Raw genomic sequence first — 57,137 nt, forward strand, 5'->3', positions numbered from 1 at the left:
GCTGGGGCCGTTTCTGGTCGCAGGTCGACGCAGGAGGCTTCGCGCCGCGCGATTATGTGCTGGACCACCTGACGCTCGAGAAGGGCGCGCTTCACTATTACGAAATCGCGGAAGCCGCGATGCAGCGGCACGCGTGACCGGGCTCGACCGACGCGAATTCCTGCTCGGCAGTGTCGCAACGCTCGCGGCGGGCGCATCGGCGTCCGCGGTGCCGGCCTCGAAACGCGTCCAACGCCGCCCGGGCTACGGCGCAGCCGCCACGCTCTGGGACCTGCAAGCCGATCCGCGGCTCGGCGAGGCCATCGGCACCTATTGCACGCAGGTGGTGCCGGTGCTCGAGCTGAAATGGCCGATGCTGCGGCCGGACGCCCATACGTTCACCTTCGAGCGCGCCGACGCGATCCTGGATTTCGCGCGCGACAACGATCTGACCATGCGCGGCCACGCACTCGCCTGGTATCACGACATTCCGGACTGGACCAAGCAGATCAAGGGCAGCAAGGGCGTCGAACGCGCCTATCTCGACCACATCGGCACCGTCGTTTCCTACTACAAGGACAAGCTGACGTCGTGGGACGTCGTCAACGAGCCGATCCCGGACAATCCGCGCAGCCCGAAGGACCGGCGCGACACCTTCTGGACGCAACATCTCGGCGATCGCTGGATTCCGCTGGCGTTCCGCACGGCGGCCGCGGCCGACCCCTTCGTCAAGCTCGCGATCAACGAATATGACATCGAGTCGGCGAAGGACTCGTTCATCGCCAAGCGGGCGGCCTATCGCACCCTCATCATGGACCTGCTCGATCAGGGCGTTCCGCTCCACGCCGTTGGACTGCAGGCGCATCTGCACGCCGAGCTCGAGATCGACACGCACGGGCTCGCCGAATTCGCCACCGAGCTGCGTTCCTGGGGGCTCGAGGTTCTCATCACCGAGCTCGACGTCGACGACCAGAAGCTGGCGGGAAGTCCTGCGGAGCGCGACGCCGTCGTCGCCAAGCGCGTCGACGACTTGCTGACGGCCGTTGCCGCGAGCGGCCCGGTGCGGTCGATCCTGACCTGGGGCATCTCGGACCGCTACAGCTGGATCAACGGCACCTTCGCCCGCAAGGACAAGCAGCCGAACCGTCCGCTGCCGCTCGACGGCGAGTTCAAGCCGAAGCCGTTCATGGACGTCATCAGCAAGTTCACGAAGGACGGCTAAAGCGCGATGCGATTAGGATGAATCGTCATCGCGCTTTAGATTATTGTTCGAGCATGATCTTTTCGGAAAACCGCTATGCACTTTTCCGGATCATGCTTTAGAAATCAGCGTGTCTTCGGCGTTTCGAACGCGGCCACATCGCCGATATGATCGGGGGCCAGGCTCGGCGCGCGCCGCTCGCGCGAGGAGAGGCGGAACACGTCGCGGATGTCGGCGATCGACGTCGACGAATAGGACTGAATGCAAAGCGCGACCTGCTCGGGCGAGGCCGTCCGCATCATCGCTTCGATGGCCGGGCGGTCGAGCGGCGTGTCGTCCCAGTGCGAGACCGCGATGCTGTCTTCGGTGAGCCGATGTCGCGCCAGGTGTTCCGGCGCATTGGCGACGAAGTTTCCGTAAAGCAGATACTCCGAAAACTTCTTCTTCCGGCACAGCGCCAGCGACCAGCTCAGGCCGGTCGCCGACTTGATCGCGTCCGTCATCGCACGCGCCGTGTCCCTGTCCCAGACCAGCGCGTTGCCGACATAATCGTCCGCCGGGAACGCGCGCTGCTTGATGCCGAGAAGCTGGTCGACGGTGCGCAGCCACAGGCCGTGCAACGGGTGGTCGGCGGCGATCGCTTTGCGCGTGACGAACAGCGGCGTCGTCTCAGCGCCGGCATATCGGCTGACGTCGAACTCGCGGAAGAACAGATTGTCCGAATCTAGGATGCAGGCGCGCTGCTCGGGCGCGTTGAGGACGCCGGCGATCTTCAGGATCTGCTGGATGTGCCAGCCGTGCACCGGCGAGGACAGCAGCGACAGCCAGACGCGCCGGCTGCCGAACTGGAGCGCCGGCGGCAGCGCGAACAGCCACTTCGGCAGATAGCGCGAGGCCGGAACGATGACCCGCTTGTCGGACGCGAAGCGCGCGAACAGCGGCACGTCCTCATCGTTAACGAGCACATAATGGCGCGTGTATCCCGACAGCCAGGTGTCGATGCTCTCGCTAAGCAGCGAAAAGCGTTCGATATCCTTGGCGTAGCTGGCAGTCAGCAGGGCAACGGAATGCATGGAGCACGCTCAAATGGCCATTAGACCCGCACTGATAGCGGCAATGCGAGATGCCGGAAACTCACGATCGAAATCAAGGTAAAGCGAAACGAAGTGTTAGCCATCCGACGGCAGCCCCTGCTCCAGCCCGCGAAAGCGGAGCGGCGCCAGGGCTGAGGCGCGCTGCCACCAGTCGGCGACGCGGTCGTCGAGGGCGGTCACGCCGCGGCCCCGGCCGGGAAAGATCCGGATCTGCTGGATCGCCTCTGCCTCGAAACCCCTGGCCCTCCGCGTGATCTTGAGGGCGGCGCCTTCGCGGTCGCGCTGGGTCAGCGGCACCAGAAGACGGCCGCGCGGACGGAGCGACCGCAGCCAGAGCGGGTGCGGGTGCGGGAAGCCGGCATGGACGATGATCACATCGGCGGGCTCGCTCACGTCCTTGCATCCATCGCCGTGGACGACCGTGACATTGCCATAGCCGCGCAAATAGCTCGCCGCCCGGGTCGCGAGCCGATCGTCGCATTCGATCGCATGGACGCGGCCCTTCTCGCCGACCATGATCGACAGCACCGCGGAGAAATAGCCGAGGCCGCAGCCGATCTGCACCACACGGTCCGCCCGCTTGACGTCGAGAGTGTCGATCAAATGCGCCCACAGGCTTGGCAGGCCGGTGTCGAGCTTGCGGCGCGCATCGATCGCGACGAGCACGTTGTCGTAGAGATGAACGGGATCGGCGTCGGGCGTCAGCCGGTAACTGCGCGCTGCCTCGCCCTTGATGCGCCACGGTCCCCTTGGCAGAAATTCCTCGCGCGGAACGGCGGCGAGCGCGGCGAGCAGACGCTTCGAGGCAATCCGCTCGCGCCTGGCGATCAACTCCACGTAGCGCGCCCGCGCGGCGGCAAGATCGCTCATGTCACAGACCGGCCTGCTCGCGCACCGGCGCGTCCATGCCGAGCTCGTCGACGAGCTGCAACGCCTGCTTCAGGTCCGGCGTGTAAAAGCCCTCGCTGAATTTGCCGACGATCGGCATGAGCAAGAGTCTTGCGTCGTCGCGCTTGCCGGCCTGTTGCGACAGGCGCGCGAGGCCGAGGGCGGTGCGAAGCTCCCAGGACAGCGCACCCTGCTTGCGTGCGGTCTCCAGCGAAAGGCCGAACAGGTCCTCCGCCTCCTGTACCGACGCCGGGTCGCCACCCGCCAGCGTGATCTCGCCTTGCATGCGATAGACCTCGGCGAGATAGAAGTGATCGCCGGTCCGCCTTGCGGTCGCAAGCGCACCATCCAGCGCGCGCAAGGCGGCGTCGCGCATCCCGACCTTGGCGTACGTTTCCGCGAGCAGACAGCGGAACCAGCAGCCGGCGAGCCAGGAATCCATCGCCTCGTACTCGTCGAGGCCGAAGCGCATCTGGCCGAGGCCTTCGTCGGCTTCGCCGAGCTGAGCCAGCGCCCAGCCGCGCAGGATCGCCGCCTGCTGCTTCCAGTGCAGGAAATTGTGCTCGGTGGCAATGATCATGGCGCGATTGGCGTAGTCGCGCGTGCCTTCGACGTCGCGCAAATGCTGGCGGAGATAGGCGCCGAACACCAGCGCGAAGGCGAGCGTGAAAGGGTGGCGGATCTTCTCGGCGTTCGCGATCGCCTGCTCGCTGTGCTGGCGCGCCGCGTCGGGCCGACCGAGGAACCACAGGAGGTAACCGAGATAGGACAGCGAAACGACACCGGGATCGATGCCGTGCCGTTCCATCAGGTCGGAGTGCAGATCGGGGCTGAACAGGTTGATGCAGCGGTGCAAATGGTGCTGCGAGGCTGCGAAGCGGCCGCGATAGAGCATGGTCATCGCGATCGCGCGGTGCGCCTCGATCAGATAGCCGGTCTGCTGCGCCGGCTGCGTCCGCTCGTTCAGCCGCTCGCGCTTGGCAAACTTCAACAGCTCGACGCTGAGATCGTGCGCGCGGGTGAGATCGGCGCGGATGAAATGGCACACCCAGAGCCCGCGCGTCGCAGCGAAGACCTTTTCGTCGTCATCGAGCTGACGGCCGAGCTCCAGCGCGCGGATGTAGTTCTCCTCGACCTCCTGCACCGCGTAGCCCTTGGCGGCGATCAGCGCGTTGCCGAGCGCGATGCGCAGCTTGAGCTCCATCTCGTCCGCGCCCTGCATGCGCGCATTGGCCTGCACGACGTTAAGCCCGCGGCGCAGGTGGCCGATCGCCTCCAGATTGGCCCCGGTCCTGGCCGCCTGCTTGCCGGCCTTGAGCCAGAAGCTGGCAGCGCCCTCGCTCTGGCCGGATTCGGTCAAATGATGGGCGAGCAGCTCCGGTTCGCGCTCGGTCCTCTCCGGATACATATCGGCGAGCACCTGGGCGATCCGCGCATGCAGCTTGCGCCGCTCGCTGTGCAACAGGCTCGCATGCGCGGCGTTCTGGATCATCACGTGCTTGAAGGAGTACAGCGCATCCGGCGGATGGCCGCGGCGCATGATCAGCCCGGCCTCCTGCAGATGACTGAGCGCCGCCTCGATCTGCTCGGCCGGCGTATTGGCGACGGCATGCAGCGTCTCGTAGGAGAACTCGCGGCCGATCGTGGCGCCGATCTGCGCGATGCGCTTGAAGGGTCCCATCCGATCGAGCCGCGCCATCAGCGAGTCGGTCAGGGTGGCCGGGATTGCGAGCTGCCGCCACGGTCCCGACAGCACGTAGCGCCCGTGCCGCTCGGTCAGCAGATTGGATTCCAGAACCGTCTTGGTCAGCTCTTCCAGGAACAGCGGCACGCCGTCGGTCTTGACGATGATCTCCTCGACAACCTCCTTGGGCAGCTCGCGTCCCGCGACGCGCTCCACCAGCGTCGTGCGCAACTGCCGGCTCAAGCGGTTCAGGACCAGGGTGGTGATGTGCGAATGCGCGTTCCAGCTCGCCTGGAATTCCGAGCGCGCGGTGATGATCGCCAGGATCGGCTGGTTCTGCACCCGATCGACCAGGAGGTCGACCACCTCGCGCGAGGTCGGGTCGATCCAATGCAAATCCTCGAACGCGATCACCAGCGGCATCTCGCGCGCAAGGCCGAGGAAATGGTTGACCAGCGCCACGACCGTCGCATCCTTCTGCTGCTGCGGCGACAGCTCGAGCGGCGGATAGCGGTCCCCGGTCGGTATCGACAGCAGCGCGGCAAACAGCGGGGTGACCTGCTCGATGTCGCCATCAGCGGCGGCGATCGCGTTCTCCAGGCTCGCCAGCGACAGCGCGGACGAATCCTCGCGATCGAGACCGAGGGAGAATTTGAGCTGCTCGACGAACGGATGGAACGCGGTGGAGGTGTAATAGGGCGAGCACTGCAGCGAGACCTGTCCATGGCGGTCGTCCGATATCCGCTCGAAGATCTCCTGGATGATGCGCGACTTGCCGATGCCGGGCTCGCCGAATTTGACCACGACCTGGCCGTCGCCGTCCTTGGCCTGCTGCCAGCGCCCCATCAACAGCGCGATCTCCTCCTCGCGGTTGACGAGCGGCGTCAGCCGCGTCCCCATCGCCGCAGCGAAGCGGGTCTCCAAGCGCGAGGCGCGCACCACGTGCCAGGCTTGGGCCTTCTCGGAGATCCCCTTCAAGTCGTGGACTCCGAGATTGCGGTAGTCGAACTTCCCCTTCAGCAGCGCCTGCGTCGAGGCCGAGATCACCACGCCGTTGGGCGGCGCCAGGCCTTGCAGGCGCGCCGCGAGATTGACGGTTTCCCCGACCGCGGAGTCGCGTTCTTCGGTGCCCTGCCCGACGAGGTCGCCGACCACAACGAGGCCGGTCGCGATCCCGATGCGGACGGCGGGTGAATGGCTGAGCGCACCACGCGGCTCGACCGCGCGTGCCGTCGACAGCACCCGCACGATCTCGAGCCCGGCGCGCACCGCGCGCTCGGCATCGTCCTCATGTGCGGTCGGATAGCCGAAATAGACCAGGATACCGTCGCCGACGAAACGGGCGGCAAAGCCCTCGTATTGCTTGACCACCCGGACGCAGGTCTCGCGAAAATCCGCGATCATGTCGCGGACGTCCTCCGGATCGAACTGCGCGGACAGCGAGGTGGAATCCACCATATCGCAGAACATGGTGGTGAGCTGGCGCCGTTCGGCTCCGACCTCCGCCCGGATTTGCGGACGCGGCGCCTCCGCCGGCGCCTCCGTGGTTTCCGCTTGAAACAGCGCCGCCATCGCCCGCTGCAGCCGCTTGCGATCGCCGAGCGGCAATCCGAGCTCGACCAGATCGGCTTCGGTGAGATCCGCGATGACGTCGAGATCGAGGCGGTGCTGCGCGAAAAGATCGGTGTAGTGCGCGAGGCCGATGCTTTCGAGCCAGTGATTCAGCCCACCTTCCAAACTCGTGCTCGGCTCGTTCTCCAGCATCGTGATTCTGCCCGACCCTTACTCCGTCGAAGGGCTCGAGGGCCCCTCAACCACAGATTTTGGGGTCCAAACTTCACCTCGGACTGGACGCATTCCCCAACTTCTTGGAAGAATAACTTAATCGGTCCAAAAGGGAATGGCGTTGTCGGACATTGCATCCGGAGCGGACGAAGCATCAGCCGGCACCACGGCCGAAACGAAGGTGTTCGCGCATATCAGCGGCCTTCTCGAATTCTACGCCCGCAGGACGCCGGCGGCGCCCGCACTCCTCGCTCCCGGCCGGCCGGCGCTCAGCTATGGCGCGCTGGCCGAGTCGATCCGGCAACTGGTGCGTGCCTTGCGTGAACTCGGCATCCGTCCCGCAGACCGCATCGCGGTGGCGCTGCCGCGCGGCGCCGATACTGCCCTGGCGCTGCTAGCAGTCGCATCAGGCTGCGCCTGCGTCCCCGTCAACCCCGATCTGACGGCGGACGAGCTGCAACGCTATTTCAGCGAACTGAAGCTGACCGCGCTCGTGACCCGGGCCGACATGAACTCGGCGAGCCGTGACGCCGCCAGGATGCTCGACATCGCATTGATCGATTTCGTGGCGGGGCCCACCCACGATCTCGGCGGCTGCGCGTTCATTGCTCCGGCGATCGGGCCGGCCAATGCCGGCGGCGCTTCGCGCGGCGACGACGATGCGTTCATCCTGCTGACGTCAGGCACGGCGGCGCGACCGAAAATGGTGCCGCTGACCCATCGCAATGTCTGCCTGTCCGCTTACAATGCCGGCCATGTGCTGTCGCTCACGATGCATGATCGCCTGCTCAACGTCCTGCCGCTGTTTCATGCCCATGGCTTGATCTCCGGCCTGCTCACGGCGCTGGCCGCGGGCTCCAGCGTGATCTGCACCGACGGTTTCGACGCAGCGTCGTTCTTCGGCTGGATGCGGGAGCTGCAACCGACCTGGTACACGGCGGTGCCGACCATTCAGCGCGCATTGCTGACGGCGGCGGAAGTAAACCCCGACCGCGCCCGACCATCGTCGCTGCGCGTGATCCGGTCGGCTTCGGCCTCGCTCGCGCCGAGGATTCTCGCCGGGCTGGAGACAACGTTCGGCGTTCCCGTGCTCGAAACTTACGGCATGACCGAGGCGGCCTCGCAGATTGCGGCCAATCGGTTCGAGCTGCGCAAGGTCGCGTCGGTCGGTCGCGCCGCCGGCCCGGAGATCGCGATCATGGACGAGACCGGCCGCACGCTCGCAAGCGGGGCGCACGGCGAGATCGTGCTGCGCGGGCCGAACATGAGCCGCGGCTATTATAATGACGAGCCGGCGACGCGGGCCGCATTCCGCAACGGCTGGTTCAGGACCGGCGACCTCGGCTATCTCGATGACGACGGCTATCTCTTCATCGTCGGCCGCATCAAGGACGTCATCAACCGCGGCGGGCAGAAGATATCGCCGCTGGAGGTGGAAGACGTCCTGCTCAGCCATCCGGCGGTGCTGGAAGCCGGCGTGTTCGCGGTCCCGCACCAGAAGCTCGGCGAGAACGTCGCGGCAGTCGTGGTGCTGCGGCCGAATGCCGAGGCGACCCCGGACCAGTTGCGCCAATTCGCACGAAAACGGCTTGCGGCCTACAAGATACCGAGCGTGATCCGCAGCGTGGCGGCGCTGCCGAAGGGCGCCAGCGGCAAGGTCAAGCGCAACGCCCTCGCCGGGCTGATTGCAACGGTCGACGCGGACGACGAGACCCGGCTGCCGCGCAATGCGGTCGAGAGCCAGCTCGCCGAGATCTGGGCCGGCCTGTTGGAGCTGCCGCAGGTCGGCGCCGACCAGGACGTCTTCGCGCTCGGCGCGGATTCGCTCGCGGTGACACAGATGCGCTCGCGCCTGCGCGACCGCTTCAATGTCGACTTCTCGTTCGAGGATATCTTCGATTGCCCGACGGTCGCAGCGCTTGCGGCCCGGATCGAGACCGCCGCAAGCCGGCGCGAGACGGCGCTGCCGGGCTGGCGCCGGCTTGCAGGCACGGACGCACCGCTGTCGTTCCAGCAGCAGCGGATGTACGTGCTCTCGCGACTGGACCCGACGCGGTACAATTATAACGTCGTCGAGATCGCCGTCCTCAAGGGCCCGGTCGACGCCGCCGCGCTGTCTGCGAGCCTCGCTGCGATCTCAACGCGCCATGAGGCGCTGCGCTCGGTGTTCGTCGAGCGCCAGGGCGAGCCGATGCAACTCGTGCTGTCATCGACGCCGCGGCTGGAGCGCATCAAGCTCAAGCCATGCCCTGCGGGCAGGCGGCCTGCGGCAATCCGGCGCGAGGCGCTCAGGCTTGCGCAACGTCAGTTCGACCTGGCCCACGCGCCGCCCCTGAAGACGACACTGCTGTCGTTCGACAGGAACAACCATGCGCTGGTGGTCAACGTCCATCACCTCGCCACCGATGGCTGGTCGCAGCGGCTGTTCTGGCAGGAGCTCGCCGTCCATTATGCCACGACACGCAAGAAGCATTCGGCCGCACTGCCGCCGCCCGCTTTCCAATATCGCGACTTCGCACTCTGGCAGCAAAGCTGGGCGCAGACGCCCGCGGCCAGGGAGCAGCTCGATTATTGGCGGACCCAGCTCGACGGCGTCACCATGCTGCCGCTGAGAACCGACAGGCCGAGACCTGAGATCTGGAGCGGACACGGCGCGCGTCACTACCTTGAATTCTCAAAGTCCCTCTCGTCCGAGCTGCGCGCGTTGAGCCAGAACCAGGGCGTCACGCCGTTCATGACGCTGCTCGCCGCTTTCCAGTGCCTGTTGTTCCGCCACACCTCGCATGAGGACCTCGCCACGGGATCGCTGATCGCCAACCGCAACCAGATCGAGAGCGAACGCCTGATCGGGCTGTTCGCCAATACCCTGGTCCTGCGCAACGATTTCAGCGGCGATCCGAGCTTCGGCGAGATGTTGCGGCGGGTGCGGCAGGTCACGCTGGACGCCTACCGCAACCAGGACCTTCCGATCGAGGAGGTGTTGCGCGCATTGCGGGTGGCGCGCCGCAGCGACGGCAATCCGCTGTTCCGGATCATGTTCATCCTCCAGAACGCCTCGATCGAGGCGGCGCGCTTTCCTGGCCTGTCGACCCGGCGGCTGGAAGTCGATCCCAGGGTGGCGCGGTTCGACATCACGCTCGAACTGGTCGAGGCCGATGGCCGCTTCACCGGCTTCTTCGAATACGCCACCGATCTGTTCGAGGCCGCGACGATCGAAGCCATGGCGGCCCAGTTCAAGGCGCTGCTCAAGGCCGTCATCGCCAATCCGGAACAGCGCATCTCGCGCCTGCCGCTCCTGACCGAGGCCGAACGTCGGCAAGCGCTGGCAAAAGGCCGGGGCATGCCGGCCAATTTCACCACACGCGGCAACTTGAGCGAACGCTTCGAGCGCCAGGCGAGGAAGACGCCGAACGCAGTCGCGGTCTCGGACGGTCGCACGTCCCTAACCTATCGCGAGCTGGCGCGTCGCACTGGGGCGGCCGCGCGCTGGCTTGCCCGTGAGGGCGTCGGCGCCGAGAGCGTGGTTGCCCTGCTCGCGGAGCGCGGGCCCGACCTGCTCGCCGCGATGATCGCGGTGCAGCGCGTCGGCGCGGCCTTCCTCAATCTCGATCCCGACCAGCCGACGGCAAGGCTCTCGACCATCCTCGGATCGAGCTGTGCCCGCGTGCTGCTGACCGGGCGGGCTCAGTCTGCCATGGTCGAGGCCCTGCTCGAACCGCTGGTCGAGCGCATCCCGGTGGCCGAGCTCGACGACGCTCTTGCATCCGGGTCGACAAAAACGGCCCGCGCCGCACGCCGCGCCGCCTCGAGCCTTGCCTATCTCGTCTATACGTCCGGCTCCTCCGGCGCGCCGAAGGGCGTCATGATCGAGCAGCGCGGCCTGTCGAACCATCTGGCCTCGCTCATCTCCGAACTCGGCCTCTCGCCTAAGGACGTGATCGCGCAGATCGCGCCGCAGAGCTTCGTCATTTCGGTCTGGCAATTCCTCGCCGGTCCCATGGTCGGCGCGCGCGTCCATGTCTGCGGCAGCGCGATCGTGCAGGACCCGATGCTGCTGGCGCGCGAGATCGAGCGCGAGGGCATCACGGTGCTCGAGATCGTGCCCTCGCTGCTGCGCCTCATTCTCGAGCGTATGGACGAGGCGCCGATCCCGCGCGCCTTCGCGAAGCTGCGGCTGCTGATCTCGACCGGCGAGCCGTTGCCCGTCGAGCTCTGCCGCGCCTGGTTTGCCCGCTGCCCGAGGGTGCCGCTGATCAATGCCTATGGCGCGTCGGAATGCTCCGACGACGTCTCCCTGCATCGCCTTACCAAGGCGCCGGCGATCGCGACGGCCAACGTTCCGGTCGGGGCGCCGCTGCCGAACACGCAGCTCTACGTGCTCGACGCGCAGCTCCAGCCGCAACCGATCGGCGTGACCGGCGAGCTCTGCATCGGCGGCGCCGGAATCGGCCGCGGCTATATCAACGATCCCGCGCAGAGCCGGCAGCGCTTTCTGCCCGATCTGTTCTCGCGCCAGGCCGGCAGCCGGCTCTACCGGACCGGCGATCTGGCCCGGCGCCGCGCCGACGGGACGATCGAATGCCTCGGCCGCGCCGACCATCAGGTCAAGATCCGTGGCTATCGTATCGAGCTCAAGGAGATCGAGAACGCGCTGGCCGAGCATCCAAGCGTGCGCGCCGCCATCGTCGAACCGCGCCGCGAGGCGAGCGGCGGCATCAGGCTGATCGCCCATGTCGTCGCCAAGCCCGGCAGCCGCAGCAGTGCCAGCGAGCTGCGCGATTTCCTGAAGAGCCGCCTCTCCGTCCACGCCGTCCCCGCCGCCTTCCTGTTCCTGGATCAGGTGCCGCTCAACGCCCATGGCAAGATCGACCGCTCGGCGCTGCTGGCGTCCGTCCCACCGGAAACGTCCGGCGCGGATGCGGTCGTCCCGGCGCGGCACTTCACCGAAAAGGTGCTCTCCGACATCTGGATCGACCTGCTGAACGTCGAACGCATCGGTGTTACCGACAATTTCTTCGACCTCGGCGGCCATTCGCTGCTGGCCGGCCAGGTGATGGCGCGCATCGCGCGGGCGCTCGGCGTGTCGCTGCCGATCAAGGCCCTCTTCGAGGCGCCGACGATCGAGGGGTTGGCGCGGCGGGTCGAACAGACCGTGGCCACGAAGCCGCACAAGCCTGCCGCAAGCCTGCCGCGATCGGCTGCGGGCGGGCCGCCGGCGCCTTCCATCGGACAGGACCAGATGCTGCACATCGAGCGGAATCTGCCGGGGCTGCCGCAGCTCAACCTGCCCTTCGCCTTCCGTCTGCAGGGCCCGCTCGATTCGGCCGCCCTGGCAAAGGCGATCGACGACGTGGTGCGCCGGCACGAATCGCTGCGCACCGCGTTCGCCTGGAACGGCGATGAGCCGGAAAGCCGCATCGCCGCGCCACGCACGCTCGGCCGAATCATGACGGTCGAGACGATCGGCGACGGTCATTCCCACAACAACAAGCGGCGCAAGGCGCTCGAGCTCAGGAAGATCGATCTCCTGATCGAGCAGGAGGCCTATACCCCGATCGACACCACGCGCGCGCCGCTGTTGCGCGCCCGGCTGTTGCGGCTCCACGACGATGACCACGTGCTGCTGCTGACGTTGCATCACGCCGTCGTCGACGGCTGGTCGATCGGCGTGCTGTTCGAGGAATTGTCGAGCCGCTATGCCGCGCTGGCCGGATATCCGTCTGCGCCGCTGCCGAGCCCGCCGCCGGCCTTTTCGGACGTGGCACGCTGGCAGCGCTGGTGGTGCGGCACCGACGCGGCGCGCCGCCAGGCTTCCGACTGGATCCTGAATTTGCGCGGAGCGGGTCCCCTCTTCGACGGCGAATCGAGCCCGGGCGCCTCCACCGGGCATCATCCGGTCTGCCTCGAGCGCGAGCTGATCGCCCGGCTGACGGCGTTTGCCGGCCAGCACAATTGCACGCTGTTCATGTGCTTCCTCACCGGCCTGAAGGCCATGCTGCTGGCCCGGACGGGCCGCACCGACATCGCGGTCGCGACCGCGATGGCCAATCGTGCCCAGCCGGACACCGACCGGATCATCGGCCCGTTCGAGAACACGGTGATCGTCCGCACGACAATCACGCCGGACCTGTCTTTCGCGCAGGCTCTGCTGCGGGTGCGCCAGAGCGTGCTCGAGGCGCATGCGCGGCAGGAGCTGCCGTTCAACGTCCTGGCCGATCGACTGGAGCAGGAGGGGATCGATCCGGCCTCGCTGCTCCAGGTCTATTTCACGCTGCAAAATCCGTTGCGCCGGCCGCTCGATCTCCCGGATCTCGCGACAGAATCGATCGGCAACGTCGCGCGCGAAGGCCAGCCGGTGCTGCCGATCGACCAGACCTGGCTGTCGCTGATGCTCAAGGAGCGCCCGACCGGCATTACCGGCTCCTGCAATTACAAGCGCGATTTGCTCGAGGGCCGAGCGGTCGGCGAATGGATGGAGGACCTCGTCGCCCTGCTAACGGCGGCGATCGCCCAGCCCAACGCACCACTCGGGAGATTGCTCGCGCGCAGGGCCGCTTGATGCCGCGACATCGCGCCAGAATACGGGTTCACGCCCCAAAGCTGTGAATGATCAAGTTGCAGCTTGATTATTTGGCGTCGTCGCGCAAGATTATTCTCGGATTTTGATTGGGATGATCATTTTCAACCGGGGGAGTGTTATGGGTTTCATCAAATTTACCAAGAAGACCTCGCTCAGCGCGGAGGACCGCAAGGCGCTGCAAGACCTGCTCAATTTCGAGAAGCAAAAACTCCAGCTCGCACTGAAGGATGTCGACGCCAGCCTTAAGGCTCTGCGCGGATCCAAGAAGAAGTCCAAGAAGAAGAAGTAAATTCGTCGGCGGGGACGGCCGTACGAATCTTCACAGAGCGGCCGCTTGCGTGTCGAGTTTGGGGGCTCGCACAAGCTTACGCCTGTAAACCGGCCTGCAAATCGACAAGAATTCGCCCGGGTGGACCGCTAGGTACGGTCCTCTCGGCTGATTCTTGCGCAGTTGTTTCTTCCGTCGGCACCGAGGGATTTGGCCTCGCCCGACGCCATGGGCCCAATTGATGGCAGACGACAGAATCGAACTCTTTGTCGGACTGATCGAGACCATTGACGTGCCGGGCGCGGCGGAGGCGTGCCGACGCCTGCTCTCGGTCGACGAGCGGGCCCGGGCCGATCGCTTCGTGTTCGAGCGGCATCGGCGGCAATACATCTTCGCGCATGCGATGTTGCGCCTGGCGCTGTCACAGGTCGCTTCCAACGTCGCGCCCACCGACTGGTCGTTTGGCGCGGGCCGCTATGGCCGGCCGTTCGTCGCAGCACCGGCCACCTCGACCGCGCTGCATTTCAGCCTGTCGCATGCCGACGGCTGCGTCGCCTGCGTGGTGTCGCGGCATGAGGCCGTCGGAGTCGACGTCGAAACCGTGTCGCGGCGCGTCGCGCCGCTGTCCACCGCGCTTCGCTTCTTTGCGCCGGAAGAGGTCGAAGCCTTGCGCGGACTGCCGGAGCCGGCGGCGATCGAGCGCTTCTTCGACTATTGGACGCTCAAGGAGGCCTATCTGAAGGCCAGGGGCTTTGGGCTCAATCTGCCGCTCGACGCCTTCGCCATGCAGGTGTCACGCGAGGCCATCGAGATCAGCTTCAAGCCCGACATCGTCGACGATCCGAACGCCTGGCGCTTCTCGCTGTGCTCGCCATCGCCCGCGCATCGCCTCGCGATCGCCGACGGCTCCCGCGCGGACGGCGGCCTTCCCATCAGCCGCCATGCCTGGCCCCTCCGCGAGGCGGCTGAGTGAGGCGGCTCGTGTCTGCAAGGCGCGTGCGCCGAGTGGGATGTTTTGAGTCGCGAGCGACGCGGCTTCTTCTCCCTCGCCCCGTTGTTACGGGGACGCGACGAGCTTCGCTCGCGCTGAGTGGTCGGGGTGAGGGACCTCTCTCCGCACAGGGGACCGCCGCGCGACCTGTACCCCCTCACCCGGAATTTGCTGCGCAAATTCCGACCTCCCCCCGCAAGCGGGGAGAGGTAAGCATCACCGCGCTTCTTCGAATCCCGCCAGCACAGAGGTCAGGTTGGCGCCGAGAATGTCCGAGAGATAGCCGCCTTCCTGCACGAGCACGGTCGGCAGGCCCAGCTTCGCGATGGCCTGGCCGATGCGGCGGAAGCCGGGTGTGGTGACGGCCAATCCCTTGAGCGGATCGTGCTCGGAGGCATCGAGGCCGAGTGCGATGACGAGGGCGCCGGGTGCAAAGGATTCGATCGCCTTGCGCGCGATGTCCAGCGCCTGGAGATAGCCGTCATCGCCGGTGCCGATGGGAAGCGGAATGTTGAGGTTGGTGCCGAGGCCGGGTCCTTCGCCGCGCTCATGCGCATAGCCCCATACGTACGGATAATACGCAACGGGGTCGGCATGGATCGAGATCGTGTAGACGTCGGGCCGGGCATAAAAGATGCCTTGCGTGCCGTTGCCGTGATGGACATCGACGTCGAGGATCACGACGCGCTCATACTTCTGCCGCAGATGCGCCGCCGCGATCGCGCTGTTGTTGAGGAAGCAGAAGCCGCCGGCCATGTCGCGATAGGCGTGATGGCCGGGCGGACGGCAGAGCGCGTAAGTTGCGTCCTCGCCATCCATCACCATCTGCGCTGCGGTCACCGCAACATCGGTGGCGGCGCAGGCCGCGGCCCACGTGCCCGGGCCGATCGGCGCTGCGGTGTCGGCGGTATGCCAGCCGAGCTTGCCGACGATGTGGGTCGGATAGGTCGCGGCATGGCGCACGGGATGGATATTGCCGATCATCTCCGGGCCGGCATCGCCGAGCGCCGTCCAGGCGTCCCAGGCTTCGCTGAGGAACGACAGGTATTCCGGGCTGTGAATGCGTGCGCGCGGACCGGGCCCGAACTTGGTTGGCTCGACCAGTTGATGCCTGCCGTCCTTCAATCCCCTGAGCAGGCGATCGGCGCGCTCGGGCTGCTCTGTGGTGCGCTTGACGACACCACGCACCAAGAAGAATTGCGGATCGTGGCTGCGGTGCAGCTCGGTATAGACGGCTTTCACTCAACACTCCGTGGTCGCCTGCTACTGGACGTGCCGCAGAGTCTTGATCGCCACGGCCGCCGGATGCAAGCAAGAAAAATGCCGTCCATCGTCGCGCTGCCCTGCGCGGAAAGCAGAGCGCTTGCGAAGCTCAGCAACGCCCACGCTGGAGGCAGTGCTCGCGGCCCTGCTGGTCGGTGCGGAAGGACTCGATGAAGCCACCCTGGCGCTGGGTGACGAAGACGGTCTTGCCGTCGCTGCCGCCGAAGGCAATATTGGTCGGCTCCTTGGCCTTCAGCGGGATCTCGCGCTCGACCGCGCCGGTCGGCTTCATCAGCGCGATCGTGCCCTTGAGAATGCGCGCGACGTACAGGCGGCCGGCAACGTCGGTGCGCAGGCCGTCGATGGTGTCGGGCTGAAACGCCTTGACGAGTTTTGCAGCCGTCAGCTCGTTGCCGCTGATCGCATAGGACCAGATCTGGCCGCTGCTGGATTCGCCGACATAGAGCGTCTTGCCGTCAGGGCTGAGGTCGATGCCGTTGGTGGTGCCCATGGCGCGCGGCGTCGACATCACCTGCCCCCGCACCGTACCGTCCGCTCCCCTGGCGATGCGCCAGATGTGGCCTTCGCGCCCCTTCCAGTTCGGATCGCTCGCATAGATCGTGCCGTCCGGCGCGATCGTGATGTCGTTGGGCTGGCTCATCTCGCCGGAGTGAAACCACACCGCGGGCTTGGTCGCACCCTTGGGGATGGCGAAGATGTTGTGCTTCTTGTAGTCGGCGATGAACATGGTGCCGCTGCGATCGAAACGGATCGCGTTGCCGACGCTGCCTTCGGGGAGCGTCGTGAACAGCTCCGAGGCGGCGCCACCAGCGGGCAATTTGCCGATGGTGCCGGGCTTGCCGAGATTGACGACGAACAGATTGCCGTCGAGATCGGCGGCCGGCCCTTCGATGCCGAAGGTGTATTCGCTGGCGGGCGTCACCTGTGCGCTTTCGAACAGTTTTGTTTCGGCAGCGGCCGGCAGCGTCGTGACCAGCAGGATGCTACTGCACAGGCACCAGAAGTTCCTGCCGGATGTAATAGCCATCGCCGTCGGTGCACTCGCCGTTCAGATAGGGATCGGCTGGCCGGAAGAATCGGCTAAAGCCGGGTCTGTCTACAGCGCTCCTTTGTGTCACGACGACGACGTTTCCAGCCGGTATTTCGCCGCATTCCTTGTTGGCGTTGCTGAAAAACTTCCGCTGCGGCGGGCCTGGCTTGATCCGCATCCGCGTGCCCGGCACCATTTTGGCGACGAACAGGTCCGCGGTATCGAGCAGGCGCGTGTAACCAGGCTCGGTCTTGGGCAGGCTCTCGCCGCCCGGCGGCATCAGCTTCTCGGCGCCTAGGCCGCGCAGGCGCGTCCGCAGCCTGCCGGCGTCGGGATCGCCAGGGTAGATCCAGCCGTCCTGCGCCAGCATGAAGTGCAGCACCGCCCTGTCCTTCTCCGCATCCGATTGCCCCGCGCTCAGGCCGAAATCCGAATGGCAGCCGACGCAATGCTTCTCGACGAGGCCCTTGCGCAAGGTGGTGAGGCGAACGCTGTTCTGCGCGTCTCTGGCGACGAAGGCTGCGAGCTGGTCGATCATCGCCTGGCTGCGCGTATCGCAGGGGAGCGGCTGAGGTCGCTCGCCGGCCGCGCGATCGATCCGGATCACGGTCTTGTTCTTGTCCTCGACCAGCCAGATCGCGCCGTCCTCGGCCACCGTCATGCCGACCGGCGCACCTTGCGGCCGCGCGCCGTTGACGCGGTGCCAACCTGCAATCAGCTCTTCGAACGGCGCGGCGGCGACCTCGCCGGCGTCGGTCCGGAAACTGCGGGTCGGCTCGGCTGCGCAACTGACGTGATAGCGCACCGGTGCCGCGCTGGGCTTTGGAAAGCCGTGATCGTCGACGTCATAGACCAGCAGCCGGCTCCCGGTCGGCCGATAGCCGTGCAGACCGACCAGCAGCTTGCCCTCCAGCTCGGGGAATTTGGCGCCGTGGTAATACAGCATCGCGAGCGGCGCGCCGTGCGGCGGCAGCAGCGCGAGCGGCGCCTTGTAGAGCGCATTGGCCGAGCAGAACGACTTGTACGCGCCCGATTGCAGCACGAGCCTGAATTCGGGGCTCGGCGTCGACAAATCGTAGCAATAGGGCCAGCCGTAGTGCCTGCCCTGCTCGATCGCGTTGATCTCCTCGTTCGGCTTGAAGATGTCGGGCAGGTCGCGGGCGTTCTCGCCTTGCAGGAAGGCGTAGCCAGCGTCCGGAAACTTCGGGTGCAGCACCAGCGCCATCGAGTTGCGCAGGCCGCGCGCATAGACAATGTGCGGCGGGTCGGGATCGCCAGGTTTCAATGCCGGGAAGACGCCGCCTGCGGGCGGCGTGAACAGCCAGATCGATGCCAGCGCGGACACGCCCTCGGCCGCCGCACAGGGTCTTGTGATCGGCGCAGGCGTGATGCAATCGTCGCTGTGCGAGCCGACATTGACGAACAGCCGGCCGTTCCGGTCGAACACGAACTGCTTGAGCGGATGCGCGCTCTCATCGGTCCTCGTGCCATCGGGCAGCGTGATCCGACGGCCGGGCAAGTGGCGGATGATGGTCTCGACCGTGCTGCGTGGATTGTCCGCGAGCGGGTCGAACCGGAAGATCGTCTCCGCGGTCGAGGCATAAAGCTTTTTGTCCGGGCCGATGACGAGAGCGAACGGGTATTCTATCCCCGTCAGCAGCTCCTTGAAGCGTTGCCCCTGCGGGCCACGCGGATCGAGCAGCAGCAGCCGCCCGTCGGTGTGGCCCCAGCCGCCCATGTCGGCGACCACCAAAAGGTCGCGGCCGGGCACCTGGACGATCGAGCGCGGAAATTTGAGGCGATCCTCTTCGTCGGCAACGAGGCCGGCGCAATATCCCGCCTTCATGTCGATCTGGATCCTGGGAAAGGCGAGATCGCCGCTGCCGCAGGCTTCGGTGCCGATCGCGTAGCCGCTCTTTCTGACCGGCTCGGACGAAGCCGGGGCGAAGCCGAGCAGCGCGGCGGCGAAGCCCGCTGCAAGAACGACCGCTGCAGGCAAGCGCAGATTTGGCCGTTCGCGATCGAATGTGAACTGGTTCACGGTGAGCCGCCTTCCCGCGGGCGTTGTTCCATGCCGCCGCGGTGCCGTCCAGTCATCACCCGCCTGTGATTAAACCTGTAACGACCTTGGGTCCGACCAATATCCGTAGATTTCCTTACCGGGCTCGACCCGAATGTTTCGCGAATGCTTGGGGTGGTATCGGTTTGCCGTCCCGATCGCTTTCTACAGGAGGCGCCTATGGTCCAGGTCTATTTTCACTGCTCCAACACCGAGGGCACGCTGATCGACCGCTACGGCGCCGCAGTCGCCAATCTGACCGAGGCGCGCGACCGCGCCGCTCAGATCATGAACTCGATGATCCAGACCCCCGGCGCCGAGGACTGGCGCGACTGGGTGATCCACGTCAGCGGCTCCGACGGCGAGGATCTGTTCGACCTCCCCTTCACCGCCATGCTCGGCAAGCCGCATTGAGGTGATGCCATGTTGCTCGCTTCATTGAGCCTGCTGCGCCAGCCCCTCAGCTTCGTCGCCACCAGATGGCAGACGCTGATCCGCGTCGCAGCCAATCCCTACCGCCCCGAGCTGCACTACATGCGCGGACCCGGCCCGAAATGGCGCGCCAAGTACCAGGCCAGCCGGCTGGATCGCATGCGCTGAGGCGGCGCTTACCGCGCTTTTTCGGACATTTGTATCTTCCGTCATGGCCGGGCTTGTCCCGGCCATCCACGTTTTGGCGGCGCGGATACGAAGCCGTGGATGCTCGGGCCCTTCGCCTCGCCGAAGCGGCTTCGGCCGCGCAGGCGGGACAAGCCCGGGCATGACGGGCTTGGGAGCAGCCCCGCACCTCACTGCCAAGAGTATCGCATGTGACTCGCGAGGGCGCCTGCGTGCACGCCTCGTCCTTCGAGACGGCGCTGACGCGCCTCCTCAGGATGAGGCTCCTTGGCATCAGTGTCCGTTGAAACTGCTCCCGCGCACTCCGCCCTCATCCTGAGGAGCCCGCCTCAAGCGGGCGTCTCGAAGGATGGCCGCAGCGAAAGCTCTCATCCCGCGCCTGTATCACACCAGCCATGCCGCGCCTGCCTTTGGATGTTCTCATTGGCGGCAATGTGCCATTGTCCGCGCGCTTCGCCAATTGCGGAGCCTCGCATTCAACGCAGCGAAGCCATCGACGAGCATCAAGACGACACCATGCCTCACCAGTTCAGCCTCAACCAGACCGTCCGCAAGCCCGCCGTCACCTCCAAGGGCGGCATCGTCGCCTCGCAATCGCGGCGGGCGGCCGAAGTCGGGGCAGAGGTGCTGGCCGCGGGCGGCGATTGCGTCGACGCGATCGTTGCGACCACGTTTGCCCTCAATGTGCTGGAGCCCTGGAACAGCGGTATCGGCGGCGGTGGTGCGATGGTGCTCTACCGCGCCAAGGAAAATCGCTATGAGGTGATCGACTACGGCATGTGCGCGCCGCAAAGCCTGCGCACGGCCGATTATCCGCTCAGCGGCGAAGGCGCGTCGTCCGACCTGTTTCCCTGGCCAAGGGTGAAGGACGATCGCAACATCCACGGCCCCGGCTCGATCGCCGTACCCGGTGTCGTCGCCGGAATGGAAGAGGCGCACCGCCGCTACGCCAAGATGCCGTGGAAGGATCTGGTCACGCCGGCAGCTCGGCTTGCCGGCGAAGGCCTGCTGGTCGATTGGTGGACGACGGTGACGATCGCGGGCTCGGCCGCCGATCTCAGGCGATACCCCGCGAGCGCGGCCGCATATCTGAAGGACGGCCTGCCCCCAACCGCGCCCTGGGGCATCAAATTCGAGACGCGGCTGCCGCAGGACGCCCTGAAGGCGACGCTGACACATCTCGCCGACGCGGGCGCGCGCGATTTCTATCAGGGCGATCTCGCCAGGAGCATTGCTTCCGACATCAAGGCCGACGGCGGCTCGCTGTCGGTGGAGGATCTCGCCGCATTCCGCGCCCATCTGCGCGCGCCGCTGGCGATCCCCTATCGCGAAGGCGAGGTGTTCGCGACCCCGGAGCTCACCGCGGGGCCGACCATGGCGCATGCGCTGCGGCTGTTGCAGCAGAGCCTGACGCCGGCAGGCGCGCCGGATGCCGGCGCCTATGTCGAATATGCGCTCGCCCTGCAGGCCGCCTTCCGCGAACGGCTCAAGGATATGGGCGATGCCGACGGCAAGCGCTCGCTCGGCGCCGAATATCTGGCGCCGGCCTGCACTACGCATTTCTCGGTGGTCGATCGTCACGGCAACATCGCGGCGGTGACGCAGACGCTACTGTCGTCCTTTGGCTCGCGCTACGTGACACCGCACACCGGCATCACCATGAACAACGGCATCATGTGGTTCGACCCGACAGCCGGCACCACCAACTCGCTTGCACCCGGCAAGCGCTGCCTCTGCAACTACACGCCCGTCATCGCCGAGACCAAGGACGGCAAGCGCCTCGCGGTCGGCGCCTCCGGCGGTCGCCGTATCCTGCCGTCGGTGATGCAGCTCGTGTCCTTCGCGATGGATTACGGCATGGACCTCGACGCCGCCATCCACCAGCCGCGCATCGACGCCAGCGAAGGCGCGGTGGTGATCGGCGATGCGCGCCTGCCGGCGGAGGTGCGCGAGGCGCTGGCCGCGCGCTTCGACTATGAAGAGAGTCGCGTGCAGGCGCTGCCGCAGAAGTTCGCCTGCCCGAGCGTCGTGATGCGCGAGGGCGAGGTCAATTCCGGCGCGGTCGAGATTTTCCAACCCTGGGCCGATGCGGTGGCGGAGGCTTGACTTCGCTCGACATGCCAGCGCACGTTGAGCGCCAGCGCAATTGCGCATCCAGGCGAGCGTCACGACTCCTCCACATTCGCAGGGAACTTACTCTCCCACCGTTCGTTCACTGAACGGACAAATGCGCTCGCCCCCACCGGAGGACATCATGAAGAAACTTGCGCTCGCCGCCTCGCTGATCATTGCGGCCGGCTTCACATTTACGAGCCCCGCACTGGCGAAGGGTGGGCACGGACATGGACATGGTCATGGCCACAAGATGGGCCATCATCACCATGGCAAGTCGTTCGGCTGGTACCACGGTCGCAAGGTCGGCTGGCGCGGTCACGCGTGCCCGCCCGGACTTTGGAAGCAGGGTCGCTGCTAAAGCCGATCTAAGATTCGAGCAAGGCGTCGCTCCTCACCGAGCGGCGCCTTCTTCATATGCCGAGCCGGTCCCGCACCCGGCCCGCGATCACGGCGGTGGTCACGCCGACCGGCCAGAACGCGTGCATCGGGATCGGCTTGATGCCCGTGATGGGCATGTCGATCTCGGCCTTGGTGCCGCCGATCAGGCGGCGGGCGAGCTGCGCGCCCATCGCAGTCGAAAGCGCGACACCGCGGCCATTGCAGCCGAGCGAGATCAAAACGCTCTCGGCGGGTTCGTGCACATGCGGATAATGGTCCGCGGTGATGGCGAGCCGGCTGTTCCAGCCGTGGGTCCAGGCAACGCCCTTGAGCTGCGGCCAGAGTCGCTCCGCATAACGCATGAGATAGGCGACGTCATGCGGCGACCTGATCCAGCGCATCGGGCCGCGCCCGCCCATCAACAGACGGTTCTGCTGATCGATGCGATAGTAGACCGTGATATGGCCGCTCTCGTAGAGGACGGGGCGCGTCGGCATGATCGAACGGGAGACTGCGTCGGACAGCGGCGCGGTGGCGGCGATCGAGGAAAACACCGGCACGATGGTGCGTCGGAGGGCCGGCCAGAGATCGTCGGTGAAGCCGTTGGTGGCGAGCAGGACCTTGTCGGCATGAACCACCGCCCGCGGCGTCTCGATGCGCCAGCGCGTTCCCTCGCGGCGTAGCGACAATGCCGGTGTCCCGCCATGAACCTTCGCGCCCGCCGACATCGCGGCGCGGGCAAGACCACGGGCGTAGCTGAGAGGATGCAGATCGCCGCCGCGCGCATCCAACATCGCGCCGATGTAACGATCGGTGCCGGTCATGTCGCGGAGCTGCTCGCGGTTCAGATAAGTCACCGGCATGCCGCGGCGGATGCATTGCTGCGCGGTCTTCTCGATCGCAGCGGCGCTGCTCTCATTGTAAGCTGCGCGCAACGTGCCGTTCTGCCGCGCTTCGCACGGGATCTGGTAGCGGCGGATCAGATCGTGTGTGAAGTTGGTCGTGCCGTAGGCGAACGCGATCATGCGGCGGCCGAGCTCGGTGCCGAAATCGGCCTCGATCTTGTCAGGGTCGTGCTTCAGGCCGGGATTGGTGTGGCCGCCATTGTTACCCGACGCGCCCCAGCCCGGCTCCTGCGCCTCCAGCACCAGCGCCTCGACGCCCTGTTCGGCCAGATGCAGCGCGGTGGAAAGGCCGGTGTAGCCGCCGCCAACGATCGCGACCGAGACGCTCTTGTCGACATCGAGCGGCGGCGTGGCAACCGGCGCCACGGCGGTATCGGCATAGAGCGAGGGCGGCAGAGGCAGGCGCGTCATGTCGAAACCGGTCAGAGCGGATGCAGCACGCGGCGCAGGAAGTCCTGCGTCCGCGCGTGCTGCGGTTGATTGAGCACCGATTTCGCCGGCCCCTGCTCGACGATGACGCCGCCATCGATGAACAGAACACGATCGGCGACGTCGCGCGCAAAGCCCATCTCGTGGGTGACGACGACCATGGTCATGCCGTCGTCGGCGAGCTTGCGCATGACGCCGAGGACGTCGCCGACCAGCTCGGGGTCGAGCGCCGAGGTCGGCTCGTCGAACAGGATCGCCTTGGGCTGCATGGCGAGCGCCCGCGCGATGGCGACGCGCTGCTGCTGCCCGCCGGAGAGCTGCGGCGGATGCGCATCGGCCTTTTCCGCAAGCCCGACCTGAGCGAGCAGCGCGCGGCCGCGCTCGAGTACCTGGGCGCGCGGCTCCTTCTTCACGAAGAGCGGCCCCTCGATCACGTTCTCCAGCGCTGTCCGATGCGGGAACAGGTTGAAGCGCTGGAACACCATCGAGACCTGGGTGCGGATGTTCACGATCGAGGGCGCGTCGCGATCGACCCTCAAGCCTTCGACGCTGATCTCGCCGCGGTCGTAGCTTTCGAGGCCGTTGATACAGCGCAGGATGGTCGACTTGCCGGAGCCGGAGGGGCCGATGATGCAGACCACCTCACCCTTCTCGACGCTCGCCGTGATGCCCTTGAGCACCTCGACCTTGCCAAAGCTCTTGTGGACGTCGCTCAGCTCGATCATCGCTTGCCGGCCCGCTTCTCGAAGTGACGGACCAAGAGGATCAGCGGAATGCTCATGGTGAGGTACATCAGGGCGACCAGCGTGAACACGCTGGTGTTCTTGAACGTCGAGGACGCGATCAGCTTGCCCTGCAGCGCGAGCTCGGCGACCGTGATGGTCGAGGCTTGCGAGGAATCCTTCAGCATCATGATCATGACGTTGCCGTAGGGCGGCAGCACGATGCGCACGGCCTGCGGCAGCACCACGCGGCGCATGGTGAGCCACCAGCCCATGCCGATCGACTGCGCCGCCTCGATCTGCCCCTTGTCGATCGCCTCGATGCCGGCGCGGAAGTTTTCGGCCTGGTAGGCCGAATAGGCGATGCCGAGCCCGAGGATCGCGGCCTGCAACGCGCTGAGCGTAACGCCGAGATCGGGCATCACGAAGTAGAGGTAGAACAACAGCACGATGATCGGGATGCCGCGGATCACGTTGATCAGGCTGGCGCTGAGCATCGACAGCGCTTTGATGCCGGAGACCCGCATCATCGCCCAGACCAGGCCGAGCACCGTCGACAGCAACAGCGAGCCGATCGTGACGATGATCGTCAGCGCGACGCCGTTCAGCAGGATCGGGAAGAACTCGACGGCGTCGCGCCAGAAGCCTTTCATCGGGCAGCCTTCGATCAGCTTCTATCGATCAACCTTGTGCTTTCAGGCCCCATTTATCGAGGATCTTGTCGATGGTGCCGTTGGCTTTCAGCTTCGCCAGCGAAGCGTTGATCTTGCCGAGCAGTGCGCTCTCGCCCTTGCGCACGCCGATGCCGACCGAGCCGACCGTGACCGGCTTGTAGCCGTCGACCAGGCGCACCTCGGGGAAGCCGCCCTGCTTCAGATTGTAGGCGAGGATCGGATAGTCGGCGTAGCCGGCCTTGAGGCGGCCGGTGTTCACGTCGCGCAGGATGTCCGGGATGGTGTCGTAAGCCTTCACTTCGGAGAACAGGCCGGTCTTCTTCAGCGCGTCGACGAAGGCGGTGCCGACTTGCGCCCCCACCGTCTGGCCCTTCAGATCCTCCTGCGTGGCGTAAGCCTTGGTGTCGGTCTTCGGCACCACGAGGCCCTCGCCGTAGCTGTAGATCGGGTCGGAGAAGTCGATGACCTCCTTGCGCGGCGGCGTGATGAACATCGCTGCCGCAATGATGTCGATCTTGCTCGAAGTCAGCGAGGGGATCAGCGCCGAGAACGCCATCGGCTCGATCTGCACGTTGAAGCCGGCATCCTTGCCGACCTCGGTGATGAGATCGACCATGATGCCCTGGATGGTGTTGGTCTTGGTGTCGAGGAAGGTGAAGGGAATGCCCGTCGGAGTCGAGCCGACCTTCAGAGCCTGTTGCGCCGCTGCCGGCACCGCTGTGGCAATGGCGAGCGCCGCAACTGCGGCCTGAACAAAACGCTTCATCGCATCCCCCTTTTGGGCCTGGCCGGCGGCGGCGCGCGCATGTCGCGATCAAACGTTGCGGGCCGGCCCGTTTCGGCCTATTTTCACCAATATGAAAATTTGGTCACACTTTTGCGGGTGATGCAAGCGGTTTTCATGCACATGAAGGAAGCGGTTTGACGTGAGCGGTGGCAAAAGAATGCGCAAACCGGCCGCCGCAAAGCCGGCCAGGAACAGGCCGGCCAAGGTGAAAGCCAAAGCCGCTGCCAAGCCGGCCGAGCCGGCGATGGACGTCGCGGTCGGCCGCCGCATCCGGGATCTCAGGCGAGTCAGGCAGTTCTCGCTGGAGACGGTCGCCGCGCGCACGGAGCTGTCGATCGGCTTCCTCAGCCAGATCGAGCGCGGGCTGTCGTCGCCGTCGCTGCGGGTGCTGGCGACGCTCGCCGACGTGCTCGGCGTCGGCATCGCCGCGCTGTTCGGCGCGAGCCCGAGCGCCGACGGCGCATCGGATCAGGTGGTGACGCGCGGAGTGCAGCGGCCCGAATTGAAGCTGTGGCGCACGGGCGTGTCCAAGCAATTGCTGAGCCCGGCGAGCAGCGACAACAAGCTCAATCTGTTCCTGGTGCATCTTGAGCCCGGCGGCTCCACCGGCGACGAGCTCTACACCCACGACGGCGAAGAGGCCGGGCTCGTGCTCGAAGGCGAGATGATGCTGACGGTGGACAGCCAGACGTGGTCGCTGAAGACGGGCGACAGTTTTCGTTTCGCGAGCCGACGGCCGCACCGGTTTTCCAATCCGGCGCGGGATGCGAAGGCCGTGGTGCTGTGGGTGAATTGCGTGACGGGGGCGGGGTAGCTCTGTTATCAAACCGCGAACACAACTCCATCCCCGTCATTGCGAGCGCAGCGAAGCAATCCATAGTCTCACCGCGGAGACAGCCTGGATTGCTTCGTCGCAAGGGCTCCTCGCAATGACGAGGGATAGAGCCTTAGCCAAACCGGTGCTTGTACCGCTCCACCGACAACGCACTGACGTCGATGTCCGGCTTCTTCCCCGACAGCATGTCAGCGAGCACGCGGCCCGAGCCGCACGACATGGTCCAGCCGAGCGTGCCGTGGCCGGTGTTGAGGTGGAGGTTGGCGTAGTGGGTCCGGCCGATCACGGGCGGGCCGTCCGGCGTCATCGGGCGCAGGCCGCTCCAGAACGTCGCCTTGGACAGATCGCCGCCGCGGGGGAACAGGTCGGTCAGCGAATGATCGAGCGTGGCGCGGCGTGCGTCGTAGAGCTTGTCCGAATAGCCGGAGATTTCGGCGGTGCCGCCGACGCGGATGCGATTGCCGAGGCGGGTGATCGCGACCTTGTAGCTCTCGTCCATCACGGTGGATTCCGGCGCGCCGGAGGCGTCCTTGATCGGCACCGTGATCGAATAGCCCTTCACCGGATAGACCGGCAGCGAAATACCGAGCGGCGCCAGGAGCCGCGACGACCAGCTGCCGAGCGCGAGCACGTAAGCGTCCGCCTGCAGCAGGCCGGCGCTGGTGGCGACACCGCTGACGCGCGCGCCATCGGTGACGATACGGTCGATCGAGGTGTTGAACAGGAAGCGCACGCCGAGCGCCCCGGCATGCTTGGCCAGCGCCTGCGTGAACATGTGGCAGTCGCCGGTCTCGTCCTGCGGCAGGCGCAGCCCGCCGACGAACTTCTCCTTCACACCGCCGAGCGCCGGCTCGACCGCGATGCAGCCCTCCCGGCTCAGCACCTCGAAGGGAACGCCGTATTGCTTGAGCACGGCGATGTCTTCGGCCGTGCCGTCGAGCTGGGCCTGGTAGCGAAACAGCTGCAGCGTGCCCTGCGAGCGCTCGTCATACTGGATGCCGATGTCGCGGCGCAGATCACGCAAGGCATCGCGGCTGTATTCCGCGATCGGAATCATCCGGCTCTTGTTGACCGCGTAGCGCGCGCTGGTGCAGTTGCGCAGCATCTTGAGCAGCCAGACCCACATGACCGGATCGAGCTTCGGCCGGATCACCAGCGGGCCGTGCTTCATCAACAGCCACTTGATCGCCTTGACCGGCACGCCGGGGCCGGCCCAGGGCGAGGAATAGCCGGGCGACACCTCGCCGGCATTGGCGAAGGAGGTCTCCAGTGCCGGCTCCGGCTGGCGGTCGACGACCGTCACCTCATGGCCGGCACGCGCGAGGTAGTAGGCAGAGGTGACACCGATGACACCGCTGCCGAGGATCAGAACTTTCACGCTTCGTCAAACTCCCGCGGCGCTCGCCGCTGCAAGGACACAACTCGCTAGCGGCGAGAGCAATTATCAGGCCACCTTCTTGATGGCGTCGCCGAGGATCGAGATCATCTGGTCGATGTGGCTCTTCTCGACGATGAGCGGGGGCGACATCGCGACGGAATCGCCACCGGTGCGCAGATAGAGGCCGTTGTTGAAGCATTCGACCAGCATGTCGTAGCCGCGCGCGCCGACCACGCCGTTCCGCGGTGCGAGCTCGACCGCGCCCATCAGGCCGCAATTGCGGATGTCGACGACGTTCGGCAGGCCTTTGAGCGAATGCAGCGCATCGCGCCAGTATTCGGCGAGCGAGGCGCCGCGCGTGAGCAGGCCTTCGTCCTTGTAGATGTCGAGCGTCGCGATGCCCGCGGCGCAGGCGACCGGATGCGCCGAATAGGTGTAGCCGTGGAACAGCTCGATCTGGTTCTCCGGGCCGGTCATCATGCCGTCGTGCACCTTGCGGCTCGCGAACACGGCGCCGCAGGGCACGGTGCCGTTGGTGATGCCCTTGGCCGTGGTCATCAGGTCCGGCGTGACGCCAAAGAAGTTGGCGGCGAACGGCGTGCCGAGGCGGCCGAAGCCGGTGATGACCTCGTCGAAGATCAGGAGGATGCCGTGCTTGTCGCAAATCTCGCGCAGGCGCTGCAGATATCCCTTCGGCGGCGGCAACACCGCGGTCGAGCCCGGCACCGGCTCGACGATGACGGCGGCGATCGTTTCCGCGCCGTGCAGGGCGACCAGACGCTCGAGATCGTCGGCGAGCTCGGCGCCGTGCTCGGGCAGGTCCTTGGCGAAGGCGTTGCGGGTGAGATCATGGGTGTGGCGGATGTGGTCGACGCCTGGCAGCAGGGTGGTGAAGGCGCGGCGGTTGGCGACCATGCCGCCGACCGAGGTGCCGCCGAAGCCGACGCCGTGATAGCCGCGCTCGCGACCGATCAGGCGGGTGCGGCTGGCCTGGCCGTTGGCGCGGTGATAGGCCAGCGCGATCTTCAGCGCGGTGTCGACCGACTCGGAGCCGGAATTGGTGAAGAAGACGCGGTCGAGGCCCTTTGGGGCGATCTCGGCGAGACGCTCGGCGAAGTCGAATGCCAGCGGATGGCCCATCTGGAACGACGGCGCGAAGTCCAGCGTCATCAGCTGGCGCTCGACGGCGGCGGCGATCTGCTTGCGGCCGTGGCCGGCATTGACGCACCAGAGCCCGGCGGAGCCGTCGATCACCTGGCGGCCATCGACGCTGGTGTAGTACATGCCCTCGGCCGAGGAGAACAGGCGCGGCGACTTCTTGAACTGCCGGTTGGCCGTAAAGGGCATCCAGTACGAATCGGTCTTGATGGTGTTCGGAATCTGATGAAGGGTCACGGCCGCGCTCCTGTGCTGACCCCATAGCTGAGCCATGGCTTGGATGGCGCAACAAGTCCTTTTCTGGCGACCTGCAAGCCATTGATTTGACTGGGGCTGCCGGTCCATATTTGCGCGATCCGCAACACCTGCAACACGGGACCCAGGGCAAGGACCAGAACATGAGCGTCGACATCGGTGGACGGCTGCGATTCATCCGGGCGCGCCACAAGCTGTCGCAGCGCGAGCTGGCCAAGCGCGCCGGCGTCACCAATTCGACGATCTCGCTGATCGAATCCAACCAGATGAACCCCTCGGTCGGCGCGCTCAAGCGCATCCTCGACGGCATCCCGATGGGGCTCGCCGAGTTCTTCGCGCTGGAGCCGGAGTCCAGGCGCAAGATCTTCTACCGCGCCGAGGAGCTCACCGAAGTCGGCAAGAAGCCGATCTCGTACCGGCAGGTCGGCGACAATCTGTTCGGCCGCAGCCTGCAGATCCTGAAGGAGCGCTACGAGCCCGGCAGCGACACCGGGCGCGTGCATCTCGTCCATGACGGCGAGGAAGGCGGCATCGTGATTTCGGGCAAGCTCGAGGTCACCGTCGAGGACGAGCGCCGCATCCTCAATCCCGGCGATGCCTATTATTTCGAGAGCCGCCGCCCGCATCGCTTCCGCTGCGTCGGCGGCAAACCGTGCGAGGTGATCTCGGCCTGCACGCCGCCGACGTTCTGACGGTCCCTCCGCAATCCTACGGAGCCGAGGATCTAGCGGATATTGAGCCACCGCAATTTCCGCGAACCGCAGCTTGATATGTTGGGAGCCGTAGCCGAGCAGCCTCGCGCAAAGGTGCTGAGGTTATGGCCCCGGACTCCTAGGCACTCCGGGGCCGCCTGTTTCGGAAGAGCTAGAGCTACGTCAGCAGTTCCTCGATCCGGATCGGAAAGTTGCGGACGCGCACGCCGGTGGCGTGCCAGACCGCGTTGGCGACCGCGCCGGCGCTGCCGGTGATGCCGATCTCGCCGACACCCTTGATGCCGAGCGCATTCACGTGCGGATCGTGCTCCTCGACCGTGATGACGTCGAGCGGCGGCACGTCGGCGTTCACGGGGATGTGGTACTCGCCGAGATTGGCATTCATGATCCGTCCGCTGCGCCGGTCTGTGATTGCCGCCTCGTGCAGCGCGAAGGACATGCCCCAGATCATGCCGCCGAACAGCTGGCTCTGCACCATGCGCGGATTGACGATGCGCCCGGCGGCGAAGGCGCCGATCATGCGGGTGAGGCGAACCTGGCCGAGCTCGGGATCGACCTTCACCTCGGCGAACACCGCGCCATGGGCATGCATCGCATATTGCTCCATCGCCGCAGGGTTCGGCGCGCCGGTGCCGCGCGCCTCCACTTCGGCAACGCCCGCGCGCGCCAGAATCCCGGCATAGCTCTCGCTGCGGCTCTCATCGTCGCGGCGGATCAGCCTGCCGTCGCGCGCGATCACGCCGGCATTGCCGGCGCCGAACAGCGGCGAGCGCTCGTCGCTTGTGGCGAGATCGGCGAGCTTTCCGATCACGGCGGCACCGGCGCTGTGGATCGCAGCGCCTGCGGTTGCCGTGTGCGCCGAGCCGCCGGCGATGCCGGCATCGGGCAGGTCGGACGTGCCGGACCTGAAGTCGAGGCGGTCGATGTCGAGACCGACGGAATCGGCCGCGATCTGCGCCAGCGCCGTCCAGGCGCCCTGCCCCATGTCATGCGCGCCGATCTCCATCACGCCGGAGCCGTCGCGGCGGATCGCCGCGCGCGCCTCGGCCTGGAACATCAGCGCCGGGAAGGTCGCCGTACCCATGCCCCAGCCGACCAGAAGGCCGGCATCGTCGCGCATCTGCCGCGGCTGCAGCGGACGCTTGGCCCAGCCGAAGCGCGAGGCGCCCTGCTCGTAGCAGGCGCGCAGCGCCTTGGAGGAGAACGGCCGCCCCGTCATCGGCTCGACCTCGGCGTAGTTCTTCAGGCGGAAAGCGAGCGGATCCATGCCGCAGGCCCAGGCCATCTCGTCGATCGCGCTCTCGAGCGCGATCGAGCCGGTCGCCTCGCCCGGCGCGCGCATGAACAGCGGCGTGCCGGTGTTGACGCGCACGGCATCGTGCGAGGTGCGGATCGCGGGCGCCGCGTAGAGCGTGTGCGAGGCATCGGCGGCGGGCTCGTAGAAATCGTCGAAGGTGCTCGACACGGTTCGCGCGTGATGATCGAGCGCAGTCAGGCGGCCCTCGCCATCGGCGCCGAGGCGCAGGCGTTGGCGCGTCGGCGCCCGGTGGCCGACCGGGCCATACATCTGCTCGCGGCGGAGCACCAGCTTGACTGGCCTGCCGACCAGCTTCGCCGCCATCACGCCGAGGATCTGCGGCCCGGTCAGGAAGCCCTTCGAGCCGAAGCCGCCGCCGAGGAACGGGCTGCGGATGTGAATCTTCTCCGGCGCGAGGCCAAACAGCTCGGCGACGCGGCCGCGAGCCATCACCATGGCCTGGCTCGGCGTGTCCAAGAAGAGCTTGTCACCCTCCCAGCGCGCCACGATCGCGTGCGGCTCCATGGCATTGTGATATTGCGGCGGCGTCTCGTAGATCGCGTCGATCTGCTTGTCGGCCGCGGCGAGGCCCGCCTCGACATCGCCGCGATGGCTTTCCGTGGGATTACCGACGCCGACGACCGGCGGCACGAAGCTCTCGCCGGCATCGAGGCCGACCAGCGCAGGCTGCACCTCGTAACGTGGGGCCAGCAGCGCGGCGCCTTCCGTCGCGGCCTCCAGCGTTTCAGCGATCACGACCGCAATCGCCTGATTGGCGTAGCGGACCTCATTGCTCTGCAACACCTCCATCCGGAATACGAACGGATTGGTCTTGAGGTCGGGGTCGATCGCGAGCGCTGGCTTGTGATCGGGCGTCATGACGTCGACGACGCCGGGATGGCGTTTTGCGGCAGCGACATCGAGCGAGACCACACGGCCCCGCGCAATGCTCGAGACGGCCATCACGGCAAACAGCATGCCGGGCGGATGATTGTCCGCGGCATAGCTTGCCTGCCCCGTCACCTTGAGGATGCCGTCACGGCGGGTCAGCGGCTGGCCGATATTCGAGCCGTGCCTGAGATGGGCGGGCGCACTGGTCAAATTGAGCTCAGACATGGAGGGCTCCGGACGTCGAGGCAAAGGGAGAAGCCGGCAGCGCGGGGATACGCGCGGGCGTGCCGGCGGCGGCCAAGGTCAGCGCGCGCACGACGATGCGGCGCGCGAGCTCGATCTTGAAGGCGTTGTCGCCGGACGGTTTTGCGCCCTCGAGCGCACGCCGGGCCGCCTCCTGGAACGCGTCCGCCGCCGGCGCAACGCCCTTGAGGACGTCTTCCGCTGCGCGAGCGCGCCAGGGTTTTGCGGCGACGCCGCCGAGCGCGAGCCGTGCTTCCGCGATCCTGCCGTTCTCGATCCGCAGCGCGGCCGCAGCCGAGACGACGGCAAAGGCATAGGAGGTGCGCTCGCGGACCTTGAGGTAACGCGCATGCGCGGCAAAGCCGCGCGCGGCGGCCGGCAGGCGTACCGCGACGATGAGATCGCCAGGCTCGAGCACCGACTCGCGCTCGGGCGCATCGCCCGGCAGGCGGTGCAGCTCGTCCAGCGCGATTTCGCGCCGGCCGTCTCTGCCCTCGATCTCGACGATGGCATCGAGCGCGACCAGCGGCACGCAGAAGTCGGAGGGGTGCGTGGCGATGCAGCTCTCGCTCCAGCCGAGCACGGCATGGCTGCGGTTCTCACCGTCGCGCGCGTCGCAGCCGGAGCTAGGTGCGCGCTTGTTGCAGCGGCTGGCGGTGTCGTAGAAATACGCGCAGCGCGTCCGTTGCAACAAATTGCCGCCGACGGTGGCGGCATTGCGCAATTGAGCCGACGCTCCGGAGAGCAGCGCTTCGGCCACGGCGGGATAGGACCGCGCGAAGTCCACATCATGGGCGAGATCGGCATTGCGCACCAGCGCGCCGATGCGCAATGACCCGTCCGAGAGGGTCTCGATCTGATCGAGCCCATCGAGATGCGTGACGTCGACCAGCCGGTCCGGACGGCTGACGCCGCCCTTCATCAGGTCGAGCAGGTTGGTGCCGGCTGCAAGAAACACCGCGCCCGGCTGGGCCGCGGCAGCAACGGCTTCAGTGACCGTGGCCGGCCTGACATAGTCGAACGGTTTCATGCGGAGCGCCTCTGATTGGTCTCGTCCATCTGTCCTTGCGCGTCCAGCACGGCATCGACGATGCCGACGTAAGCGCCGCAGCGGCACAGATTGCCGCTCATGCATTCGCGGACGCGCTCGGGATCGTTGCCGGCCTGGCCTTCTCTGATCATGCCGATCGCGCTCATGATCTGGCCCGGCGTGCAGAAGCCGCATTGAAAGCCGTCATGTGCGATGAAGGCGGCCTGCACGGGATGGAGCTGGTCGCCGCGCGCGAGGCCTTCGATGGTGAGGATGTCGGCCCCGTCATGACTGATGGCGAGCGCGAGGCAGGAATTGATGCGCTTGCCGTCGACCAGGATGGTGCAGGCGCCGCATTGGCCGCGGTCGCACCCCTTCTTGGTTCCGGTCAGATGAAGGCGCTCACGCAGGAGATCGAGCAGCGTGACGCGCGGATCGTCGAGGACGAAATCGCGCCGCGCACCGTTCACGGTGAGGCTGATGGAGTGGTTCATACAAGGCTCCGATCAGATTTGGACATGAGTCATCGCGCAGCGCGCCACCGCCGTGGCCGCTGTCGAATAGCGCCGTCCGAACACGATGCGTCCGACGCTTGATCGGAAGATACGGAGGCAGCCTCCGCTTAACAAGCGGCGGCGCGGAAAAATCTGGAATTCGTCAAAAGCGCGTGCGTCACCAACGCGATGCAGCCCTGCGCGGGTCCGGCGAGGGTTCAATCTAACCAATTCGTGATCTACATTGCGCGCCATGGACGACCACACCGACCAGACCCGCAAACCCCGCGCCGATGCCGTGCGCAATCGCGAGCGCGTGCTCGAAGCGGCAAAGCTGGTGTTCAGCGCGGGCGGTTCGGAGGCGAGCCTGGAAGCGGTGGCCAAGCGCGCCGGGGTCGGCATCGGCACGCTGTATCGGCATTTCCCGACGCGCGAGGCCTTGTTCGAGGCGGTGTACCGCCGCGAGGTCGAGCAGCTCAGCGAGCTGGCCGAGCAATTGAAGAATGCCAAGGATCCGGTCGAGGCGCTGCGGCGCTGGCTGCGATCAGGGGTCGAGTTTGTTGCGACCAAGAAGGGGATGATGGCAGCGCTCGCGCTCGCGGTGCAGAGCGGGTCGGAGCTGCATGCTTTCTCCTTCGAGCGTCTGACCAAGGCGATCGGCTCGCTGCTGGACCGCGCCATCGCAGCCGGCGAGATGCGCGCCGACATCAGCCCGGAGGATCTGCTGCGCGCCTTCTTCGGCATGTGCTACGTGCACGACCAGCCCGGCTGGCAAGCGACGGCGCTGCGCCTGCTCGACGTGTTCGTCGACGGCTTGCGCGTGCCGCCGCCCAGCAAGGCCCGCTCGTCGATGACGACAAAGCCTGCGACGAAGCGAAAGGGCTAGGCTGGAGCTTGCCAATGGGAGCCGCTGACCCCGAGCGGACTTCGCTAAACATGGAACTGTTGTCACCTAATCCGATTTAAAGGATCATTTGATACATCGCTTCGACTTGCGACATGGCAGGTTCAGGCATGGCGCCAGTTCTCAATTTGCCCCGGCTCACCAATTCGCTCAGACAGGATCGTCTGGCGCTTCAACGTGCCCGCGAGGTCGTGGCGGAGGCGACCGAGGTGCTTCAACGCTGTCCAAAGCCGGATACGTTTCTAGGCCGTAAGACTCAAGAGCCGTTTCCGAATGAGGACGAAACAAAGTTGACCAGGGTGGCGCAGCGTTCAAGCCGCGAGCCGTTTCCAAGAACGTAAAGGCTTCATTAACACGCCTGAATGCACTTCCGGGCCGTGGCAGGCATATCGGCCTCATCGGAAAACCGGATTAGACAATGCTGGCCAGACCAGATGCTAGAGCGAGCCGATGGATGCGAAAAGCTTGCTGACCTAACGCGCGACAACGTGGTGGTCCATAGCCTGCGCGAAGCCGCCCGGCAATGGCGAGCCATGGCCGTGCAGCAGGACTTGCTGGAGCGCGAACCGACCTGTCGCAGATCCGTAACCGCTCTGATTAGAGCAACTTCAAAGGATTGCTGCGCCGAGTTTGCTGAGATAACTTGCCTGTCATCACCGGCCAAGGCCGTGCCGTAGGCGTCGGTGGCTGAGAGACCAATCGTGCTCCCGCCTGCATCTATGCATGGGAGCGACAAATGGATCGCGCCATGGCGCTTCGCCATCTGGCGGAAGCCGAAGAGCACATTTCACTGGCTGACCGACACCTTTCCGAGCAGGAGGTTCGAATTGCGGACCTTGAGCTTTCGGGGCACGACACGAGCTTGGCTCGCGCTATCGGCGAAACATTTCGGCTGACACTGGCGCGGCACCTCGCGCACCGCGATCACATTTTGAGAGAGCTGATACCGTAGCTCTCGGCCCGTGCTTTCGAACATCCCTTCGATCAAAACGCCAACTATGGCGCAGTATGATCTCGCCATCGGCACTAAACAGGGTAGCGCCATTTCAACGCGACGCAGGAATCAGCTTCTGGCCGATCGGCGACTTGCACGACCTCTGATGTTTGTGCCGCCGTCAGTTCAGCTGTCCTGACGCGCCGCTGGCGTTATAGGCCGCCTCGCCCTTCCCAGTAGGTTGGCGTTCCATAATACCGGTGAGTTCGCGTTTCCCAGTCTCGATCTTCCCAGGAGTCATCGCTGAACTCAGGCGCATCCCTCAGCTGTTGCTCGGTGATATTGGTTCGAAAGCCGGCAAGCGACGTGTCATATGTCAGAGCGCCCCAGGGAATGGGGTAGTGGCTGTGACCCAAGCCCACAAATCCACCAAAGCTCATGACCGCATAAGCCACGCGGCCTGACACCTTGTCGATGATGAGGTGATCAATCTCGCCGATATTCGTCCCATCTGCTCCATAGACCTCGGTACCCTCAATGTCCTCGCTTGAGATGCAGTGATGATCCGGATGGGCTGTTGCACGGGCCATGACTTTGCTCCCTGATAAGGTGGTTTTGCCGGCTTAACTCGGCCATCGCGGAGCCGTTCCTGTCAAACTAAGGAGAACATGTCGCAGCTGCCTGCTCTTTGTGTCGCTGTCCCGGATGAGTGGGCATCTGGAGCATCCAAGCCCAGCGCGTGATTTCTGAGTGCACGCCCTGGCGCCGCAGATGTGCTAGCATCGCCTCCGCCGGGATACTCAACGCGGAGCCTGCCATGCGCATCGCAGCCTTGCTGGTCGCTCTCATTGTTGCCTGTCATCACGTTTCGGCGTTTGCCGGCGATGTCGCGGCGGCCCAGAGCGTCATCCGCGCCCAGGAGCAGGCCTTCGTTCGCGACGATGCGACGGCCGCTTATTCCTATGCTGCACCGGCGATCAAGGAGATCTTTCCCGCACCCGACATCTTCATGTCCATGGTGCAGAACGGCTACGCGCCGGTCTATCGTCACAAGAGTTTCGAATTTGGCGAGAGCAAGAGCGATGGCGGCTGGATCGCCCAGCGCGTCCATATCATCGATGCCAATGGCGAGGCCTGGGAGGCGCTCTACACACTCGAGCAGCAGGGCGACGGCAGCTACAAGATCACCGGCTGCTCGCTGCTGAAGGCGGGACAGGCCGTTTAAAGCATGATCCGGAAAGGGTGCAGCGGTTTTCCGAAAAGATCATGCTCGCACTTTTAAGTGGCAAAGCCCGGGCCGGTCTTGACCGAGCCCGTCCGCGCGCGGATCAAGAGCAGCACGACGATGCCGATGTTCAGCGCATTCCAGGCGACGCCGTTGGCGAACGCTGCGGCATAGGAGCCGGTGGCATCGAATATGACGCCGGACACCCAGCCGCCGAAGGACATGCCGAACACGGACGCAAAGATCACGATGCCGACGCGGGTCGCGGCCTCGCTCGCCGGCATCGCCTCGCGCACGATGATGGCATAGCTCGGCACGATGCCGCCCTGGAACAGGCCGAACATCGCGGAGATCAGATAGAGCGAGGTCAGGCTGTCGAAGAACAGATAGAACACCAGCGCAAAGCCCTGCGCCAGCGATCCCACCAGCAGCGTGTAGATGCCGCCGATCTTGTCGGCGAGGTAGCCCGAGCCGATCCGGCTGACGATGCCGCAGCCCATCATCAAGGACAGCATCTCGGCGCCGCGCGCGACGCCATAACCGAGATCGCCGCAATAGGCGACGATGTGCACCTGCGGCATCGCCATCGCCACGCAGCAGGAGATGCTGGCAATCGAGAGCAGCACGGTCAGCGTGTTCGTCGACAGCCTGAGATCGACCCGGGGCGGCGGTGCGTTGGCATGATCGTGAACCGTATCGCGGCCCATCTGTGCGCGCAGGATCAGCACTAGCACCGTCATCAGGCCGGCGCAGACGATGCCGATGCCGATATGGGTATAGCGCCAGCCGATCTCCTGCGTGCCCCAGCTCACGATCGGCGGCCACATCGCGCCGGCGACATAATTGCCGCTGGCGACGATGGTCACCGCCAGTCCGCGATAGCGTTCGAACCAATGCGAGGCTTCGGCCATCAGCGGCGCAAAGGTCGCGGAGGTGCCGAGCCCGATGAAGAAATAAGCCGCCACAAACTGCCAGAGCTGGCCCGACAGCCCGGCGAGCACATTGGCAATGCCGAGGAAGGCGATGCTGATCGCCATCGCCGGCACGATGCCGAACCGGTCGGTGATCTTGCCGGCGATCACACCGCCAAGCCCGAAGCCGAACATCATCATGGTGAAGGCCAGCGACACCGCGCCGCGCGTGGCAGCGAATTCGGCCTGCACGATCGGAATCACGACCACCACCGCCCACATGCCGACGGCGCCGATCGAGCCGATCAGAAGCGCAATGACGAGCCGCATCCAGGCCTGACGAGAATCAGGGCTGAACGAATGAGGCGTCTGTCCTGTATGATTGGGCGCGAGCACGGCCGGAACATGGCCCGCGGATTGCCACAGGGTCAAGCAGCGAGCCGCGATATTGGGCATGCGCGGTGCACTGCGGTAAGAAGGCGCTTGGCGAACGCGCGTTTTGACACTAGTTTGCAATCAGCGTGTGCGACACTGCCGCGCGAGGAGCCCGTTGGCGGGATGTTGCTGCGTTTGACACGATCGATGCGGATCAGGGTGGGGCGGATCATCGCCCTCGCCTATCTGTTCTGCGTGCTCGCGCCAGCCGCAAGCCTGGCCTTTGGCAGTGCTGCGCCCTGCCTTGGCGAGGCTTCGGCCGACGTCGTTCCGGCGCATCACCATATGGCTGCGGGCCATGGCGATGTTCCGCACGAGCATGCAGGAATCCCTTCGCAGACCGCCGCGAAGGACGCACCTGCTTCGAATCATCATGACGGCAAGGGAACAGTGGGCCCCTGCTGTGCGATGATGTGCGTCAGCGCGCTGCCGGCCGATCTGCCCAGCGTCGCCATGCCGGTCCGGCCGATATCGACCTGTGCGCCCGAGATCGTGCCCAGCCTGCACAGCGCCGCGCCGCCCCAGCACTACCGTCCCCCCATCGCCTGATCTGACACGACGGCGTCGGTTTCGATGCGCGCTTCTGCGCGCGCGAACCTGTGGTCTCCAGATCAGGAATTAAGACATGGTTGCGCTTTCCGGGGCGAAATCTGCCGCATCTGCGGTGGGTGATCGACACTCACGTTTCATTTGGCTGCTGCTGGCCTTGGGTGCCCTGTCCGGCTGCATGCCGGCAACAACGCACATGGCCAGCGCGGATCCCGCCGATCCCGCGGCGAAGGTGGCCCCCGTCGGCTATCGCTCGACCATCGCGCCCTATACCAGCCTGCGGCCTGCGACGCCGGCACCATGGCGTGGCCGCAACGAGGCGGTGACGCCGCAGCCGAAGCAAGAGCGGTAGGAGCGCGCCATGACACCCCACCTTGCGCGAGGCCTGCTCGTCATCGCCGCGCTCAGCATGTCCGGCTGCGCCGCGTTCTCGCCCGACGGCGGCATGACCGACGTCTCGGATCTGACGAGCCGGACCATCAACAAGGACGTCGCCTTCGTGCGCTCGGCCGAGGGCGCCGCCGCGGTCGACGCCCGTGTCCGCCAGCTGCTCTCGCGCACGCTCAGCGTCGACGCCGCCGTGCAGATCGCGCTGCTCAACAACAAGGGACTGCAGGCCGCCTACAACGAGCTGGCGCTGGCGGAGACCGAGCTGGTCGAGCAGAGCCTGCCGGCCAATCCGGTGTTCGCGGTCTCGCGCATCACCGGCAATGGCGCCAGCGAGATCGAGCGCCAGGTGGTCGGCGACATCCTCGCGCTCGCCACCCTGCCGTTCCGGTCCGAGATCGCCCGCGAACGCTTCCGCGGAGCGCAGCTGCGCGCCGCGCTGGCGACGCTGCGGCTCGCCTCGGACGTGCGCCGCGCCTATGTCCGCACTGTCGCCGCCAATGAGATGGTGGGGCTGCTGACCGACGCGAAGGCCACGGCGGAATCGACCGCACAGCTCGCGCTCAAGCTCGGCGAGACCGGCTCGCTCAACAAGCTCGACCAGGCCCGCGAGCAGGTGTTCTATGCCGAGACCACCGCCGACCTCGCCAGCGCGCGACAGGCAGCGGGAAGCGCGCGCGAAAGGCTGGCGCGCCTCATGGGGCTGTGGGACGACGGTCTCGACTTCCGCCTGCCCAATCAACTGCCGCCGCTGCCGCGCCGGCCGCTGGCCCTCCCCACGATCGAGGCCGATGCGGTCGCGCATCGCCTCGACCTGCAGGTCGCGCGGCTTGAGCTGGCCGCGCTGGCGAAGGCGCTGAACCTCACCGAGGCGACGCGCTTTGTGACGCTGCTCGATATCGCCGGCATCTCCCGCCGCACCCAGGATCCGGAGGGGCCGCCGTTCCGCGAGCGCGGCTTCGACCTGCAGTTCCAGATTCCGATCTTCGACGGCGGCGAGGTGCGCGTGCGCCAGGCCGCCGAGACCTACAACCTCGCGTTCAATCGCCTGACCGAGCGGGCCGTCAATGTGCGCTCCGAGGCGCGCGACGCCTATCGCGTCTACCGCTCCACTTACGACATCGCCGGCCACTACCAGCGCGAGATCATCCCGTTGCGAAAGATCATCACCGAGGAGATGCAGCTGCGCTTCTCCAGCATGCAGGTCGACATCTTCGCGCTGCTCACCGAAGCGCGGCAGCGCCTCGCGGCGCTGCGCGGCGCGATCGACGCCAGGCAGAGATTCTTCCTCGCCCAGGCCGATCTGCAGACCGCAGTCAACGGCGGCGGTCTGCCCGCCGCCGTAGGCGACAATCCAACCAATGTCGCCTCGGCAGTTCCTGCCGAAGGCGGCGGCCACTAAAGACGGAGGTCAAGATGTTTTCCCGCCGAGGATTTTTAGGCACCGCCGCGCTTGTTGGCGCATCGGCCATTCAAGGCCGCGTCCAGGCCGCGTCTATCCCGGAAGCGCCCACCATGGACAAGGTGGTGATGCAGCCGCCGCTGCATCCGAGCAGCGGCCCGGATTATCGACCCGTGGTCACGCTGAACGGCTGGTCGCTGCCGTTCCGCATGAACGGCGACTGGAAGGAGTTCCATCTCGTCGCCGAGCCGGTGGTGCGGGAATTCGCCGAGGGCATGAAGGTGAATTTGTGGGGCTACAACGGGCAATCGCCGGGCCCGACCATCGAGGCCGTCGAGGGCGACAAGGTCCGCATCTTCGTCACCAACAGACTGCCCGAATACACCACGGTCCACTGGCACGGCATGATCATCCCGAGCGGCATGGACGGCGTCGGCGGATTGACCCAGCCGCACATCCAGCCGGGCAAGACCTTCGTCTACGAGTTCGAGATGAAGAAGAGCGGAACCTTCATGTACCACCCGCATTCCGACGAGATGGTGCAGATGGCGATGGGCATGATGGGCATGTTCATCGTGCACCCGCGTGACCCGAGTTTCCGCGCCGTCGACCGCGACTTCGTGTTCGTGATGAGCACTTATCGCGTCGACCCCGGCACCTACCTGCCGCACGTCAATGAGATGACGGACTTCAACATGTGGACCTGGAACGCGCGGGTCTTTCCCGGAATCGATCCGCTGCCGGTCAGGCTCGGCGACAAGGTGCGCGTGCGCATCGGCAATCTCAGCATGACCAACCATCCGATCCATTTGCATGGCCACAGCTTTGCGGTGACCTGCACCGATGGCGGCTGGATTCAAGAGAGCGCGCAGATCCCGGAGACGACCACCGACGTCCCGGTCGGCGCCATCAGGGTGTTCGACGTGCTCGCCGACAATCCCGGCGACTGGGCGTTCCATTGCCACAAGTCGCACCACACCATGAATTCGATGGGACACGACGTGCGCAACCTGATCGGCGTGTCGCGCAAGGACCTCGCCAAGGCCGTCGGCAAGCTCGCGCCCGACGGCATGGCCATGGGCTCGACCGGCATGGCGATGGGCAACATGGAGATGCCTGCTCCCGACAACACGCTGCCGATGATGACCGGCACCGGCCAGTTCGGGCCGATCGAGATGGGCGGCATGTTCACCGTGATGAAGATCCGCGAGGACCTCGCGCGCGACGATTACCGCGATCCCGGTCCGTACAAATTCCCGAAAGGCACTGTCGCCTACGAAGTCGCCGCACCCACCCCGGAGCCAGCGCGGCAGAAATCCGGCAGTCCGCCGATGAAGCACAAGATGTGAGCGTTTCGATGAACCACCAACCGGAGACCACGATGAAGACCACGATCAGGCTCGCCCTCGCGCTGGCTGCGCTTTCCACCGCGCCAGCCTTTGCGCACGACAAGCACGGGCACGGAAACTATTCAGCCGGCGAGCCCGGCGATCCCAAGAAGCCCGCGCGCACCATCGAGATCCTGATGAACGAGATGGACTACACGCCCGCGAAAATCGAGGTGAAGCGCGGCGAGCAGATCCGATTCGTGCTGCGCAATGTCGGCAAGGAGGACCACGAATTCCTGCTGGCCACGACCAAGGAGAACCTCGCGCATGCGGATCAGATGAAGAAGCATCCGCACATGGAGCACGACGAGCCCAATGCGGCGCGGCTTGCCCCAAAAAAGACGACCGAGATCCTCTGGAAGTTCAGCAAGCGCGGCACCTTCGAATATTCGTGCCTCATTCCCGACCATCGCGAGTACGGCATGGTCGGCCAGGTCACCGTGAAGTAACGCGAAAGGAGATCCACATGAACCGCATCATCCGTATCGCTTCGGCGCTGGCGCTGACCGTCGGCCTTGCGACTGCAACCCTCGCCGCCGAAGGCGCGGCGATCAGCGGCGAGGTGAAGAAGATCGACGAAGGCGCCGGCAAGATCACGCTCAAGCACGGACCGGCGAAGAGCCTCGGCATGGAGGACCCCATGACCATGGTCTATCGGGTCAAGGATCCCGCCATGCTCAAGCAGGTGAAGGTCGGCGACAAGATCACCTTCGAGGCCGAGGAAGCGGCGTCGGGCTACACGGTGACCAAGATGCAGAAGGCGAAGTAGGGCAGCCTCGCCTGCCCGTCATTCCGGGGCGCGCCTCTTGGCGCGAGCCCGGAATCCATTTCACCACCATACCTGCGGCCCGATGGATTCCGGGCTCGATGCTCCGCATCGCCCCGGAATGACAACCCGCCCCCGAAACACCAGGTCTGAGCTCCTCCCACCCCCTCCGTTAACGCTTTGCTAACCATACACCGGGCAAAAATTGCCGGGTGAAGTCGAGTGTCGTCAGCCGCGTAGAACGGGAGCTCCCGTGGACGCCAGTGCGGTGCCTCACTTTCGGAACGGCGGCCCGTCGGCCGCCGCGCAGACGTTTGGGGCGCGCGGACGGCAGGCGCGCGGGGAGGCAGCTACCATGGTCGACGTCACCGCGGGACAGGGCGTAGGCGGCGCGAAGCCCGGCATCCCCTCCCTCAACGAGATCGTCACCGTGCTCAAGCGCGGCGACATCGCGCTGGCGCTCGGCGTTCTCATCATCCTCGTGGTGCTGATCCTGCCGCTGCCGGCGATCGTGCTGGACCTGTTCCTCGCGATCTCGATCACGCTCTCGATCCTGATCCTGATGACCTCGCTGTTCATCCAGGCGCCGCTGGAATTCTCCGCCTTCCCGACCGTCCTGCTGATCTCGACCATGCTGCGCCTGTCGCTCAACATGGCCTCGACCCGCCTGATCCTGACGCACGGCCACGAGGGCACGGCTGCCGCCGGTCACGTCATCGAAGCCTTCGGCAACTTCGTGATGGGCGGCAATTTCGTCATCGGCATCATCGTCTTCGCCATCCTGATCATCGTCAATTTCGTCGTCATCACCAAGGGTTCGGGCCGCATCGCCGAAGTCGCCGCGCGCTTCCATCTCGACGCCATGCCCGGCAAGCAGATGGCGATTGACGCCGACCTTTCCGCCGGCCTGATCGACGAGAAGGTCGCCAAGGAGCGGCGCAAGGAGCTGGAGGACGAGAGCGGCTTCTTCGGCGCCATGGACGGTGCCTCGAAGTTCGTCCGGGGCGACGCCATCGCCGGCCTCTTGATCGTCTTCATCAACGTCGTCGGCGGCATGATCATCGGCGTCGCGCAGCAGGGCATGTCCTTCGCCGACGCCGGCCGTACCTACACGCTGCTGACCGTCGGTGACGGCCTCGTCACCCAGGTGCCGGCGCTGATCGTCTCGACCGCGGCCGGCCTGCTCGTCTCCAAGGCCGGCGTCTCCGGCGCGGCCGACAAGGCGCTGATGAAGCAGTTCTCAGGCTATCCGCAGGCGCTGGCGATGTCCTCGGCGGTGATGCTGGTGCTGGCGGCGCTGCCGGGCATTCCGACCCTTCCGTTCCTCGCGCTCGGCGCCGGCGCCGGCGCGCTGGCCTGGAACGCCCGCAACCGCAATCGGGTGGCGGCCAAGGCCGAAGCAGCCGTTCATGCGGCGCCCGCGCCGGGAACGCCGGGTGCGCCAGGCGCTGCCGCGACCGACGAGCCGATCTCGGCCGCGCTCAAGATCGACGACCTCAAGATCGAGCTCGGCTACGCCCTGCTGCCGCTGGTCAACGGCCCCGACGGCACCGACCGCCTCACCGAGCAGATCAAGGCGCTGCGCCGCTCGCTCGCGATCGAGATGGGCTTCGTGATGCCGGCGGTGCGCATCCTCGACAACGTCCAGCTCGAGGCCAACACCTACATCATCAAGATCAAGGAGGTCGACGCCGGCACCGGCAAGATCTGGCCGAACCAGTTCATGGTCATGGATCCCGGCGGCAGCCAGGTGCAGGTGCCCGGCATCCACACCACCGAGCCGACCTTCGGCCTGCCCGCAACCTGGGTCGATGCCAGCCTCAAGGAAGAGGCCTCGCTCAAGGGCTACACGGTCGTCGACGCCGCGACCGTGCTCTCGACCCATCTCACCGAGCTGCTCAAGGCCAACATGTCGGACCTGTTGTCCTACGGCGAGGTGCAGAAGCTGCTCAAGGAGCTGCCGAAGGAGCAGAGCGAGCTGGTCAAGGACATCGTCCCGGGCCAGGTCACGGTCTCCGGCATCCAGCGCGTGCTGCAGCTGCTGCTCGCCGAGCGCATCTCGATCCGCGACCTCTCCACCATCCTCGAAGGCATCGCGGATTCGCTCGCCTTCTCGCGCAACCCCGCGACCATGGTCGAGCACGTCCGCGCCCGCCTAGCGCGGCAGATCTGCGCGCAGAACACCTCTTACGCCGGCTATCTGCCGCTGATCGCGCTGTCGGCGAAATGGGAGCAGGCTTTTGCCGAATCCATCATCGGCCAGGGCGAGGAGCGGAGCCTTGCCATGCAGCCCTCGAAACTTTCGGAATTCATGACCGCCGTGCGCGAGGCTTTCGAGCGCGCCGCCCGCGAGGGCGAGGCGCCGGTGCTGGTCACCTCCGCTTCCATTCGGCCCTTCGTGCGCTCGCTGGTGGAACGGTTCCGGGCCCAGACCACCGTGCTGTCGCAGGCGGAAATCCACCCCAGGGCGAGGCTGAAAACCGTCGGAAGCATCTGATTTGCCTTAAGAAGCCGTGTGTTTTTCAGCCACAGGCAAATGGTTTTTGAGTTCCTGGCGCCTTGTCGACCAAGGCCTCAAAAAGCCGGCGATAGGCTCATTACGGCTTTGAAATAATTATATAAAAGAACGATCAAGGGTCGCCTTTGATCGCGATCTATCACGTCCTATCACGCCCTTGTGATGGCCCCTTGGGAACGAATCCCCCCGATACTAGGTTGATGGGCACCGGAAGCATGAACCTGCCTCAAACGGCTGGCGACTACTTCGGGTAGATGGCGGCAGGAGGCTTCCATGAACCACTCGATCTACAGCGCAGATCGCGCGACCCATTTGAAAATCGTGGTCGTCGCCCTCGTCGCAGGGGTTGCGGTGGCTGGCCTCGGCATCACGGCACGTTCGGGTTCGGATGAAGGCCTGACCCAGACCGCCCACGTCATCAAGGCCGGGAAGCCGGTCGTTGTCACCAGTTCGAACGCGTCCCTCGTTCGCTAAGGAGATCTGACGAGTTTTGTGAATTCACGCGGCTCTTTACCAGCCCCCCAAAGTCGCCACGTGGATATGTAGACGACCCCAACCCCAAGTCGACTACAGAAAGCGCCCGCCCCCCACGGGCGCTTTCCCATTTCTGGTACCTCGTCATTGCGAGCGCACGCGCGTCCAATTCGTCATTGCGAGCGCAGCGAAGCAATCCAGACTGCCTCCGCGGAAAGACTCTGGATTGCTTCGCTGCGCTCGCAATGACGGAGCAAGCGGCACGCCGTCGCCAACTATCGCGCTCCGTAAGTCGGCGGCGGCGCCTGCACGGTCGGGGCGGCGGCAGCGAACAGCTCGTCCTTGCGTCCCGAGAGCGGCGGATAGATGCGCTTGCGGTTGATGGTCTGTTTGGTCGCCTTCGCGGCCGCGCCGGTGGCACGGACCTCGCGATTCCATCCTTCGGTATAGAGCGCGCCCCAGCCGCCGAGGTCGAGCACGGTCACGTACCAGTCGATCCGCAGCGGCAGCATGGGCAGGCCGACGAGATCGGCGACCACGTTGTGGCCGGCGAAGCGGCCCATGGGACGGGCGAACTGGCAGGACATCACGGTCGGATGCAGCCCGTCGATCACGCTCGACGCAACATCGCCGGCCGCGAACACGCCGCCGACATCGGCCACACGCATGAAGGGATCGACGAGCAGGCGCCCGAGCGAATCGCGCCCGCCCGGAAAGCTCGCCGCCAAAGGGCTTGCCCGCATGCCCGCGCACCAGATCACCGTCCGTGCCGGAATGAATTCGCCCGAGCTCAGGCGCATGCCCGCGGCCTCGATCGCGGCGACACGCACGCCGAGCCGCGTCTCGATGTCGAGCGAAGCCAGGGCCGTCTCGATCACCGGGCGCGCGTTCGCGCCGATGCTGGCGCCGACGCTCGGATTGGGATCGACCAGGATGATGCGGCGGCTGCCGGTGATCCCTGCGCGCGCCAACCGGTCCGGCATCTCAGCTGCGACTTCGATGCCGGTGAAGCCGGCGCCGACCACGACCACCGTTGAATGGCCCGGAGACGGCGCGCTGCGTCCGAGCGAAACCAGATGATCTTCAAGGCGGAGCGCCGCGGCATAGGTGTCGACGTCGAAGGCGTGTGCGGCCAGGCCGGGAATGTCGGGACGCATCACCGCGCTGCCGAGCGCCAGCACCAGGCGGTCGTAGTGCAGCGTCTCCGCGCCGGCGCTGGTGACGAGCGAGATTTCGCGCCGGGCCGGATCGGCGGCCTCGACCTCGCCAAGGCCGTGGCTGACGCCGATCGGATCGAGCAGTTGCGGAAGCGGAAGCGCGACCTCGGCGAGATCGGCCTCGTAATTGCGCACGCGGATATTGTGATAGGGATTGCGGTCGACGAGACGGATCTCGACGTCGCGATCGCTCGCACCGATCTCCTCGCGCTTGCGCGCGGCGCCAATGGCCGCCCACAACCCCGCAAACCCGGCGCCGAGCACGACGATACGCGCCATCTCCGCCTACTGCACTTTCCCGAGGAAACCTGCGGCCTGCCCGCGGAGACAGACTAGCGCAACAACAGGCGCCGACCAAATGCGGCGGCGTCCGCGCCGCTGCACAAAATCGCGATTTATGCCTCGCGCAGCTCCGACGGCGTCGCGCCAAAGCGCTTGCGGAAGGCGCGGTTGAAGTACGACAGATCGGAGAAGCCGGAGGAATGCGCGATGTCGCTGATCTTGCGCATCCTGGCGCGGGGATCGCCGAGCAGCTTGCGCGCGTGGAGCAGGCGCTGCTCCAGCACGAATTCGGTGAAGGTCGTGCCGGCCTGCTCGAACAGGCGCTGGGCCTGGCGCGGGCTCAAGCCCGAGCGCGTCGCAACTTCGGCGAGGCAGAGATCGTTGCGGCCGAGTGCGGCCATCACGTCGGCGCGCATGAGATCGAGGCGCGCCGCCGCCTGCCCGCGACCGCGGGCGCGGCTTGCGTGCTCGGCATCGGTGCCGAGCAGGAGACCGACGAGATCGACCATGTGCTGCGCGGTCAGGCGCTGGCCGACCGCATCGAGATGCGGCGCGTGATTGGCGGCGATCGCGTGGTAGCGGAAGATGGTCTCGGCGACCGCGCCGTCGACTAGCACCTGCGAGAGCTTGTCCTCGGCGCGCGGATTAATGTCGAGCAGCGCACGGCGCGGCATGCGAATGCTGGTGAAGCGGTCGGCCTCGGTGTGGCCGACGGTCCCGGTCACGCTCATGTCGACGAGCACCATCTGGGCGGGCGCGAGCTCGACGGTGTGGCCGTTCTGCCCGACGCGGACGAGCCCTGCGTGGGCCGCGATCAGGACGAGATCGTCGCTGCCGTCGGCAAGTTGGCTCTGCGTGCGGGAATATTGCGCCGAGGCGCCTTCCGGAATGGCGAGCGTGATGTTGTCGACGACGCTGATCTGCAGCCGGCAATCGATGCTGTCGCCATGGCTCGGCCCGATATCGAGGCCGCAGCGACCGACGGCCCGCTCGCGCCAATGCTCGAAGGCCGGACCGTGCGGCAGGCCTGCATATTGGTGAAGGAAGATGCCCGGCGTTCTCGCTGCATCCATCTGATTTTCTCGCCCTTTCCGGCATCAATCGCGTTCAAATTCCGGGAATTTGACGCCGTGGACCGAGGCGAGGTTCAAATCGAGGGCGGATTCGGGAGCACTTGTCGGGCTGCGACAGCGGGATGGACCGTGGCGACAGTCGCCGTGGCACCTATTTTTGCGCGGGCGCCTGCGGTTGGGCCGGCGGCACGGTCTCGATCAGCTTGCCGGAAAACACCGGGGCGGAGGTCGGCTGGCCGTTCGGCGAGCCGCCCGCCTGCTCGATGGTGACGGCGAAGGTCGCGCTATTGACGACCTCGGCATCGTAGGAGGCGAGCAGTGGACGCGCGGTGAAATCGCCGGCGCCGATCACGCCGAGCGAGCGCGGGCGCGGCAGCTTGTCCGAGATCAGCCAGAGCTCGAAGCTCTTGCCGGGCTCCGGCGTCGCGCCGACCTTCCGCACCGTGAAATTCCGCGTCGCGCCATCGATGGTGAGGATGAAGGCGGGACCGCCGCCCTGGCCCTGCAGCAGCGCGACATATTGCGCGGAGGCGGCGAGCGGCGCGGCCGGCGTCTTCACCTCGACCGTCTGGATGCGCGGCGGGGGACGCAAAGCGCCCGGCAGCGCGTCGGGCAGCAAGATCTGCAGCGACAGCGTTACGAGCAGCGCGGCCGCGAGCGCGCCAATGGCGGAAGCGATGGTGCGCCAGCGCTTCACCCGTCTCTCGAGACGAATCACATTGCTGTCGTCGACCACCGGCGCCTGCGGCGTACGGACGACGTTGGCATCCGGCGCATGGACTTGCGGGATGAATTGCGGCGCGATCTCCGGAACAGCATCAAACTCGGGACGCGGCGCCTCAGGCGCCGCGGCTTCGGGCTGCTGCACCTCAGCCGACTGCGAGCTCTCGGGCGGAGATTCCGCAGCTGCCAGCGAGGGCGTCTCGGGCACAGGCGGCTGTGGTGGCGGCGAAGCTTCGGCAGGCGCAGGCGGCTCCTGCGCGGCGGTCGTGCGCGCGATCTCCGCCCTGATGTTCTCCCACACGATCGGACGCGGCTCGACCGAGCCGACCATCTGGTTGAGCACGCCGAGCCGATAGGCCCAGGCCTGCACGATCTCGGCGAACGCCGGGTCCACCGCCATCATGGTGTCGACCTGCGCGCGCTCGTCGGCGCCGAGCGTCCCGAGCGCATATTCCGCGGCGAGCGCGATATGGTCCTCCGTGTAGGCCATCAATTGCAGTCCAGAACCACCCTCATCATCCAAGCGATCACAGTCCGAGGCACTCCCGGATATCCAGCATGCTGCGCCGCAGCCACGTCTTCACCGTGTTGACCGGCGCTGAAAACTTCTCCGCCAATTGCTCGCGGCTCCAGCCGTTGTAATAGGCGAGCAGCACGAGCCTCTGACGGTCCGGCTCGAGCCGGCCGATGCATTCCAGGAGCCGCTTCAGCTCCTCGGTCATCTCGCGGCGGGCCAGCGGATCGGGACTTTCGGCCGCGACTTCCATCGCCTGAGGCTCTTCCTCGATGGAGGCTTCCGACTTCTTGCGGACGATGTCGATGGCGCGGTTGCGGGCGATCGAGGCCATCCACGTGATCGGCGAGGACAGGGCCGGATTGAACTGGCCCGCGCTGTTCCAGATCTTGACGTAAGTCTCCTGAATGACCTCCTCCGCGAGATCCTGCCTGCGCAAGATACGGAGCACGACGCCATAGAGTTTCGCGCGCGTGGCGGCGTAGAGGCGCTCGAACGCGGCCTGATCGCCCTTCGCCACCGCCTCAATCAACCCGACCAGCTCCGCTGGCGTCAGCATTCAGCCCCCCAACACGCGGCCGTCGCGTTCCGCGTAGACCCCGGCACCGCACCACCATAGCGCGCGGCCAAGCGGACCACCAAGGGGCGCGGCGCCACACTGTGGACAGCACATGCGAAAACCCGGACCTTGCGGGTCCGGGTTTTGGCAATTCCTGGAGGGGCGGGCTAGCGGCTCAGGCGACGGCGCCGATGCGGGCACGCATCAGGCCGATGCTGTCGAGGTCGGCCTGCTCGCGGGCGTTCTCCTCGGCGCGCTCGCGGGCCTGGTCGCGCTCGTCGAGCAGCTCGACCTTTTTCAGCTCCTCGAAGGCCTCGGCCAGTGCGGCCTTGGCTTCCTCGAGCTGGCCCTTGAGCTCGTCGGCCGAGCGGGTCAGGTTCTCGCGGCGCTGGATCGCGGCTTTGGCGTAGGTCGGGTAGGCGAAGTGCGAGGGATCGTTGATCCCGGCGCGCTCCTGCTCGGTCTGGATCTCGCGTTCGAGATCGACCGACATGCGCTGGAAGTCGGCGATCATGGTCTCGATCTGGGTGACCCGGCGGCGCTTCTCGTCGACCTGAAACTTCTTCAGGCGGATGAGGGTATCTCGTGACTTCATCGACTCGTACTCCCCAGAAGTCCCCCCGCTGCACGTGGGACGATACCGGTCACCCCACGGGCCCGAAGGGGGCCCAGACCGGCTCTGCTACTCTGTGGGATCGGATGATGACCGGACAAAGTTAGCGTTCCGTTTCCAAATTGCCGAGGATTTGCGCCAATTGGCGATAGCCCTCCGCGAGCGATGCCTTTTCGTCCTTGCGCTGGCGCAGGAAGGCTTCCAGCGGCTCGTTGAGGCGGATGGCCTCGTCGACCTCGGGACTGGAGCCGGCGCGGTAGGCGCCGAGACGGATCAATTCCTCCATGTCGGCATAGGTCGCCATCACCTGGCGCGCCCGCTGGATCACCGGCCAGAACTGCGGATCGGCCGATTTCGGCATCGTGCGCGAGACGGATTTGAGAATGTTGATCGCGGGATAGCGGCCGCGCTCGGCGATCGAGCGCTGCATCACGATGTGGCCGTCGAGGATGCCACGGACGGCATCGGCGATCGGCTCGTTATGGTCGTCGCCGTCGACCAGCACCGTGAAGATCGCGGTGATGGCGCCCTCGCCCAATCCCGGCCCGGCACGCTCGAGCAGCTTCGGCAACTCGGTGAAGACGGTCGGCGTGTAACCCTTGGCGGTCGGCGGCTCCCCGGCAGACAGGCCGATCTCGCGCTGGGCCATCGCAAAGCGCGTCACCGAGTCCATCAGGCAGAGCACGTCCTTGTCCTCGTCGCGAAAATATTCGGCGACCGCGAGCGTGAGGTAGGCCGCCTGGCGGCGCATCAGGGCCGGCTCGTCGGAGGTCGCGACCACCACGACTGAGCGCGCAAGGCCCTCCTCGCCGAGATCGTCCTGCAGGAATTCCTGCACCTCGCGGCCGCGTTCGCCGATCAGCCCGATGACACTGACATCGGCATCGACGTTGCGCGCCAGCATCGACAGCAGCACCGACTTGCCGACGCCGGAGCCTGCGAAGATGCCCATGCGCTGACCGCGGCAGCAGGTGAGGAAGGTGTTCATGGCGCGCACGCCGAGGTCGAGCGGGCTGCCGACGCGCTTGCGCGAATGGGCGGGCGGCGGCGTATTGCGGAACGGCATCGGCGAAGAGCCCTGCGGCAGCGGCCCCTTGCCGTCGATCGGCTCGCCCAGCGCATTGACGACGCGTCCCAGCCAGGCCGCGGACGGCCTCACCTGGTTGGCGGCATTGGCGATGACCGCCTTGCAGCCGCGGCGCACACCCTCGAGGCCGGCGAACGGCATCACCACGGCATTGTTGCCGGAGAAGCCGATCACCTCGCACGGGATGGTGCGGTTGGCGCCGGTCTCGATCACCAGCCGCGCGCCGACCGACATCGCGTGGATAGGGCCGGCCACCTCGACCATCAGACCGCGAACGCCGACCACGCGGCCATAGATGTTGATGCCGTCGATGTCGCCGATCTGTTCGGCCAGCGCCTTCATCGGGGGGCCTTCATCAGCAGCGCACCTTCATATGAGGGTCCTCATGAGATGGTCGCCTTCGGTGATCCCGGGACATCACGGTGAAAACCTTAAGTTTCGCCATATTTCTGAACGGCGCTTAACTTCGTGTTTACCCGCATCATTAATCATTGCGTCACTGTCTTTGAGACTGAGCGTGCCTCCCCTTCAGAAGAAGGCTGAGTCGCGGGAGTCGGTTAGGCCCGTCTCTTAAAGTGGAGCTTGAACGGAATCGGGTAACGAAAGCTACTTCGTACGCAAGACCTTAGGGCGATTCGACAAAAATTGCACCGGGGGGACTTGCGTTCCAGAATCAGACTTTGTTAACCATCTGTTGTCAGGATCCGAATCAGTTGTTCAAAGGCGTTTTGTTGAGTGCCGCGAATGCGGCCGACCTGACGCCCAGGAGCGGCGACTATGGGGAACTGGCATGCGCGTTTTGCTGATTGAAGATGACAGCGCCGTCGCGCAGTCGATCGAGCTGATGCTGAAGTCGGAGAGCTTCAACGTCTACACGACCGATTTGGGGGAAGAAGGCGTCGATCTCGGTAAACTATACGATTACGACATTATTCTCCTCGACCTCAACCTGCCCGACATGTCCGGCTACGATGTGCTCAAGCAGCTCCGGGTCTCCAAGATCAAGACACCGATTCTGATCCTCTCCGGCCTCGCCGGCATCGAGGACAAGGTCAAGGGTCTCGGCGTCGGCGCCGACGACTACATGACCAAGCCCTTCCACAAGGACGAGCTGGTGGCCCGCATCCACGCCATCGTGCGCCGCTCCAAGGGCCATGCCCAGTCGGTCATCCAGACCGGCGACCTCGTCGTCAACCTCGACACCAAGACGGTGGAAGTCGGCGGTCAGCGCGTGCATCTGACCGGCAAGGAATATCAGATGCTGGAGCTGCTCTCGCTCCGCAAAGGCACGACCCTCACCAAGGAAATGTTCCTCAACCACCTCTATGGCGGCATGGACGAGCCCGAACTGAAGATCATCGACGTCTTCATTTGCAAGCTCCGCAAGAAGCTCGCCAACGCCTCCGAGGGCCGCAACTTCATCGAGACCGTCTGGGGCCGCGGCTACGTGCTGCGCGAGCCGCACGAGGCCGACGAGCGCATCCCCGCCTGATCCCTGGGTTACGTCGCGAGCCCAGGCAGGCTCGCTCCTCCCAGCCTGGACCCCGCCGCAAATGGCGGGGTTTTCGTTTTTGGGGGACGCTTCATTGGAAGCTTAACGTTTGAACCCCTAGCCTTCCCCTGCCGACGAATGGTCGCTGCACGATGGGGGAACGATGATCCTGCAATCACTCGCCGGCCTGCCCGCCTTCCTGGTCTATTTCTGCACCGGGCTGATCGTGATCGTGGCCTATCTGTTCGTCTACACCCGCATCACGGCGCATAACGAATTCCAGCTCATTCGCGACAACCAGCCGGCCGCGGCGATCGCGCTTGGGCTCAGCCTGCTCGGCTTCGTGGCGCCGCTGGTCAGCGCCATCGCGCATTCGGCCAACGTGCTGGACTGCCTGATCTGGGCGACGATCGCGCTGATCGTGCAGGTCATCGTGTTCTATCTCGTCAAGGTTCCGGTGCCGGACTTGTCGAGGCGCATCGATGACGGCGAGCTTGCCCCGGCGATCTGGCTCGGCCTGTCCTCGCTCGCCGCGGGCCTGCTGAACGCCGCCAGCATGATCTACTGACATGGCCGACAAACCCGCCAAGAAGGAGTTCGGCAAGCGCCGGCCAGTCGCCGAGCCGCCGCGACCGCCGGTGAAGCGCTCCGGCCACGTCGCGCTGCTGGTGATGGGCACGATCGCCGTCGGCACCACGGCCTATACCTTGATGCCGCGGCAGAACTGCGAGCCCACGCCCGGCGCCGTGCCGGGGCAGACGACCACGACCTGCACGAGCAGCAGCAGTTCGTCGGGCGGCAGCAGTTCGCGCTGGTCGTCGCGATCGAGCTTGTTCAGCGGCGATTCCTCCAGCCATTCCTCGTCGGGAACGTCGTCCAATGTCAGCCATAGCAGCGTGAGCCGCGGCGGCTTCGGCTCGTTCGGCCACGGCTTCTCGGGCGGCGGCTGATCCATGCAGCGCATCACCTGCCTCGAGCGCGACGACTGGCGGGAGACCGCCGCACGATGCGGCTTCGTCTTCCACACCATCGACGGCGAGCGCTATTGGGACGAGCGCGCCTATTATGGCTTTACGCTGGAGGAGATCGAGCGAGGCATCGAGGCGCCGACCGGCGAGATCGACGCGATGTGCCTGGAACTCGCCGGCCGCGTCATCGGCGACGAGCGTTCCTTGCGACGGCTGAAGATTCCGGAAGCGTTCTGGGGCCTGATCGTCGAGAGCTGGAAGCGCGACGACCGCAGCCTCTACGGCCGGCTCGATCTGAGGTTCGACGGCAAGTCGCCGGCAAAGCTGCTCGAATACAACGCGGACACGCCGACCTCGATCTTCGAGGCCGCGGTGTTCCAATGGACCTGGCTCGAACAGGCGATCGAACGCCGCGTCATCCCCTCGCGTGCCGACCAATTCAACTCCATCCACGAGCGGCTGATCGCGGCATGGAAGGAGATCGCTGGGAGCCGTCACGTCCATCTCACAGGGATCACCGGCAACGAAGAGGACGCCGGCACGCTCGCTTATCTCGAAGACACCGCGCGCCAGGCCGGACTCTCGACGACGCTGCTCGACATCGAGCAGGTCGGCTGGCGCGACGAGGCCGGCGGCTTCGTCGATCTCGGCGAGAACGACATCGCGCTCGCCTTCAAGCTCTATCCCTGGGAATGGATGTTCCAGGACGCCTTCGGCGCAAAGCTGAAGGATGCGCCAACGCGCTGGATCGAGCCGCCGTGGAAGGCGGTGCTCTCCAACAAGGGCATCTTGCCGCTGCTCTGGGAGATGTTTCCGAACCATCCCAATCTGCTGCCGGCCTTCTTCGAGGACGATCCGCGCGCCGCCGAGCTCGGCACGTCCTATGTGCGCAAGCCGCTGCTGTCGCGCGAAGGCGCCAATGTCACGCTGGTCTCCGGCGGCATGCCGCTCGACGAGCAGACGGGGCCGTACGGCGCCGAAGGTTTCGTACGTCAGGCGCTGGCACCGCTGCCGAACTTTTCGGGCTGCTATCCGGTGATCGGAAGCTGGCTGGTGAACCACGAGCCCTGCGGGATATCGATCCGCGAGGACGAGAGCCCGATCACGGGCAACCGCTCGCGGTTCTTGCCGCATGCGATTTTGTGATTTTGTCATTCCGGGGCGCGACAAAGTCGCGAGCCCGGAATCCATAACCACAGTCGGATGGAATGGCCCTGGTCTAACCGCCTGCCTATTTCGATGGCCTGTGGTTATGGATTCCGGGCTCCGCGCTTATGCGCGGCCCCGGAATGACAAAGAGAACTCATCTCGCCGCGGCGACCTTCAGCGGCTGCGGCATCAATCCGCCCATCGGACGGCCGGAGCGCGCGGGGTTGAGCTGATAGAGGCCGCGGCGATCGGCGATCGGGCGGAATGCATCGGTGATGCCGACGACGGATTCGGCAGCGCCCAGCAGCAGCGTGCCGTCGGCTTCCATGGCTTTCGCCATGCGCTCGAAAATCACCGCCTTGGTGTCCTGGTCGAAATAGATCAGCACGTTGCGGCAGAAGATCACGTCGAACGTGCCGAGATGGGAAAAGTCCTGCAGCAGATTGAGCTGGCGGAACTGCACCATGGCGCGAATGTCGGCGTTGAGCTGCCAGAGCTCGCCGGTTTGCGTGAAGTATTTCACCAGATGCTGGATCGGCAGGCCGCGCTGCACCTCGAACTGGCTGTAGAGGCCCGCCTTGGATTTCTCCAGCACCTCCTGCGACAGATCGGTGGCGACGATCTCGATGCGCCACCCCGCGAGCGCCGCGCCCATCTCCTTCACGCACATCGCGATCGAATAGGGCTCCTGCCCGGTCGAGGCGGCCGCCGACCAGATGCGAAGCGACTTGCGCGCCGCGCGCGCCTGGATCAGGCCCGGCAGGATGCTGTCGCGCAGGTGATCGAACGGAATCTTGTCGCGGTAGAAGAACGTCTCGTTGGTGGTCATCGCTTCGACCACGTCGGTCGCAAGCCGGCCGTCGCCGTTCCTGATCTTCAGGACGAGGTCGGGGATGCCGGGAACGCTTGCCTTGCGGGCGAGCGGCAGCAGCCGGCTCTCGACCAGATATTGCTTGTCGGCGGAGAGATCGAGACCGGAGCGCTCTTTCAGGAACTTGCGCAGATAGTCGTAATCTGCGGGCGTCACGAGCGGTCTCCAGCGAACAGGCGGTTGACCTTGGCGCCGATCTGGTTGAGCGGCAGGATCGCCGCGCAGATGCCGGCATTGGCCGCCGCGCCGGGCATGCCCCAGACCACGCTGGAGGCTTCGTCCTGCGCAATCACGCTGCCGCCGGCCGCGACGATGTCCTTGCCGCCGCGCATGCCGTCCGAGCCCATGCCGGTCAGGATCACCGAGAGGATGTTGCCGTGCCAGACGTCGATGGCGGAGGTGAAGAGCGGATCGACCGCAGGCTTGCAGAAATTGACGGCGGGGCCGTCGTCGAGCGCGATCACAGGATCGGCGCCGCTGCGCGTGACGCGCATGTGCTTGCCGCCCGGTGCGAGGTAGATCCGTCCCGGCTTGACCGGCTCGCCGTCGACCGCCTCGGCCGCCGGCCGGCGGCTCGAGCGCGCCAGATGCTCGGCCAGGATGGTGGTGAAGGTCGGCGGCATGTGCTGGGTGATCAGCACCGGGAAGCGATCGATCACGGCGCCGAGCTCGGTGACGAGCGACATCAGCGCCTGAGGACCGCCGGTCGAGGAGCCGATCAACAGCACCTTGGGCGCCTGGGTCGAGAACGGACGCGTTGACACCGAGCCTGACGAGGGGGCCGGAGCGGGCGCAGGCGCGGCAGGCCGCGCGACAGGACTGCGCGCGACGGGAGCCGGGCTCGCCGGCGCCAGCGGCGGACTCGCAACCGCAGACTTGCGACGCAGCCGCGCGCCGAGATGGCGGATCTTCTGGATCAGGTCGTGATGGA

51 protein-coding genes (2 of these 51 running past the window's edge) are annotated in these 57,137 nt (G+C 65.8%); 26 read left to right on the forward strand and 25 right to left on the reverse strand.

What is annotated here, in order from left to right; genetic code table 11:
• Positions 1–137 carry the 3' portion of a glycosyltransferase gene (locus I6F36_RS29680; protein WP_036011738.1) on the forward strand. Its footprint begins 952 nt before the window's first position, so the window shows 137 of its 1,089 coding nt (coding positions 953–1,089); its start codon lies off the left edge, out of view; the stop codon is at positions 135–137.
• Positions 134–1,201 (forward strand): endo-1,4-beta-xylanase, encoded by a 1,068-nt coding sequence (locus tag I6F36_RS29685; RefSeq protein WP_225172705.1) that lies wholly within the window; start codon positions 134–136, stop codon positions 1,199–1,201. Before I6F36_RS29680 ends, I6F36_RS29685 begins: the two co-directional genes overlap by 4 nt.
• Positions 1,202–1,305: 104 nt before the next feature.
• Here the strand turns inward: I6F36_RS29685 and I6F36_RS29690 are convergent, their stop codons facing one another.
• The 3 genes from I6F36_RS29690 to I6F36_RS29700 form a co-directional block, all read right to left on the reverse strand.
• Positions 1,306–2,253, reverse strand: a complete 948-nt coding sequence (locus I6F36_RS29690) for a DUF6492 family protein (protein ID WP_225172706.1) — start codon at positions 2,251–2,253, stop codon at positions 1,306–1,308.
• Between the two features lie 96 nt (positions 2,254–2,349).
• Complete coding sequence (locus I6F36_RS29695; RefSeq protein ID WP_225172707.1) at positions 2,350–3,144, reverse strand: protein-L-isoaspartate O-methyltransferase; 795 nt, start codon at positions 3,142–3,144, stop codon at positions 2,350–2,352.
• 1 nt (position 3,145) lies between these two features.
• On the reverse strand, positions 3,146–6,610 hold the full coding sequence (locus I6F36_RS29700) for an AAA family ATPase (RefSeq protein ID WP_225172708.1): 3,465 nt from the start codon (positions 6,608–6,610) through the stop codon (positions 3,146–3,148).
• Between the two features lie 136 nt (positions 6,611–6,746).
• Between I6F36_RS29700 and I6F36_RS29705 the strand changes: the two genes are divergently transcribed.
• The 3 genes from I6F36_RS29705 to I6F36_RS29715 all read left to right on the forward strand — a co-directional run bounded on the left by I6F36_RS29705 (position 6,747) and on the right by I6F36_RS29715 (position 14,452).
• Positions 6,747–13,190, forward strand: coding sequence for a non-ribosomal peptide synthetase (locus I6F36_RS29705; protein WP_225172709.1), 6,444 nt, complete (start codon positions 6,747–6,749; stop codon positions 13,188–13,190).
• Between the two features lie 139 nt (positions 13,191–13,329).
• Positions 13,330–13,500 carry a hypothetical protein gene (locus I6F36_RS29710; RefSeq protein WP_225114011.1) on the forward strand — a complete coding sequence of 57 codons (171 nt, stop codon included), beginning with the start codon at positions 13,330–13,332 and terminating at the stop codon, positions 13,498–13,500.
• A gap of 220 nt (positions 13,501–13,720) precedes the next feature.
• A complete protein-coding gene (locus I6F36_RS29715; protein ID WP_225114010.1) occupies positions 13,721–14,452 on the forward strand; it encodes a 4'-phosphopantetheinyl transferase superfamily protein in 732 nt (243 codons plus the stop codon).
• Between the two features lie 234 nt (positions 14,453–14,686).
• Here the strand turns inward: I6F36_RS29715 and I6F36_RS29720 are convergent, their stop codons facing one another.
• The 3 genes from I6F36_RS29720 to I6F36_RS29730 form a co-directional block, all read right to left on the reverse strand.
• Positions 14,687–15,712 (reverse strand): histone deacetylase family protein, encoded by a 1,026-nt coding sequence (locus tag I6F36_RS29720; RefSeq protein ID WP_225172710.1) that lies wholly within the window; start codon positions 15,710–15,712, stop codon positions 14,687–14,689.
• 130 nt (positions 15,713–15,842) lie between these two features.
• Positions 15,843–16,781: an SMP-30/gluconolactonase/LRE family protein gene (locus I6F36_RS29725; protein ID WP_036035942.1), complete on the reverse strand. Its 939-nt coding sequence runs from the start codon at positions 16,779–16,781 to the stop codon at positions 15,843–15,845.
• Positions 16,738–18,825: a PQQ-dependent sugar dehydrogenase gene (locus I6F36_RS29730; protein WP_225172711.1), complete on the reverse strand. Its 2,088-nt coding sequence runs from the start codon at positions 18,823–18,825 to the stop codon at positions 16,738–16,740. Before I6F36_RS29730 ends, I6F36_RS29725 begins: the two co-directional genes overlap by 44 nt.
• A gap of 198 nt (positions 18,826–19,023) precedes the next feature.
• On the opposite strand from I6F36_RS29730, the gene I6F36_RS29735 reads away from it, so the two are divergent.
• The 4 genes from I6F36_RS29735 to I6F36_RS29750 all read left to right on the forward strand — a co-directional run bounded on the left by I6F36_RS29735 (position 19,024) and on the right by I6F36_RS29750 (position 21,934).
• The gene (locus tag I6F36_RS29735; RefSeq protein WP_036011788.1) at positions 19,024–19,257 is read left to right on the forward strand and encodes a hypothetical protein; all 234 of its coding nucleotides are present in this window, start codon (positions 19,024–19,026) and stop codon (positions 19,255–19,257) included.
• Between the two features lie 9 nt (positions 19,258–19,266).
• A complete protein-coding gene (locus tag I6F36_RS29740; RefSeq protein WP_172788150.1) occupies positions 19,267–19,443 on the forward strand; it encodes a hypothetical protein in 177 nt (58 codons plus the stop codon).
• Between the two features lie 534 nt (positions 19,444–19,977).
• Positions 19,978–21,567, forward strand: a complete 1,590-nt coding sequence (locus I6F36_RS29745; RefSeq protein WP_225172712.1) for a gamma-glutamyltransferase family protein — start codon at positions 19,978–19,980, stop codon at positions 21,565–21,567.
• 148 nt (positions 21,568–21,715) lie between these two features.
• Positions 21,716–21,934: a hypothetical protein gene (locus tag I6F36_RS29750; protein ID WP_081494583.1), complete on the forward strand. Its 219-nt coding sequence runs from the start codon at positions 21,716–21,718 to the stop codon at positions 21,932–21,934.
• A gap of 52 nt (positions 21,935–21,986) precedes the next feature.
• Here I6F36_RS29750 and I6F36_RS29755 read toward each other — a convergent pair whose 3' ends face one another.
• Genes I6F36_RS29755 through I6F36_RS29770 form a run of 4 tightly spaced genes read right to left on the reverse strand, consistent with a single transcriptional unit; the run spans position 21,987 to position 25,450 of the window.
• Positions 21,987–23,270: an FAD-binding oxidoreductase gene (locus tag I6F36_RS29755; RefSeq protein WP_225153483.1), complete on the reverse strand. Its 1,284-nt coding sequence runs from the start codon at positions 23,268–23,270 to the stop codon at positions 21,987–21,989.
• 11 nt (positions 23,271–23,281) lie between these two features.
• Positions 23,282–24,013, reverse strand: coding sequence for an amino acid ABC transporter ATP-binding protein (locus I6F36_RS29760; RefSeq protein WP_036011798.1), 732 nt, complete (start codon positions 24,011–24,013; stop codon positions 23,282–23,284).
• A complete protein-coding gene (locus tag I6F36_RS29765) occupies positions 24,010–24,663 on the reverse strand; it encodes an amino acid ABC transporter permease (RefSeq protein ID WP_024341720.1) in 654 nt (217 codons plus the stop codon). Before I6F36_RS29765 ends, I6F36_RS29760 begins: the two co-directional genes overlap by 4 nt.
• Before the next feature lie 28 nt (positions 24,664–24,691).
• The gene (locus tag I6F36_RS29770) at positions 24,692–25,450 is read right to left on the reverse strand and encodes an ABC transporter substrate-binding protein (protein WP_225147772.1); all 759 of its coding nucleotides are present in this window, start codon (positions 25,448–25,450) and stop codon (positions 24,692–24,694) included.
• A 178-nt stretch (positions 25,451–25,628) separates the two neighbouring features.
• On the opposite strand from I6F36_RS29770, the gene I6F36_RS29775 reads away from it, so the two are divergent.
• Complete coding sequence (locus I6F36_RS29775) at positions 25,629–26,285, forward strand: helix-turn-helix domain-containing protein (protein ID WP_192893337.1); 657 nt, start codon at positions 25,629–25,631, stop codon at positions 26,283–26,285.
• 133 nt (positions 26,286–26,418) lie between these two features.
• Here I6F36_RS29775 and I6F36_RS29780 read toward each other — a convergent pair whose 3' ends face one another.
• Positions 26,419–27,684, reverse strand: coding sequence for a D-amino acid dehydrogenase (locus I6F36_RS29780; RefSeq protein WP_225172713.1), 1,266 nt, complete (start codon positions 27,682–27,684; stop codon positions 26,419–26,421).
• 66 nt (positions 27,685–27,750) lie between these two features.
• Entirely contained in the window at positions 27,751–29,079 is a 1,329-nt protein-coding gene (locus tag I6F36_RS29785; protein WP_225114002.1) for an aspartate aminotransferase family protein, read from the reverse strand.
• A 161-nt stretch (positions 29,080–29,240) separates the two neighbouring features.
• On the opposite strand from I6F36_RS29785, the gene I6F36_RS29790 reads away from it, so the two are divergent.
• Entirely contained in the window at positions 29,241–29,789 is a 549-nt protein-coding gene (locus tag I6F36_RS29790; RefSeq protein ID WP_018646206.1) for a cupin domain-containing protein, read from the forward strand.
• 178 nt (positions 29,790–29,967) lie between these two features.
• On the opposite strand, the gene I6F36_RS29795 is transcribed toward I6F36_RS29790, so the two are convergent.
• From I6F36_RS29795 to I6F36_RS29805, 3 genes are read right to left on the reverse strand one after another with little or no spacing between them, the layout of a single operon-like run.
• Positions 29,968–32,223 carry a xanthine dehydrogenase family protein molybdopterin-binding subunit gene (locus I6F36_RS29795; RefSeq protein ID WP_225172714.1) on the reverse strand — a complete coding sequence of 752 codons (2,256 nt, stop codon included), beginning with the start codon at positions 32,221–32,223 and terminating at the stop codon, positions 29,968–29,970.
• Entirely contained in the window at positions 32,216–33,271 is a 1,056-nt protein-coding gene (locus tag I6F36_RS29800) for a xanthine dehydrogenase family protein subunit M (protein ID WP_225151667.1), read from the reverse strand. The genes I6F36_RS29795 and I6F36_RS29800 overlap by 8 nt, the downstream gene beginning before the upstream one ends.
• On the reverse strand, positions 33,268–33,765 hold the full coding sequence (locus I6F36_RS29805) for a (2Fe-2S)-binding protein (protein ID WP_036011822.1): 498 nt from the start codon (positions 33,763–33,765) through the stop codon (positions 33,268–33,270). The genes I6F36_RS29800 and I6F36_RS29805 overlap by 4 nt, the downstream gene beginning before the upstream one ends.
• A gap of 253 nt (positions 33,766–34,018) precedes the next feature.
• Here I6F36_RS29805 and I6F36_RS29810 point away from each other — a divergent pair, with 253 nt between their 5' ends.
• Positions 34,019–34,651, forward strand: a complete 633-nt coding sequence (locus I6F36_RS29810; RefSeq protein WP_225172715.1) for a TetR/AcrR family transcriptional regulator — start codon at positions 34,019–34,021, stop codon at positions 34,649–34,651.
• A gap of 754 nt (positions 34,652–35,405) precedes the next feature.
• Complete coding sequence (locus I6F36_RS29815; RefSeq protein ID WP_036011828.1) at positions 35,406–35,621, forward strand: hypothetical protein; 216 nt, start codon at positions 35,406–35,408, stop codon at positions 35,619–35,621.
• A 194-nt stretch (positions 35,622–35,815) separates the two neighbouring features.
• Here I6F36_RS29815 and I6F36_RS29820 read toward each other — a convergent pair whose 3' ends face one another.
• The gene (locus I6F36_RS29820) at positions 35,816–36,193 is read right to left on the reverse strand and encodes a PRC-barrel domain-containing protein (RefSeq protein WP_051057095.1); all 378 of its coding nucleotides are present in this window, start codon (positions 36,191–36,193) and stop codon (positions 35,816–35,818) included.
• Between the two features lie 227 nt (positions 36,194–36,420).
• Between I6F36_RS29820 and I6F36_RS29825 the strand changes: the two genes are divergently transcribed.
• On the forward strand, positions 36,421–36,828 hold the full coding sequence (locus tag I6F36_RS29825; RefSeq protein ID WP_109145195.1) for a DUF4864 domain-containing protein: 408 nt from the start codon (positions 36,421–36,423) through the stop codon (positions 36,826–36,828).
• A gap of 53 nt (positions 36,829–36,881) precedes the next feature.
• Here I6F36_RS29825 and I6F36_RS29830 read toward each other — a convergent pair whose 3' ends face one another.
• Complete coding sequence (locus tag I6F36_RS29830) at positions 36,882–38,069, reverse strand: MFS transporter (RefSeq protein ID WP_225172716.1); 1,188 nt, start codon at positions 38,067–38,069, stop codon at positions 36,882–36,884.
• 228 nt (positions 38,070–38,297) lie between these two features.
• Here I6F36_RS29830 and I6F36_RS29835 point away from each other — a divergent pair, with 228 nt between their 5' ends.
• The 8 genes from I6F36_RS29835 (at position 38,298) to I6F36_RS29870 (ending at position 45,658) form a co-directional block, all read left to right on the forward strand.
• Entirely contained in the window at positions 38,298–38,723 is a 426-nt protein-coding gene (locus I6F36_RS29835; protein ID WP_225172717.1) for a hypothetical protein, read from the forward strand.
• 76 nt (positions 38,724–38,799) lie between these two features.
• Complete coding sequence (locus I6F36_RS29840; RefSeq protein WP_225172718.1) at positions 38,800–39,075, forward strand: hypothetical protein; 276 nt, start codon at positions 38,800–38,802, stop codon at positions 39,073–39,075.
• Positions 39,076–39,084: 9 nt separating this feature from the next.
• The gene (locus I6F36_RS29845) at positions 39,085–40,512 is read left to right on the forward strand and encodes a TolC family protein (protein ID WP_225172719.1); all 1,428 of its coding nucleotides are present in this window, start codon (positions 39,085–39,087) and stop codon (positions 40,510–40,512) included.
• Positions 40,513–40,526: 14 nt separating this feature from the next.
• A complete protein-coding gene (locus tag I6F36_RS29850) occupies positions 40,527–41,861 on the forward strand; it encodes a multicopper oxidase family protein (protein WP_225172720.1) in 1,335 nt (444 codons plus the stop codon).
• 32 nt (positions 41,862–41,893) lie between these two features.
• A complete protein-coding gene (locus I6F36_RS29855; protein WP_036011860.1) occupies positions 41,894–42,349 on the forward strand; it encodes a cupredoxin domain-containing protein in 456 nt (151 codons plus the stop codon).
• 17 nt (positions 42,350–42,366) lie between these two features.
• Positions 42,367–42,669: a copper-binding protein gene (locus I6F36_RS29860; RefSeq protein ID WP_057027389.1), complete on the forward strand. Its 303-nt coding sequence runs from the start codon at positions 42,367–42,369 to the stop codon at positions 42,667–42,669.
• A 352-nt stretch (positions 42,670–43,021) separates the two neighbouring features.
• Positions 43,022–45,163 carry a flagellar biosynthesis protein FlhA gene (gene flhA, locus I6F36_RS29865; RefSeq protein ID WP_225172721.1) on the forward strand — a complete coding sequence of 714 codons (2,142 nt, stop codon included), beginning with the start codon at positions 43,022–43,024 and terminating at the stop codon, positions 45,161–45,163.
• A gap of 294 nt (positions 45,164–45,457) precedes the next feature.
• Complete coding sequence (locus I6F36_RS29870; protein WP_057027387.1) at positions 45,458–45,658, forward strand: hypothetical protein; 201 nt, start codon at positions 45,458–45,460, stop codon at positions 45,656–45,658.
• 275 nt (positions 45,659–45,933) lie between these two features.
• Here the strand turns inward: I6F36_RS29870 and I6F36_RS29875 are convergent, their stop codons facing one another.
• From I6F36_RS29875 to fliI, 6 genes are all read right to left on the reverse strand, one after another.
• The gene (locus tag I6F36_RS29875; RefSeq protein WP_225172722.1) at positions 45,934–47,154 is read right to left on the reverse strand and encodes an NAD(P)/FAD-dependent oxidoreductase; all 1,221 of its coding nucleotides are present in this window, start codon (positions 47,152–47,154) and stop codon (positions 45,934–45,936) included.
• Between the two features lie 116 nt (positions 47,155–47,270).
• Positions 47,271–48,230 carry an AraC family transcriptional regulator gene (locus I6F36_RS29880; RefSeq protein ID WP_225172723.1) on the reverse strand — a complete coding sequence of 320 codons (960 nt, stop codon included), beginning with the start codon at positions 48,228–48,230 and terminating at the stop codon, positions 47,271–47,273.
• 151 nt (positions 48,231–48,381) lie between these two features.
• A complete protein-coding gene (locus tag I6F36_RS29885; protein ID WP_225147786.1) occupies positions 48,382–49,443 on the reverse strand; it encodes an anti-sigma factor in 1,062 nt (353 codons plus the stop codon).
• A 37-nt stretch (positions 49,444–49,480) separates the two neighbouring features.
• Positions 49,481–50,026, reverse strand: a complete 546-nt coding sequence (locus I6F36_RS29890; RefSeq protein WP_036026817.1) for a sigma-70 family RNA polymerase sigma factor — start codon at positions 50,024–50,026, stop codon at positions 49,481–49,483.
• Positions 50,027–50,201: 175 nt separating this feature from the next.
• The gene (gene fliJ / locus I6F36_RS29895) at positions 50,202–50,621 is read right to left on the reverse strand and encodes a flagellar export protein FliJ (protein WP_025032035.1); all 420 of its coding nucleotides are present in this window, start codon (positions 50,619–50,621) and stop codon (positions 50,202–50,204) included.
• Positions 50,622–50,742: 121 nt separating this feature from the next.
• Positions 50,743–52,068, reverse strand: coding sequence for a flagellar protein export ATPase FliI (fliI, locus tag I6F36_RS29900; protein ID WP_036011877.1), 1,326 nt, complete (start codon positions 52,066–52,068; stop codon positions 50,743–50,745).
• A gap of 448 nt (positions 52,069–52,516) precedes the next feature.
• Between fliI and ctrA the strand changes: the two genes are divergently transcribed.
• From ctrA to I6F36_RS29920, 4 genes are all read left to right on the forward strand, one after another.
• Positions 52,517–53,218: a response regulator transcription factor CtrA gene (gene ctrA, locus I6F36_RS29905; protein WP_016848562.1), complete on the forward strand. Its 702-nt coding sequence runs from the start codon at positions 52,517–52,519 to the stop codon at positions 53,216–53,218.
• Between the two features lie 163 nt (positions 53,219–53,381).
• Positions 53,382–53,786, forward strand: coding sequence for a DUF350 domain-containing protein (locus I6F36_RS29910; RefSeq protein WP_036011880.1), 405 nt, complete (start codon positions 53,382–53,384; stop codon positions 53,784–53,786).
• Position 53,787: 1 nt separating this feature from the next.
• Positions 53,788–54,168 carry a hypothetical protein gene (locus tag I6F36_RS29915; RefSeq protein WP_074448088.1) on the forward strand — a complete coding sequence of 127 codons (381 nt, stop codon included), beginning with the start codon at positions 53,788–53,790 and terminating at the stop codon, positions 54,166–54,168.
• A 3-nt stretch (positions 54,169–54,171) separates the two neighbouring features.
• Positions 54,172–55,332 carry a glutathionylspermidine synthase family protein gene (locus I6F36_RS29920; RefSeq protein ID WP_036011885.1) on the forward strand — a complete coding sequence of 387 codons (1,161 nt, stop codon included), beginning with the start codon at positions 54,172–54,174 and terminating at the stop codon, positions 55,330–55,332.
• A gap of 157 nt (positions 55,333–55,489) precedes the next feature.
• Here the strand turns inward: I6F36_RS29920 and I6F36_RS29925 are convergent, their stop codons facing one another.
• The gene (locus I6F36_RS29925) at positions 55,490–56,362 is read right to left on the reverse strand and encodes a protein-glutamate O-methyltransferase CheR (RefSeq protein ID WP_225172724.1); all 873 of its coding nucleotides are present in this window, start codon (positions 56,360–56,362) and stop codon (positions 55,490–55,492) included.
• On the reverse strand, positions 56,359–57,137 hold the 3' portion of the coding sequence (locus tag I6F36_RS29930; RefSeq protein WP_036036029.1) for a chemotaxis response regulator protein-glutamate methylesterase. 409 nt of this gene lie beyond the right edge of the window; only the last 779 of its 1,188 coding nucleotides appear in the window; its start codon lies beyond the right edge, outside the window; it ends in the stop codon at positions 56,359–56,361. Before I6F36_RS29930 ends, I6F36_RS29925 begins: the two co-directional genes overlap by 4 nt.

This window comes from Bradyrhizobium sp. BRP19 (genome assembly GCF_020194195.1).
GTDB classification, from domain to species: Bacteria; Pseudomonadota; Alphaproteobacteria; order Rhizobiales; family Xanthobacteraceae; genus Bradyrhizobium; species Bradyrhizobium yuanmingense.

Coding starts and splice junctions, on each gene's coding strand:
- I6F36_RS29700 (WP_225172708.1), bottom strand. CDS start 6,610: ATGCTGGAGAACGAGCCGAGCACGAGTTTGGAAGGTGGGCTGAATCAC.
- I6F36_RS29820 (WP_051057095.1), bottom strand. CDS start 36,193: ATGGCCCGTGCAACAGCCCATCCGGATCATCACTGCATCTCAAGCGAG.
- I6F36_RS29840 (WP_225172718.1), top strand. CDS start 38,800: ATGGTTGCGCTTTCCGGGGCGAAATCTGCCGCATCTGCGGTGGGTGAT.
- I6F36_RS29745 (WP_225172712.1), top strand. CDS start 19,978: ATGCCTCACCAGTTCAGCCTCAACCAGACCGTCCGCAAGCCCGCCGTC.
- I6F36_RS29800 (WP_225151667.1), bottom strand. CDS start 33,271: ATGAAACCGTTCGACTATGTCAGGCCGGCCACGGTCACTGAAGCCGTT.
- I6F36_RS29755 (WP_225153483.1), bottom strand. CDS start 23,270: ATGACGCGCCTGCCTCTGCCGCCCTCGCTCTATGCCGATACCGCCGTG.
- I6F36_RS29850 (WP_225172720.1), top strand. CDS start 40,527: ATGTTTTCCCGCCGAGGATTTTTAGGCACCGCCGCGCTTGTTGGCGCA.
- I6F36_RS29760 (WP_036011798.1), bottom strand. CDS start 24,013: ATGATCGAGCTGAGCGACGTCCACAAGAGCTTTGGCAAGGTCGAGGTG.
- I6F36_RS29705 (WP_225172709.1), top strand. CDS start 6,747: ATGGCGTTGTCGGACATTGCATCCGGAGCGGACGAAGCATCAGCCGGC.
- I6F36_RS29815 (WP_036011828.1), top strand. CDS start 35,406: ATGGATCGCGCCATGGCGCTTCGCCATCTGGCGGAAGCCGAAGAGCAC.
- flhA (WP_225172721.1), top strand. CDS start 43,022: ATGGTCGACGTCACCGCGGGACAGGGCGTAGGCGGCGCGAAGCCCGGC.
- I6F36_RS29890 (WP_036026817.1), bottom strand. CDS start 50,026: ATGCTGACGCCAGCGGAGCTGGTCGGGTTGATTGAGGCGGTGGCGAAG.
- I6F36_RS29810 (WP_225172715.1), top strand. CDS start 34,019: ATGGACGACCACACCGACCAGACCCGCAAACCCCGCGCCGATGCCGTG.
- I6F36_RS29915 (WP_074448088.1), top strand. CDS start 53,788: ATGGCCGACAAACCCGCCAAGAAGGAGTTCGGCAAGCGCCGGCCAGTC.
- I6F36_RS29790 (WP_018646206.1), top strand. CDS start 29,241: ATGAGCGTCGACATCGGTGGACGGCTGCGATTCATCCGGGCGCGCCAC.
- fliI (WP_036011877.1), bottom strand. CDS start 52,068: ATGAAGGCGCTGGCCGAACAGATCGGCGACATCGACGGCATCAACATC.
- I6F36_RS29725 (WP_036035942.1), bottom strand. CDS start 16,781: ATGGCTATTACATCCGGCAGGAACTTCTGGTGCCTGTGCAGTAGCATC.
- I6F36_RS29885 (WP_225147786.1), bottom strand. CDS start 49,443: ATGGCCTACACGGAGGACCATATCGCGCTCGCCGCGGAATATGCGCTC.
- I6F36_RS29845 (WP_225172719.1), top strand. CDS start 39,085: ATGACACCCCACCTTGCGCGAGGCCTGCTCGTCATCGCCGCGCTCAGC.
- I6F36_RS29775 (WP_192893337.1), top strand. CDS start 25,629: ATGCGCAAACCGGCCGCCGCAAAGCCGGCCAGGAACAGGCCGGCCAAG.
- I6F36_RS29795 (WP_225172714.1), bottom strand. CDS start 32,223: ATGTCTGAGCTCAATTTGACCAGTGCGCCCGCCCATCTCAGGCACGGC.
- I6F36_RS29770 (WP_225147772.1), bottom strand. CDS start 25,450: ATGAAGCGTTTTGTTCAGGCCGCAGTTGCGGCGCTCGCCATTGCCACA.
- I6F36_RS29765 (WP_024341720.1), bottom strand. CDS start 24,663: ATGAAAGGCTTCTGGCGCGACGCCGTCGAGTTCTTCCCGATCCTGCTG.
- I6F36_RS29750 (WP_081494583.1), top strand. CDS start 21,716: ATGAAGAAACTTGCGCTCGCCGCCTCGCTGATCATTGCGGCCGGCTTC.
- I6F36_RS29870 (WP_057027387.1), top strand. CDS start 45,458: ATGAACCACTCGATCTACAGCGCAGATCGCGCGACCCATTTGAAAATC.
- I6F36_RS29825 (WP_109145195.1), top strand. CDS start 36,421: ATGCGCATCGCAGCCTTGCTGGTCGCTCTCATTGTTGCCTGTCATCAC.
- I6F36_RS29695 (WP_225172707.1), bottom strand. CDS start 3,144: ATGAGCGATCTTGCCGCCGCGCGGGCGCGCTACGTGGAGTTGATCGCC.
- I6F36_RS29805 (WP_036011822.1), bottom strand. CDS start 33,765: ATGAACCACTCCATCAGCCTCACCGTGAACGGTGCGCGGCGCGATTTC.
- fliJ (WP_025032035.1), bottom strand. CDS start 50,621: ATGAAGTCACGAGATACCCTCATCCGCCTGAAGAAGTTTCAGGTCGAC.
- I6F36_RS29740 (WP_172788150.1), top strand. CDS start 19,267: ATGTTGCTCGCTTCATTGAGCCTGCTGCGCCAGCCCCTCAGCTTCGTC.
- I6F36_RS29860 (WP_057027389.1), top strand. CDS start 42,367: ATGAACCGCATCATCCGTATCGCTTCGGCGCTGGCGCTGACCGTCGGC.
- ctrA (WP_016848562.1), top strand. CDS start 52,517: ATGCGCGTTTTGCTGATTGAAGATGACAGCGCCGTCGCGCAGTCGATC.
- I6F36_RS29910 (WP_036011880.1), top strand. CDS start 53,382: ATGATCCTGCAATCACTCGCCGGCCTGCCCGCCTTCCTGGTCTATTTC.
- I6F36_RS29690 (WP_225172706.1), bottom strand. CDS start 2,253: ATGCATTCCGTTGCCCTGCTGACTGCCAGCTACGCCAAGGATATCGAA.
- I6F36_RS29710 (WP_225114011.1), top strand. CDS start 13,330: ATGGGTTTCATCAAATTTACCAAGAAGACCTCGCTCAGCGCGGAGGAC.
- I6F36_RS29835 (WP_225172717.1), top strand. CDS start 38,298: ATGTTGCTGCGTTTGACACGATCGATGCGGATCAGGGTGGGGCGGATC.
- I6F36_RS29920 (WP_036011885.1), top strand. CDS start 54,172: ATGCAGCGCATCACCTGCCTCGAGCGCGACGACTGGCGGGAGACCGCC.
- I6F36_RS29830 (WP_225172716.1), bottom strand. CDS start 38,069: ATGCGGCTCGTCATTGCGCTTCTGATCGGCTCGATCGGCGCCGTCGGC.
- I6F36_RS29875 (WP_225172722.1), bottom strand. CDS start 47,154: ATGGCGCGTATCGTCGTGCTCGGCGCCGGGTTTGCGGGGTTGTGGGCG.
- I6F36_RS29715 (WP_225114010.1), top strand. CDS start 13,721: ATGGCAGACGACAGAATCGAACTCTTTGTCGGACTGATCGAGACCATT.
- I6F36_RS29855 (WP_036011860.1), top strand. CDS start 41,894: ATGAAGACCACGATCAGGCTCGCCCTCGCGCTGGCTGCGCTTTCCACC.
- I6F36_RS29735 (WP_036011788.1), top strand. CDS start 19,024: ATGGTCCAGGTCTATTTTCACTGCTCCAACACCGAGGGCACGCTGATC.
- I6F36_RS29880 (WP_225172723.1), bottom strand. CDS start 48,230: ATGGATGCAGCGAGAACGCCGGGCATCTTCCTTCACCAATATGCAGGC.